Consider the following 55,527-nt stretch of genomic DNA (forward strand, 5'->3'; position numbering starts at 1 on the left):
GGCAACGGAAGACCCCGCGGCCAACGCCCCAACCCCGGGAAACCGTCACCGAAGTCCTGACACACAAACCGTCACCGATGTCCTGATACAGAACTGTCACCCATGTCCTGAGACATCACATCGACCCCGCGGCCGACGAATCGGCGCTGATAGAGCGCATCGCCGAGTTGGAGACGGTCAAGTCCGCGGCGGCCGCCGGCCAGGCCCGGGCGGCGGCCGCCCTGGACGCGGCGCGCCGGGCCAGCGAATCGGCGGCCGGGGTGCCCGCCGAGCGGCGCGGACGCGGCGTTGCCGGCGAGGTCGCCCTGGCGCGACGGGATGCGCCCGCCCGGGGCGGCCGGCATCTGGGCTTCGCCAAAGCCCTGGTGCACGAGATGCCGCACACGCTGGCGGCACTGGAATGCGGGGCCCTGTCGGAGTGGCGGGCAACGCTGATCGTGCGCGAGAGCGCATGTCTGGACGTCGAGGACCGCCGCGCCCTGGACGCGGAAATGTGTGCCGCCGCCACGAGTCTGAGCGGCATGGGCGATGCGCGAGTGGCCGCGGCCGCAAAGGCGATCGCCTACCGGCTCGACCCACATGCCGTCGTCGAGCGGGCGGCCAAGGCCGAGAACGACCGCACGGTCACCATTCGGCCGGCGCCCGACACGATGACGTATGTCACCGCGTTATTGCCGGTGACTCAGGGAGTTTCGGTGTACGCGGCGCTGCGGCGCGAAGCAGACACCTGCGGTGACGGGCGACCACGCGGGCAGGTGATGGCGGACACTTTGGTGGAACGGGTCACCGGACGCTGCGCAACGGTCCCCACCCCGATCGCCGTCAACCTGGTGCTGTCCGACGAAACGCTGCTGGGCGGCGGCAATACCCCGGCCGACATCTGCGGCTACGGCCCCATTCCCGCGGCGGTCGCCCGGAACATGATCGCCGGCGCCGTGATCGATCGACGTTCGCGAGCGACACTGCGCAGGCTCTACACGCATCCCAAGGCCGGGGCGCTGGTGGCGATGGAGTCACGGGCACGGATCTTCCCGCAGGGTCTGGCCGCGTTCATCGGGCTACGCGATCAACGCTGCCGCACTCCCTACTGTGACGCGCCGATCAGGCACCGCGACCACGCGCAACCGTGGGCCGACGGCGGCCCGACCACCGCAGACAACGGTCTCGGATTGTGCGAGCAGTGCAACTACATCAAGGAGAATTCGGGGTGGACGGTACGCACCAGCGTGGATGAAAACCACACCCATACAGCGCTTTTCACGACACCAACCGGGAAAACCTACCGTTCGGCGGCACCGCCGCGCGCCCCCACGATCACCATGAGCAGGCTCGAAGTCCGCGTCGGCGTCGCGCTCGCGCGACATGCGGCCTAAGGCTCAGTAGTGATAGGTGTCCGACGGCGCGGGTGAGTGATCGCGTTCTTCCTCGTCGATGTCCAACGCCTCGATACCGTACGCGCGAGCCAGCTCGAGGATCTTGGTGGCCCGGGCGATGCGGGGCAGATCGGAGCCGTTCCGGATCTCTCCCCCGTCAAGCTCGAACTCGGTGAAAAACTCTTTCGCCCAAGATATTTCGTCCTGGGACGGTGACAGTCCCTCATTGACGACGGCGCATTGGTCCGGTGTCAGGCAGATCTTTCCGGTCATCCCGAACTGGGTTGAGACCGCCGTGGCCTCGATCAGTTTCAGTGGATTGGAGCCGATGGTCGGCCCGTCGATCGCGCTGGGCAGGTCGGCGGCTTTGGAGGCGATGGTGAAGCGAGATCGCGTGTAGGCCAGGGTGGCCGGGTCATCCCCGAAGCCGGTGTCGCGGCGGAAATCCCCGATACCGAAGGCCAGCCGGAAGGTCCCCTTGGTCGCGGCGATCTCGGTGATGCGCTCCAGACCCCGGGCCGTCTCGACCAGGGCCACGATCGGCACATCGGGCAGCCGTTTCGCGGTCTCGGTGACGTGGTCGACCGATTCGACCATCGCCAGCATCACCCCGCCGACCGGCGTGGTGGCCAGCGCGGCCAAGTCGTCCGCCCACCAGGGGGTACCGAAGCCATTGATGCGGACCCAGTCGATGTTGCCGGCGCCGAGCCAACTCACGACGTTGTCGCGCGCGGTGTGCTTGTCTTTGGGCGCGACCGCGTCCTCGATGTCGAAAACGACGACGTCAGCGCGGGAGTCCACCGCAGACTGGAACCGGTCGGCATGCGTGCCGTTGACCAGTAGCCAACTTCGGGCCAGTACCGGGTCGATGCGAGAGCCGATGTCTTCGGACTCGGCGGCGTTGCTGTTGACCTGTTCGTACATTTGCGCTGATCTGTCGTCTCTGTGAGTTGTGCGTGGGCCTCTCGTCCCTAACCGTAGCGATTATCCAGAACCGGTGGTCACGGATGCCCCGCGGAAGCACCAACGTCGCCGACCGGCCGCGATGCGGCACCGCGCCGACCGTCGTCGCAACAACCTGAGGCTGATCGAAAGACACTGTGGCAGAGCCCAATACATCCCGGGAGCCGTCCCATCAACACGGCGAAAGCCCAGGACATCGGCGCCGCGCGGCGTTTAGCAGCTTGCACACCGGGTATGCCTGCCGAAACCGCACACAGCCCGTACGCGCGGATTCAACTCTCTCAATACAGGAGGTATCGGCGATGGCCGAGATGATTATCCAATCACCCGACGAAGTCGTCGCGTTCCTGAAAGCGCAGCACAACCTCATCGAGGACATGTTCGACCAGGTGCTGCACGCCACGGATCCCAAAGCGCGGGAAAAGCCGTTCGCGACGCTGCGGCAATTGCTGGCGGTCCACGAAACCGCCGAGGAGATGCTGGTGCACCCGCGAGCACGCCGTGAGGCGAAGGCCGGCGACGCGATCGTCGACGCTCGCTTGAAAGAAGAGCACGGTGCCAAGGAGCTGCTGTCGCGGATCGAGCAGCTCGACGTCACCTCTGACGAGTTCATCGACCAGGTCACGAAGTTGCGGGAAGCCGTGCTCGAACACGCCAAGCGTGAGGAAAGCGAGGAGTTCCCGGTTCTTCAGCAGCAGCTCGACGCCGACGATCTCAAGCGGATGGGAACAGCGGTGCGCGCCGCCGAGGCCATCGCGCCGACCCACCCCCACCCAGGCGTCGAATCGGCGGAGCTGAATTTCGCCCTCGGCCCGTTTGCGTCCATGCTCGATCGCGCCCGCGATCTGATCGGGAAAGCCATCAGCTAGCGGCTACCGCCGAGGCCGCGTTGACTCTGCTCGAGTTTCCGTAGGCTCGGTGAGATGAGCGTTGCACCGGAAACCACCGTTGCCCTGCAAGACTGGTTTTTCCGCGAATTGCCGGAGATGGCGGTCCGCTGGCAAGCCGAGACGTTTCCCGAGTTGCGGCTGCTCGCGCTCAACGAGCAGCTCGCCGAACAGCTCGGGCTCGACGCCACCTGGCTGCGCAGTTCCGACGGGCTGCGCCTGCTGTCGGGCAACCTGGTGCCCAGCGGGGCCGCCCCGGTCGCCCAGGCCTACGCGGGGCACCAGTTCGGCGGCTTCGTCCCGCGATTGGGCGACGGGCGCGCGCTGCTGCTCGGCGAACTCATCGACAACGACGGGCGGTTGCGTGACATCCACCTGAAGGGTTCCGGCGCCACGCCCTTCGCCCGAGGTGGGGATGGCCTGGCGGCGGTGGGACCGATGCTGCGTGAGTACATCGTCAGCGAGGCGATGCACGCCCTGGGTGTGCCGACGACCCGATCGCTGGCCGTGGTCGGCACCGGGCGTCCGGTCCATCGCGAAACCACACTGCCGGGCGCCGTGCTCACCCGGGTCGCCAGCAGTCACCTGCGGGTGGGCAGCTTCCAATACGCGGCGGCCACCGGCAACAAGGACCTACTGCGCCGCCTCGCCGACCACGCGATCGCCCGCCACCATCCCGGCGCGGCGAAGGCCGAGCACCCCTACCTCGCGTTGTTGGAAGCGGTGGTGGCCGTGCAGGCCGCGCTGATCGCCCAGTGGATGCTGATCGGATTCGTCCATGGGGTGATGAACACCGACAACACGACGATCTCGGGCGAAACAATCGACTACGGACCGTGCGCCTTCATGGATGCCTACGACCCCGACACGGTCTTCAGCTCGATCGATTTCTGGGGGCGCTACGCCTACGGCAACCAGCCGGTCATCGCCGGATGGAACCTTGCCCGCTTCGCCGAGACGCTCCTCCCGTTGCTATCGGAGCGCACCGAGGACGCGATCGCGCTCGCGGAGCAGTCGTTCGGGGTGTTCCACGCCCGCTACGACGCGGTGTGGGCCGCCGGGATGCGCGCCAAACTCGGCCTATCCGCTGACGTCGATGGCGAATTTGCCACGGCGTTGGTCGACGAACTGCTCCTTTTACTCAAGCACAACCACGTCGATTACACGTCGTTCTTCCGCCAGCTCGGCCAGGCGGCGCGGGGTGACGCCGAGCCCACGCGCGGGTTGTTCATGGACCTCGCCGGCTTTGACGCGTGGTTGGCGCGCTGGCAGGCCTTGGGTCCCGACGCCGATGCGATGGATCGCATCAACCCGATCTATATCCCGCGTAATCATCTGGTCGAGGAGGCGCTCACCGCGGCGACGGACGGCGAGCTCGCCCCCCTTGAGCAGCTCCTCGCGGCGGTGACCGAGCCGTACGCGCAACGACCCGGTTTGGAGCGCTATGCCAGCCCCGCCCCCGAGGACTTCGGTAAATACCAAACGTTTTGCGGGACTTGAGTTTACGCTAGCTTGGCGAATTCGGCCTGCAGATCATCGAGACGGCGAAGCGTTTGGTCGCGAGGTTCGGTGGGCAGGTCCACCAGAAGATGCTCCAGGCCCAAATCGCGATAACTCTCGAGCTCTGTCGCCGTCGCTTTACCACCGTGGACGTTGATCACCGGGACGTCGTGGTCGGCGACAGCCCGTAGCTTCTCGAGCTGCCCGGCCAAGGCTTTCGCGGAGGGGCTCATCGAGAGCCAGCCGGCCTTCAGTCGGGCGATGCGCTTGAAGCCCGCCGGGCTCCCACCGAGATACAGCGGCGGATACGGTTTCTGCACTGGCTTCGGCCAGCTGTAGATCGGGTCAAAGTTCACGAATTTCCCGTGGAATTCGGCTTTTTCGGTCGTCCAGATTTCGATCATCGCGTCGAGCCGCTCATCCACCACGCGTCCTCGCACCGAGGGATCGACACCGTGGTTCGCAATTTCTTCACGCAGCCAGCCCACACCCACGCCGAATCGAAACCGCCCCTGCGACACCAGATCCAACGAGGCCACCTCTTTGGCGGTATGAATCGGATCGCGCTGGGGCACCAGCGCGATCCCGGTACCCAGAACGAGCCGCTCAGTGGCGACCGCCGCGGCCGTCAACGCGACAAACGGATCCAACGTCCGGTAATACTTCGGCGGAATGGGGCCACCCATCGGATAAGGCGTCTTCGCGTCGACCGGGATGTGTGAGTGCTCCGCGACAAACAACGATTCAAAACCGCGCTGCTCAAGCGCCTTCCCAAGGTCCGCCGGACCAATGCCCTCGTCGGTAACAAATGTCAGCACACCGAATCCCATGACGCTTAGTCAACCGCATCTCCGCTCGCCTGTCAGCGAGAGATTCGTCCGGGGCTTTCGGCTGCCTGTTCGTCCGCCCGCCTGGCCGGACGTACCGCGCCCCACAGCCCAACGGCGATCCCGACGCCGGCGCCGCCCAGGCCGATCAGTTGCTGCGAGGGCTTCAGCTCGCTGTGCACGCTCATGCCGCCGACGAGGTCGGAAACGTCGGCACCGGCGGAGGCAAGGAACCAGCCACGGGTGTTTTTGCCACGCAGCGCCGCGCCCGCCAGCAGTGCACCGATCAACGCGTCGCGATACCCCATCGACCGCAACAACAGCCGCGCCGTCGGCGTCGGCTCCTCCGGGTCGCCCCACAACTTGTTCGCGCGCAGGGGATCAACGAGGAACGAAACGCCAGAGGCAAGCCGAATAGTGCCCATAAGTAGGCCGAACCGGTCGATTGACATGGTCTGACAGCCTAGGAGCAAACCGCCCTATCGCGCACGCATTCGATCAGAAAGTCGATCACGGCGCCGGGCACGCGTCGGCGATCTGCAGCGCGGCCGGCCACAATGCCGTGGCCAGCCCGAAGGCCATGACGTCGGCGCCGATGGGCGACACGGCTTCTATGCGTGCCTGAATCCGCTGAGTCTGCTCGGGGTGAAGAACGGTCCACGCGAACCCAATACAGAGGTAGGGGATCGCCAGCCACACCGCCAGTTCGATCAGCGCGCCGACGCTGACCTGGTGGCCCAGGATGCGTCGAACCGGGTCCATCGCGCGTTCGATTCGGTCCATCACCACTCCCCGCTACCGCAGCACGAGCTTCAACGCGTAATCGACGACGGCGTCGAGATCACTGCCCAAATGACCGGCGAGCCACTGCTGGGCAAGCTCTGCCATCGCGCCGGTGTACATGGCCGCGGCAACCTCGGCGGCCACCGGATCGGAACCCGGATTAAGACGCCAGCCCTCGGTCAGCACACCCTGGCGCAACATGTCCTGGGTGGCGCGGCGCCGGGCGGTCAGCACCGGGTTGGTGCGCGCATCGGTGAACAACACCCGGCCGCGGCGTGGATCGTCCGAGGAGAAGCCCAGCACCGCCGCGATACCGGCCCGGGTCCGGGCCCCCAGTGAATCCCCGGCCTGCTCGATGGCCGCTGCGATGAGTTCACCGAGCTGCTCACTCACCTGGTCGTAGACCGCGCCGAGCAGATCGTCGGTGTCGCCGAAGCTCTCGTAGAAATACCGGGTGTTCAATCCGCATTCCCGGCAGACCGAGCGGACCGAGACGGCCGCCTCGCCGGCGCTGCCGAACAGGCGGTACGCGGCCTCGACCAGCAGCGCGCGACGCTTGGCGCGGCGGTCCTTGAGCGGTACACCGGCCCACCGGGTGGGACTCGACATCCCTACAGCGTAGGTCGAGGGAGCGCGGGTCTTGTCACACCTGTAACCAAAACATATTCTGGTTACAGTCGTAACCAGAAATCTGAGGAAGTGATCTGTGTTCCTACCACACCAGATAGTCGGGCAGCTGATCAACAAACAGTTGGACGACAACATGCGGCGGCACTTCTTCCGCGGCATGGAGTTCGCCGCACCCGTCGGCGATCCGGGCTGGTTCGGTCCCGACAGCGCCGTGTGGCGCGTGCATTCACACCTGCCCGCGCTGATCTTCGGCCTGCACTGTGCGGCCTTCATGGAGAGCCTGGACCCGTCGATCTACTGGATGGGTATGCACCATTCGCGTCTGATCAAGCGCGACAGCAGCGGAAACCCGATCTCGCGCGTGCCGCAGATCGACCCCGAAGGCGCCGCGATACGCCTGGGCCACTCGGTCGCGTTCTTCATCGGCACGGCATACGGTTCGACGGAAACCGCTGAACGCCTGGCGAAATCCGTGCGCGCGATGCACCACACCATCAAGGGCACCCGTCCCGACGGAGCCCGCTACGACGCCGACGACCCCGAGTGGCTGCGGTGGAACTATGCGACGGTGGTCTGGGGGTTGGCCACCGCACACGAGCTGTATCATCCAATGCCGTTGCGCGGCAAGAAACTCGACCGCTACTACGGCGAGTTCGTCCGGGTCGGGCATGCCCTGGGCGGCACCGATCTGCCGACCACCAAGGCCGAAACGCTCGAATGCCTGGAATCGTACTTACCGAAATTGGCTGTCACCCATGGGAAAGCGATGGGCACCGGCCCCAACGTTGCGATGCCGCAGGCGGCCGTCGACTGGGCCATTCGCGACACGATGCCGAAATGGGCCAAGCAACTGCTGCAGCACCGCGACTGCAACATCATCGAACGCACCGCCCGTCGCACCGCGGTGTGGTCGATCATCAACGGGATCAACGCCGCCTCGGGCCCGACCCCGGAGTTTCGGCAGGCCCAAGCCAGGGTCAAGGCAGGCACCACGGTCCCCCACACCGTGCCGACCTACGTGCTCGGCAGCGATCAGGTTCGCACCCGCTCCGAAGTGGAACTCAGCTTCCAGTCGGTGTAGCCGCCCTAGGCGGCCCGGGCGACACGATGGGACGGTCGTTGACCTAGGGCCCCGCCGACCCCTGGGCGACCAGCTGCCCGAGGTGCTGGGGGCAGTAAGCGTTCGCGGCGATCATGGTGAACTGGGCGGCGCCGTCCACCGTAAACCCCGGATTGCTCAACGACATGTTGTGGATGACGTCGACCTGGGGATGGCCCTGGTCCATCAGTTCGCATGCCCGTTTGCCCACCCCGACGGCGATAGCGGGGCTCTGATACGTGATGCCGGCCCTGTTGAGCGCAGCCAGAAAGCTCGCGTCTGATCCCGAATTGCCGGCCGGATCGGCCTGTGCCAGCGCGGCCGCACCGCCGAGGGCGACGAGGCCCGCTAGCACTACAAGAATGCGCACCTCTTCATTCTCGTCTATCGGCACGGTCCTGCCACCGCCGACCCGGACCGCCGGGGCGTGCGGGCTCGGTGTGGTACACAGTGGCTATGTCCGCGCTGACCCATCAACATCGTTGAAAGTCCCAGCGTGCACGATGATCGACTGCTGACTCCCGGCCACACGTGCTGGCGCACGGCACGTGCCGAAAAGTTCGCCCCCATCATCGATGCGGCCGACTACTTCAAACACGTCAAGGCGGCCATGCTGCGTGCCCGGCACCGAATCATGCTGATCGGCTGGGACTTCGACTCCAGGGTGACGTTCGAGCGCGGCGACAAGGCACTGCCGGGCCCAAAGCGCTGGCTGCGCGGCTGCGGGAAGGCGACGGCCCCGAGGTCGTCATCGTGCTTGCCCGTAAAGGCAACAACCCGCTCGAGCGGGGCACGATGGACAGTGCCCGCCACCGCCTGATCCAACGGCTGTGGGAAGCCGACGAGCATGACCGGTTGGGGGTCTACTGGCCGATGACCGACGGCGGCACGCCGATCTACATCCACTCGAAGGTGTTGGTCGTCGACGATCGGCTGCTGCGGATCGGGTCATCGAACTTCAACAACCGGTCGATGGGGTTCGACAGCGAATGCGATATGGCCATCGAGGCATCAACCAATTCCGAGCATGATGACGTAAGCCGCGAAATCACCTCGGTGCGAAACCAATTGGTGGCCGAGCACCTGGGAGTGTCACCCGGCGAGTTCGAAGCGGCAATCGCGGAACACCGATCGGTTCACCAGGCCATCGAGGCACTTCGCGGCGACGGCAAAACGTTGCAGCCGTTCACCGAGAGCACCGTGGCCAATGAGGCGGGCCCGCTGGCCGAGAACGAGCTGATGGATCCCGACCACGTACCACGGTCGCTGAGCCGAAGCGTGCAACGCTTCATCAGCGGCCTTCGGGGTTGACCCGTCGGCGGTTTGGGTGTGACTCGCACCAGACTCGGCCTAGTGTGGGTAGAAGTGCCAGCGGACTAAGGACGAGCACCAATGAGCATCGACGACGAATCCCTCACAACGCTCGAGGACCTTCGGGGCGATCTTTCGCAGCGGTACAAGCGGACGCCCACCGGCGGAAGTTCGGTCGACAGCGCGATCGTCGACGCCGACATGGCGGCACTCGACCGCGACGGCTACGTCATTTGGGAGAACCTGCTCAGCAGCGAGGAATGCGCGCGGATTCGTGAGGCGGTCCGGCCGTGGCTCGGGCACACCGGACGCAACTCATTCGAGGGTCGCCGTACCCAGCGGATCTACAGCGTGCTGAGCAGGACGCGGGTGTGTGATCGGCTTGTCGACAATCCCCGGGTGCTCGCGGCGCTCGACCGTTTACTGATGCCCAACTATTTGCTTTCGGCGTTGCAGGCCATCAACATTCAGCCCGGTGAGGCGGCGCAGCTGGCTCACCATGACGACGGCTTCTACCCGATTCCGCGTCCCCGGCCTCCGTTGGCGGCCGCCACGATCTGGGCGATCGACGACTTCACCGCCCACAACGGCGCCACAGTCCTATACCCGGGCAGCCACCGCTGGGGCAAGCGCCGGCCGGGCTCCGACGATCAGGCGTTGCCCGTGGTCATGCCCGCCGGTTCGTGCGTCTTCTTCGTCGGCACCCTGTGGCATGGCGGAGGCGCCAACACCACCGCCCGCGAGCGCCTGGCCATCACCGCTCAATACTGTGAACCGTGGCTGCGGCCGATGGAAGCCTTCAGCTTGTCGGTGTCGCGCGACATCGCGCGAGTGGCCTCCGATGACATTCGCCGCATGCTCGGCTACAGCATCCACCCGCCGTTCGTCGGCAATGTCGACGGCTTGCATCCGTTGCGGCTGTTGGGAACTGGGCCGCAGTCGTAGGGCCTGCCCGGCGAGCTAGAAGGTTTCCCATCGACCAGGCGTCGACGCCGGGGCCGACTACGCAGCACCGTACAGATGTAGGGCCCGGGCCGACGCCGTGGCTACCGCACCCCTCAGATTCGAGATCGGCGGACTACCCCGCAGGTGGATCGAGTTGGAGAGCAGGATCACGTAGGTATCCGAGCCCGGGTCCATCCAGAGCGTGGTTCCGGTGAAGCCGGTGTTGCCGAAGCTGCCGATCGGAAAGATCATGCCTCGCGGCATGGAGTAGGCCGTATCAATATCCCATCCGAAACCGAACAGACTTTGTCCCTCGATCGCCGGATAGTGCGGAGCCACTAACGGATTCGTTGTGTTCGGCGTCTTTGCGATGGCTTCTTGGGTGGCACGGCTGGCCGCTTCGAGTTGTTGGGCGCTATGGCCGGGCTGCTGAGGAGTCGTCATCAGCTCGAGAGTCGCTTGCTGTAGCGGAAATTTGCTCGGGCGGTTGGCAAGCCGATCAAGCAGTGCCTGCGCGTACACGCTGACATCGCGCGCCGTCGAGAATACGCCGGCGTTGCCGGCCGCTCCCCCCATGCGGCGCGCCGTCGGGTCATGCACCGTACCCCGAAGCAGGGCATAGTAATCCGGATTTCTCCTCGGGTCGTCTCTGCTTTCCTCATCACGTGCTGTCGGTGCGATCCGCGGCAACAGAGTTGTGCTCCACTTCCCCGCAGGGCAGGCCATCGGCACCTGGCCGGGAGCCGCGGCAACCGCAGCTCCTCTCATCGTGTGGGGACCGCACGCCTTGACCGGTGGAAGATACCGGGTGTCTTGCAAGCCAAGTGGCACAAACACATTGTGCTGAACGTAGATGTCTTCGGCCTGGCCCGTGATCTTCTCGAGCAGGGCGCCAAGCAGGATGTAGTTGATGTCGGAGTAGCGGAAAGCTCCAGCGGGACTCGACTGCAGCGGCGTAGTGAGCGCACGATGCATGCCTTCGGCTTTGTCGGACCCGTCCAGTCCCCACGGATCCCGGAGGCTTACGTCGATCCCCTCACCCGAAGTGTTGGTCAGCAGCATGCGAACCGTCACCTTTGCACGCTGTGGATCGTTCGTCGTGTTGAAGTCGGGCACATACTTCTGGACGGGATCGTCGAACGCAACCTTGCCTTGTTCGGAGAGCTGCATGACGGCGGTCGCCGTTGCGAGGCTTTTCGTCAACGACGCCAGGTCGAAGATCGTGTCCTCGGTCATCGGCTCCGCAGGCGCGGGCGATCCGTCCAGGCCCGGTTCGCCCGCAAGCTTCCGCACACCGTAGGCCCGGTGGAAGACGACCTTGCCGCCGTGTCCGACGACCACCACAGCGCCCGGCAGCGCGTGTGCGGCGATCGCATCGTTGATCAGCTTGGAGACGGTTGCGAAGTTCGGTGCAGAACGCGCATCTGGTACCCGCGCCACCCACGCACCGTCGGTCGCGGGCGGGCGTGATGTGAAGCCAGGCGAGGAGGCCGCAGCCAGCGCAAGCAACACAGTGGCGACAACGATGGCGTTGCGTAGCGATCGTGGCCGGATCATCCACCTGCCGCGGAGAAAGCGGCCCAAATCGCCGACGACGGGCATATCGCCAGGGTAGGTCGACGACTTCGTGGATTGCACGACATCTGCCACCCGACCACATCATCGACACGCCGTTGCCGATTGCCGTCTACACCGCACACCGCCTGTATTACGAACGGGCACAGCCCGTTTCGACGCGGTAACGCGCTTCGGACACTGGCTGGCACAGGCGATGTGCCTGCGGTAGCGTTGGCGCTGCACTGTTCGACGAGATCTGGATCGCAGCGGATTTCTCGGGATGAAAGCAAGCGCTGAGGACACTTCCCCATTGATGTCCTGCCGGCGGCGGGTTGCCGTGCTGGTGGGCATGGCGGCGGCTGCAGCCGTGTTGGCTGGTACGCCGCCAACACTTGCCGGCAATGCCGTTCATCCGGTCACCGCCGCGGAACTCGGCGCGAGCTGGCGACCGGGCTGCCCGGTGGAACCCGCGCAACTGCGGCGGGTCGACGTCGACCACATCGGTTTCGACGGGCAGACCCACCGCGGCGAGCTGATCGTGCACGAAGACCTGGTGCCGCAGGTCATCACGATCTTCGGGCAGCTCTACCGAATGGGTTTCCCCATCGAGAAGATGCGCACGGCTGACCACTATCCGGCCGCGGACGATGAGCTGTCGATGGAGGACAACAACACTTCGGCGTTCAACTGCCGAGGGATCCCGGGGAGTAACCAATGGTCTCAACACGCCCACGGTCGGGCTATTGACCTCAATCCACGTCTTAACCCGTGCGTCTACGCCCGTGGCACCTTCCAGCCGCAGAACGCGGCGGACTACCTCGACCGCAGCCGGACCGACCCGGGACTCTTACACGACGGCGACCCTGCCGTACGCGCGTTCACTGATCGCGAGTGGCGGTGGGGTGGCGACTGGATGGAGCCGATCGATTACCAGCACTTCGAGCGGCCCTGAACCCGGCCTCTGCCAGAATGGGTTGATATGCCGCGCTCATTCGACGTCTTGACCGAGTCACCCGCCAGTGTCGAGCAGATTCATGCCGCATTCGGTCGCGAGGACTACTGGCTGGCCCGCATCGCCGCCGGTGCCGCCGACACCACCTTGGATTCGCTGGTGGCCGACACCGACGGCACGGTGACGGTGCGCACGACCCAACGCCTAGGTCGTCAGCTTCTACCCGGCCTGGTCGCCAAATTCGTCACCAGTGAAGTGAAGATCGTGCAGACCGAGACGTGGCGACCGGACGGTCGCCGCCAGGTACGGGGGCAAGTCAGCGTCTCGGCGTCGGGCGGACTGGGGTCAGGCCATGCCGAAACGTGGCTGGCGCCGACGGACGACAGCGGCTCGCAACTGCGCGCCACCCTGAGCGTCGAGGTCAAAATCCCTTTGGTGGGGGGCAAACTCGAGAAATCCATCGGGAGCGGTTTGGCCGAGGGCATCCCTGAGACACTGCGTTTCACCACCATGTGGATCACCGAAAACAGCTGAGGCGCTGTTCCTCGATCGCTTTCCGGCGTAGGTTCGGCGCGTGATCCTGGTGGGAACGCCGCGGATCGCATCCGCACACAGAAACCACATGAGCAGGCGTCACAGGGTTTCGCCGATGTCGGGGAGCAGAGAAATGCCCTCCGGCTGGCTATTGCGAAGCAACGCCGCAGTCTCTCGGACATTTCTCTTAGCCCAATTAGCACTGAATTGACTCAATACCTGATATTCATACTTGAAGCGTTCGGCTCGGTCCCCCACCCATCTGGAAGCTTGCCGTGCGACTACGCCCTCGGTGTACCAGGCAACATACATATTCAGGGCATCGTTCGTTCGGAATCCGACAGGCATAGGACGAACACCAGGCTTTTCCGACAACCGATCGATCTCGGTTCGAAGTTCAGCAGACTTATCGTCCAAGATTTTTTTCACCTACATTAGAGTCTTATCTGTTGCTAGCCTCCCGCCAGCAATGCACTCCGAGCAGCTTCAAAATGTATTTTGAAAAGCGCCTTGAGCCAGGACAGCACTAGGCTGTCGTCGGCGTCGAGTCCAGGTGTCGTTAAGTCATCGTGGACGTCACTAAGCATTAGCATAAACTGCCATTTCTCTGACAGGTTCAGCAGGCCAAATTCGTTCGGCGCATCGAGTGTCGCGAGCATGAAATCTATGCCGCCGTCCCGGGCCGACCAACAAATTTGAAGTTTGCAATCCTGACCGCGGTAGTAGATTGCCCATGCAGGACGATGTTGATAAATCACCGCATCGTGTATCTCGTCTAGCTCGAAACCGGTGTGCGACAACGTGGGCTCCAAAAACCGTGCCACCTCAGCTGGTTTCACTAGCTAACCACCTCCCTTGTATACCCACACATTCCCGCGCTGTGCGTACCCGTAAGCTCCTGCGACGTCTTTTAGGAAGTTGATCTCCAGAGCTGAGTAAGATCGCCTCTGCACTTCCGCCAACTGTTCAACGCTATCGAAACCTTTGGGCAAGACGTACTCGATGTGGGGCACGCCGTTCTCCATCTGGGTGCGGAGGAAGCGTTCGTTGACTTGCCACACCAGGCTTCGTTCTTGTGTGTCGCCGAGGCCCCTGGTGAGGGCGTCCCAGGTTGGATCACCGGTGTCGAAATATATCCCACCCTGGCCTCTGGCCTCGCCGATGTAACCACTTTCGTGACCGCCGAACTTGCCGAGGACTACTCGGTCTGGGTTGTCACCAACGTAGTGAGTCGACATGTCGGTGAGTTGTTGGCTGAGTCCCGACGTGGGCTCTCCATGCAGGTGCGCGTAGGTGAGATCCGTGGCCGCCTGCTCTGCCCACGGGTTGTAGCCGAAAGGGTGATCGAAGCCGACCGGTGCATGCGGTGAAACCACCGGGCCGGTGTCGAGCACACCGGCGCCAATGTCGGCCAGTTCGCCTGCCCGTAAGGCGGCGGCCCCCTCCCCACCGAAGAGCATCGCGGGCAACGTGGTGGCCGCATCCGAGGCTTTGGCGCCCAAATAGTAAGCCGGACTCGGCGAGTCCAACGCATTCTTGACTTCCCCGATCGCCGTGCCCACCGGGTTTAGGGCCGTCGCGGCGGTGCCCTTGAGCATCTGCTCCCATGACGTGAGCACACTCGGAGCTCCCGGTCCTCCCTGCCCGATGAGGTTTTTGATCCCCTGTTCGGTAGCGAACCAGCGGTCGCTGAATCCTTCGGAGAATCCGGGTGGCGGCGGGGCCTTTGGCTCGGGGGGAACGTAGTTGGGCATACCGTTGTCGATCCACTGCTGGGTGCGGCCAACGATGTCGTTGAGGCGCGCCTCGATCTGATTCGGCGGCACACCGTCGCGGATCATGGTTTGGCGGGCCATCGTCTTGAAGCTCTCCACGTCTGCGGGGTTGAGCCGCGGCGGCGGGACACCGCCCCGCCCCGCGCCGGCGGGGCCAGCCGGCAACAGCATGTCCTGCAGCGACAGCGGCTTACCCCCGGCGCCGGCGGGAACGGGCGGCCCATTCGACGGGGCACCGTCCGGCCCAGCGCCGGCGGGGGCATCGGGCAACAGCATGTCTTGCCACGTCCGTGGCTTGCGCCCGGTCGCCGGATTCGGCGGACCTTGCGGCGGTGCGCCACCACTTGGCGGATGTCCGCCAGCGTCCAGCGGGACATCACCCACGGCAATACGGACAGCGGTGGCGAGCTCGTGGTCGGCGCTGTGGGCATGCACATTCAACGCAATGAGCTGATCCTGCAGCAGCTGCTGCTGGGCGGCGAACCCTAGGGTATCGCGCCCAATCCACGTGTCGCCCACGTCTATTCGCCAATCCGGGGTGATGGTCCAGCCGTTGGCTTCGGCGGCCCGCTCGATGTCCTCGAGCTCGCGCTTGCACGCGCGCACGTCCCCCTCGGCGCGCGACACCGCCGCGGCTACCTGCCTGGACTCCTGACCGTCGGCCTCGATGTCACGGCGAGCCTTTCCCAGATCGGCACGAAACGCGTCTCCGGCCTCGCCCTGCCAGCCGCTGAGAACGTTGTGGACCTGCTGCAGGTTGTCCCCCAACAGCTGCAAGGTATTGGCGCGCCCACTGGCCGTCTCGAACACCTTCTGGATCGCGCCGAGATCCCACCGCTTGACGTCGGATGGGGTCAACTGACCCACTCGTGACCCCTACTCCCGCACCGACCGGAAAGCTCGCGCCGACTCGTCCTCGTTGGTGATATAGCCGAGCATCGCCTCGGCGACGTGCGACCCCAGGCCGTCCACCTGCAGCTGGTGGTGGTCGTGGCGGGCCTGCCACCGCGCCGCGAGCTGGCCCAACGCCAGCTCCGAGGATCCGATCCAGCCCGGCGTGGCCTCGGCCAGCCCGTCCTCATGGCTGAAGAAATCCAGAGCGGCCTCGCCGATCGCGTTGAACATGTCGTTGCTGCCGACGTGCAGTGCGGCGGGATCGACCCTCAATCCAATGGCCACAGATGTTCCCTTCTGCTCGCCGGCGTTGCGCTCCGAATCTTAGTTCGCTGCACCGGCCCGCACACTTCACCTTTGGACGATCAAAGCGTTGACCAGCGGGCCTATCCCGTTGTCAGAACGCTTTGCCGTGGATCTCCGCCAGCGCGTGAATCTGCTCGAGGTAATGCTCGAGCGAGTGGTGGATGAACCTGGCCGACAAAGTGGTGGTGCCGGCAGCGGCGATGGTGTGTAGTGCGTCTTCGGTCAACGCCGGCTCGCCCACCGGGTCCAGCGGTTGATCGGCGGGCAAAACCACTTCGAACCCCGCGGGTAGCTCTCGCGCCTGCAGCCACTCGGCGGCGGTGGCAACGGACACGTAGTACGGACACCACCCATCGGCCAGCGCGATCGCGCGCCGTAACGAGCGCCGCGTGCGCCCGCCGATCCAAATCGGCATATGCGGTTGTAACGCACAGGGATCGATGGTGAGCCCACCGAACGTGTAGAACTCGCCCTCATACACCGGCTCATTGGTGGGCAGTGCCGCCCGCAGCGCCTTCAGGGCATCATCGGCGCGAGCACCACGGTCCTCGAACGGTGCGCCCAAGAGGTCGAATTCTTCCTTGAGGCTCCCGACGCCGACGCCCAGAATCACCCTGCCACCGCTGACATGATCCAATGTGCCATAACGCTTTACGATCGCAAGCGGATGGTGATAGCCGAGCACCAGGGTCATCGTGACGAGTCGGATCTGGTTGGTGCGCGCTGACATGTAGCCGAGTGTGGCCAGTGGGTCCCAGTACCGGGAGCCGCGCCGGGCGGCCTCCGCCGACGGTATTCCGATGTGCTCGCTGCAGGTGAGGTGGTGATAGCCAAGCCCGTCCGCCGCCTCGGCGACGCGGCCGATGGCTTCGATCGTGGCGGTCTTCTCCCACGTCAACGCAGCGCCGGCGACGTTCGTGACGACGGGTGTCGCGATGCCGAGTTTCAATCCAGCGGCTCTTCGCCGGCAAGCACGGTGCGGTGCATGAGACGACCGCTGTCAGCGGCATAGGGCAGCGCCCGGTGCATGGTCCCGGTGTTGTCCCACATCAGCAGGTCGCCCAGCTGCCACTCGTGGCGATAGAGGTAGCGCGCTTGAGTCGCCCAGTCACGAAGGCGCGCAAGCAATGCGCGGCTTTCTTCCACCGGCAGTCCGATCACGTAATCCGCCGTCGCACCGAGCAGCAAGGATTTGCGTCCGGATCGGTGCGTCCACACCATCGGGCAGGACTTGGTGGGGGATTTCTGCCAGAAGGTGATCTCCTCGTAGCTCATCTCGGGCCGCACATAGTATTGCGAGCGCTCCGCGCTGTGAACCACCCGAAGGCCGGCGATCGCCGTCTTGTCGGCCTCCGGCAAGTCCTCGTAGGCCGCGTAGGTGTTGCAGAATTCGGTCTGCCCGCCGGAGTCGGACAGCTTCATGGCGCGCAACAGGGTGGCGAGATTCGGATAGGGCTGCAGCGAACCGTCGAAATGCCAGAACATCGAGCCTTTCAAGTACTCGGCCCGCTGATTCACGTTCGTGTCGAGCGAGATCTTGTAGATCCCGCCCTCCCCCTCGTTCTGCACAATGCTGCCAAGGGTTTTCGCAATGGCGACCTGTTGCTCGTCGCTGATCTGCAGTCCGCGAAAGAAGATCACCCCGCGCTGCTCGAGCATTGCACGGATGTTATCCGCTTCGCGGCCGCTGAGCAGGGTGTCCAGATCGGTCCTGATCTCGCTGCCGATCGACGGTGTGCAGTCGATGACTTCGAGTCGTGTGGTGGAAAGTCCCATGCGTCAGCTCAGCCTCGTGAGAATGGTCTTCGCCGAATGCTTTACCCGGGGCTGCCTCCACAGCTCCACCGCCAACGAGACGGTGATCAACGAGTACAGCAGATTGCGGAGGTTCGCGACGTCCTCAGGCAGCGGTTCGGAATAGTCGAACTTGTCGATATAGGCGACCGCTTCCTCGGCGTGCGGAAACACCTCGTCGTAGAACGCCTGTATCTCGGCCATGGAGCTGTTCACGCGCTTCACATAGCGCTCATGCCCATCCTCGATAGCCCACTCGGGCACCAGGTGCTCGATCTGCGAGAACTCGTGTGGCAGAAGAGCGCTCATCGGCCCGCCTTGGCATTCTCGCCGGCAGCCACGTAGTCGCCCACCACCTTGTGCAGATGCCGCAGCAGGATCTCCTCGTCATTCATCGTGAAATGCGTGAGCGCGCCGCTGTTCAGCATCGCCTGCAACCCTTCAGACGGGCTGGCGTCCTCCAGGATGATGTCGTTGAGGAAGGTCACGGTCAGCTCCTGTCCCAGCCGCTCCTTGTGCGTCTGGGGTGGCTGATAGAACATCTCGACTTCGAAGATGTGCGAGTGCGGGCCCGTCGGCCAATGCGTGTGCGTGCTGAAACCGGATGAACCGAAGATCACCACGAAGTTGGGAAAGAACTGGAACGAATCGAAACCGTACTTCTCCGAGCGAGTCGGATTGAGCCCCGCCGGCATCGGTCCGCGATCGGGGCGCTTGTTCCACGGGCCGGCCGCGCTCGCTTCCATCACGCATTCGATGGGCTTGGAATACGGCGTCTGCTGCGACGGCTCGCCCGCGAAGGAAAACATCCGGTGCGGACCCTTGAGCTGATAGGCCAGCGCATCGGTAAACGGGTTCGGCTGGTCGAAGGCATCTCGGGCCTCCGCGGTGAGAGCGCCGAACGAGGACGCGTGCAGGTACGGACCGTGGTAACTCTCCGCGAAGCCGTCGACGAAAACCTTCCAGTTGCACTGCAATTCGACTTTGAACCGATACACTTGGTGTGGCCCCGCGAACGGATAGCCCTCGATGCCGTGGGCCAGCTCGCCGAGGTACGACCGCAGCGGCTCGGTGTTGTGCGGGTCGAAGTTGACGAAGATGAAGCCTTCCCATACCTCGCATTGAATCGCGGGCACCCGGCAGGCATCGGCGTCGAAGTCGAGCAGCAGATCCTTGCGGGTGGCGGCGTGCAGCGAGCCATCCAGGTTGTAGCGCCAGCCGTGGAAGCGGCAGTACAGCACCGGGGCGCGACCCTGCACCTCCTCGAACGGGTCGTCACTCCACAGGATTTTGTTGCCGCGGTGGGGGCAGATGTTGTGGAAGGCGCGGATCACGCCGTCCTTGCCGCGCACGATGATGATCGACGTATCGAGGAACCTCAGCTCGCGGGTGAAGTAGCTACCCGACTTCGGTACTCGCTCAACCCGTCCGACGTAGAGCCAGGTCTTCTTGAAGACGTGCTCGCGTTCTTTCTCGTAGAACTCTTTTGAGACGCAGTCCTCGAGTGACACTGGGCCGCGGCCCAATTCGGGATAGGCATCCGTCCAGTGCCCGCTTGACGGCTTAGTCACCAAGACGTCCTGACTCATCGGGCCCTCCTCCGCCTCTCGGCCGAAGGTAGCACTTGACCAAATGCGCAAATAGGCCTTCAATTGCAACACCCTGTTGCAATTTTGGAACGCCACGTGGAGCAAAACCTGCCGTTCGACCTCGATGCCCTGCTGGTATTCGGCAAGGTCGTCGAGTGCCGCAGCCTGTCGAAGGCGGCGGCGCTGCTCGGCATGCCGAAATCAACCGTCAGCCGCAAGCTCAGCAAGCTCGAATCGGACCTGGGCATCAAGCTGCTGCGCAAGAACACCCATCAGCTCACCGTCACGGATCTGGGCGAGAAGATCTACAGCCACGGCGTGAATATCCTGGCCGAGGCCAACGGAGTACGGGCCCTGGTGGAAGGCAGCAAGCTGGAACCACAAGGTGAGTTGCGCGTTGCCATCCCCGTCTTTGTCGGCATCGACTACGCGTCGCGCGTCGGCGCCAAATTCTTGCAGCGTTACCCGCACTCGCGGCTGGATATCCGTTTGGTGGACAACGTCGTTCATCCCGTCCACGACGGGTTCGACGTGGTTTTCGGCACGGGGCCTCTGCAAGACTCGACACTGATCGCACGAAAGGTCTTCAGTCTCGAGCTCTTCCTCTGCGCATCGCCCGACTTCATCCGCCAGCTACCCGAGCCCATCACCTCCCCGACACAGTTGGATACCTTGCCGTTCATCGACTGCGGAGTCGGCGATGGACCGCGCAAGCTCACCGTCGCAAAGAACAAGCGGCGCCATGAAATCTCGCCGATGGTTCGGGGGCGCGCCAACAACTTTCAGGTGTGCAAGCAGTACATCCTGCACGGACTCGGTATCGGTGCGATGCCCAACCAGATCATCGTCACAACCGAATTGCGGGAAGGCAGCATCGTGCCGGTGCTGCCGGACTGGCACCTGGAGCAGCTGGACGTGTACATGATTCATCCCTTCCAGCTTTCGTTCTCCACGTTGATCAGCGCGTTTTACGAGACGGCGTGCGACATCATCACCGAGAACACGGCGCGAAGCTGAGGTTCTCCGCCGCCCGCTCTGAGCGGTCGGGCGGCGAAACCGATCATCTTCACATATAAAGCGAAATAGTGAGCGCGTGTTTGCGGCGCGTCCAATACTTATGTGATGAGCAGGCCCGCACCGCCCGTGCTGACGGTTCAATCGGACTGGTCACAGCGCAGCTTCGCGCCGGGCCGTGATGTGGTCGTTGGAAGTGACCTCCGCGCCGACATGCGCGTCGCCCATCCGCTGATCGCCCGCGCGCACCTGCTGCTGCGTTTCGATCGGGGCAAATGGATAGCGATCGACAACGGTTCGCCCACTGGGATTTTCGTCAACGGCCAGCGGGTGCGCGGGATCGACATCCACGATCGCCAGGGCATCAACATGGGAACGCCCGACGGGCCGCGCTTGACCTTCGAGATCGGACGTCACCAGGGGACGGTCGGCCAGCTTCCCCCAACGGTGGAGGCGGTCCCGGTGATCACGCCGCCCGGTGGCCCGACGCCGTCTCGGACGGGGCCCGCACCGCAAGGCGGCGGCCCGGGGGGCCGCACGGCGAGACCGCAATCGGACCCGGCCCACCATCCCCCGGCCGGCCAGCCGCGACCGACGTCGTATCGGAACAGCGGGCCGCGCCGCGGTATCAACTATCCGAGCCAATCGGTGCCGCCGGGCGCTGCCTACCCGGTTCCGCAGCCGGCCGGCCCGCCGCAACCGCCGGGGCGGCAGCCGCTCACCGAAATAGGGGCAGAAACCCTCGAAGCCTCGGGGTTGGACAGCACCAACCTGCGGCGCGCGGTGCAGCGCTCACGATCGAAGCTGGGGGCGCCCCCCGCGGGGGCCGCGGTCATCGGTCGCGCGGAAGACAGCGACGTGGTCATCGCGGACGTCTTGGCGTCGCGCCATCACGCCTACTTAGTCCCCACCCCCACCGGCATGGAGATCCACGACGCGCACAGCATCAACGGGACTTTCGTCAACGGCACCCGAATCCTGTCGGCGCCGCTGACCGAGGGTGACGTGGTCACGATCGGCAACGTCGACCTGGTTTTCAACGGTGAAATCCTGCTGCGCCGCGCCGAAGCGGCTACCCGCAGCGGCGGACTCGAGGTGCGGGAGGTCGGCTTTCAAGTCGACAACAAGCGCCTGATCCACAAGGTCTCATTGACCGCCAGGCCCGGGACGCTGACCGCGCTCATCGGCGGGTCAGGCGCGGGCAAAAGCACGTTGTCCCGGCTGATCGCCGGAGCCACCTGTCCCAGCTCCGGCGCGATCACGTTCGAGGGGCACGACATTCACGCCCAGTTCGCGTCGTTGCGCAGCCGGATCGGGATGGTGCCCCAAGACGACGTCGTGCACCGCCAGCTGACGGTGACCCAGGCGCTGAACTACGCGGCCGAGTTGCGGCTGCCGACCGACACCAGCAAGGAGGACCGCGCGCAGGTCGTCGCGCAGGTCATCGAGGAACTCGGGCTGACCAAGCACGCCGACACGCGGGTGGACAAGCTGTCCGGCGGACAGCGCAAACGCGCCTCGGTGGCACTCGAACTGTTGACCGGGCCGTCGCTGCTGATCCTCGACGAGCCCACCTCCGGCCTGGATCCCGCGCTGGATCTGCAGGTCATGACGATGCTGCGGCAGCTGGCCGACGCCGGTCGCGTCGTGCTGGTGGTGACGCACTCGCTGAGCTACCTCGATCTCTGCGATCAGGTGCTGCTGATGGCCCCGGGCGGCAAGACCGCATACTGCGGCCCGCCCGACGCCATCGAGGCGACCATGGGAACCACCAACTGGGCCAAGATCTTCGGGATGGTGGGTGCGGACCCCGACGAAGCCAACCGTCGCTTTCTCGCGCAAGCCAAACCACCGCCCCCCGTACCCGACTCGGAGAAGCCCGCCGATCTTGGTGCCCCGGCACGCTCCAGCACCTGGCGGCAATTCTTGACGATCGCGCGCCGCCAGGTCCGGCTGATCGTCGCCGACCGCGCCTACTTCATATTCCTGGCGGTGCTGCCGTTTGTGATGGGCGCGCTGGCGCTCACCGTTCCCGGCTCGACGGGATTCCGCGTGGCCGATCCGAACGGCGACGGGTCCGACGAACCCGGATCGGTATTGATGTTGCTCACCATGGCTGCCGTCTTCATGGGCACCGCCCTGACGATCCGCGATCTCATCGGCGAGCGCCCCATCTTCCGCCGCGAACAGGCGGTCGGCCTGTCGACCAAGGCCTACCTGCTCGGGAAGATGGCCGTCTTCTTCGTGTTCGCCACCGTTCAGTCGGCGATCGCGACCACCATCACCATCCTGGGTAAAGGAGCGCCGACCCGGCCGGCCCTGCTCCTCGGCAGTGCCACGCTCGAGCTGTACGTCGCCACCGCCGCGATGTGCGTGGCCGGGGCGATGGTCGGCCTGGTCCTGTCGTCCCTGGCGCGGTCGAATGAGCAGATCATGCCGCTCCTGGTCGTGTCCCTCATGTTGCAGCTGGTCCTGTGCGGCGGGATGGTCCCGGTCACCAACCGGATCGGCCTCGACCAGATGTCCTGGGCGGTGCCGTCGCGCTGGGGGTACGCGGCGCAGGCCTCGACGGTCGACTTGTGGACGATCGAGCCCGGGGCGCTCGCCCCGAAAGACCGCCACTTCAAACACACGGCTGGGACGTGGCTGTTCGACGTGGGAATGCTGGTGTTGCTGACGGTCGTGTACGCCGGGATCGTGGGGTGGCGCAGCCGGCTCAAGCGCCATTGATCCGTCGCTACAGGAAGTCCAGGGCCTCGACCGTCGCGACGGGGCCTTCATGGGTGGGCCGGTTTGCGCCACCGATGCAGTACACGGTGTTGCCGACCGTCGCGACCGCCTCGGCGTGACGCGGAGTCGGCAGCGGGGGCAGCGTGGTCCACTTGCCATCGGCGATGCCGTACATTTCGGCCACTCCCAAAACCCGCGTCGGTTCCTCGCCACCGACCGCCACGATTCGGCCATCGATGAACGTGGCGCCGTAGCTTCCGCGCGGGGTCGGCATGTCCACCAACTTGGTCCAGGTCCCGGTTTGGGGGTCGAACCGTTCAAACGCCGCGGAGTTCTTGTCGGCGGACAGGAACCTGCCGCCGATCGCGTACATGTAGGTGCCGTCGGACACCGCGGCCAGGTGTTCGCGCGGGGTCGGCATGTTGTCCGCGTCGCGCCACGAGCTGCCGTCGAAGACCTCGGTCTGCGGGACGAGCTGCTTGGCGTTCTGTCCGCCGGCGACGACGAGTTTGTCACCGACCACCGTCGCCGCCGGTGCCGCCCGGGCGTGGGTGAGGCTGGCCAGCTCCACCCAATTGCCGCCACGCAACGCGAACACCTTGGTGGACGCCTGCGTGAGGTCGCTGCTGGCACCGCCGAGCACCACCGCCTCGCCGCGATAGGTGGCCGCCGCGGCGTGGTGCAGCGGGATGGGCAGCGGAGGTTGTGGTTGCCAAGCGCCGGTGCGCGGGTCATAGCTCTCGACGGTCTGGAGTGCGGCTCCATCGCGCAGGCCGCCCATGATCCAGATCTTGTCGCCCAGCACGGCCCACGACATCATCAGCCTGGGTGTCGGTGCGTCCGGTAGGGAACGCCACTGCGCGGCCGGCTGCGTTAGGCGCGCCGGTAGCTGCAACGCTTCCGCCGTCGCGGTCACCTGGCCGTCCCCCACAGCCGTCGACCCGCCGATCGCGTAGACCGATTTCCCCACCGCGTCGACCGCCATCCCGTGGCGCGCAGTTCCCATGTCCGGCAAGCCCGCCCACGTCTTCGTTGCCAGATCGAGCACCGCCACGCTCTTGAGGACTTGCCCCGCCGACTGGCCCCCGGCGGCGACCAGGCGCCGATCGGCGATCGCCACGCCGAGGTCACTGCGTGGTTGGGGAAGGTCGGGCATTTTCGTCCAGGTCCTCGCGGCAGGGTCATACGCCTCGACCGCCGCCAGGTCGGCGTTCCCGTTGGTTCCGCCGATCGTGTACACCAGTTTTCCGTCCGACGCCGCGGCCAGCAGCTGCCGCGGGGTCGGGATGGGGGCGCCAAGGGTCCAGGTATTGCCGTCGAAGATCTCCGTGGAGTCCAGCAGTGCGCCGTTCGCGGCGACACCGCCGGTGACGATGATGCGGTCGCCCACCACGGCCGCCGCCGCGCCCGCGCGTGGCTGCAACATGTGCGGCAGTTCCACCCAGTGACTGTTGACCACCCGCCAAACCTGGTCGCTGGCAACCTTTTGCGCGCCCGCGCCGCGCCGGCCGCCGAGCACAATCGGGTTTCCCTGCCACGTCACGGCCATGGCCTGGTGAACCGGAACCGGGAGATCGTCGCCGCTCTTCCAGCTGTCGATAACGGGGTCATAGCCCTCGTGATTTGCGACGACGGCGTGGTCGCTTCCGATTCCGCCGAAGATCCAGATCGTGCCGTCGGCCTGCGTGGTTGCGGCCGCGTCGCGCGCAATGCGCGCATTCGTGATCGGCTGCCACTTGGCCTGCGCCGGGGTATTGGATTGACCCGCGGCGACCGTGCGGTGGTCGCCGTGCGTCAGTAGGACGTAGAGACCGCTGCCCAGCACCAGCGCCGCCACCACGATCCCCACGGCGATCAACGCCGCCATCATGCGCTTTCGCTTCGCCCCCGGCGGCTTGAACCACGCCACCGCCCCGGTCGCGAGTCCCCGCGGTGTGGCCGGAGGTCGATCGGGAGAACTCGGTGGCGCGATCGCGTCGGTGACGCTTGTCTGTTCGGGGATCGCCTGGGTGGGCTCAGACGTGTTGGGAGTAGCCGGAACTCGCCCCTGCACGCCGACGCCGTAGTGGCCGCGGGCGACGGCCGGCGCTCGACCGGCAGGCCGCGACGGCGGGACCGGTGTCGTCGTTGTCCTGGAATCGCTGAGGGGATTGATCAAAGAGGTGGCGCTGTCCGCGCCTGAAATCCGTTCGCCCGGTCTGGCGATCCGTGGCGGTCTGGGCGCCGGCGTGTACGTCTTCTCGCCGGGCATGCCCGCCGGCGGGCGCACCGCGCGGCCCGAACCGGTCCCGACGGCGGTGATCGCCATCGAATCGGGCTTTAAGCCGTTGCGGCGCAGGCTCTCCTGCAATCCGCGGCCGAACTCCGCCGCCGAGGTCGGCCGTTGCGCCGGATCGAACAGCATCGCCTTCTCGATCGCCGAACACACCGCATCCGGGATCCCGTTGGGACGCAAGTCCGGGACCCGCGTGCTTCTGATCCGTGTGTACTGCGCAAGAAGGTCTTCGCCACTGCGGCGCTCGTATGCAGCGTCGCCGGCAACGAGCGCGTAGAGCGTGGCGCCGAGAGAGTAGACGTCGGTCTCGACCGTCGCCGGATCGCCGGTCATCACCTCGGGTGCGAGGAAATCGACTGTGCCAGAGAATAACCCGGCCGCCGTCTCATAGCCCCCGGCGACGTGCGCCGTTCCGAAGTCGGTGAGTTGCGGTTCACCGTAATCGTTGACGAGAACGTTCGCGGGCTTGATATCGCGGTGCAAAGTGCCGGTGAGGTGGGCGGTTTCGAGCGCCCCGCACAATTTCACACCGATACGCATGGCTTCGGGCCAGGCGATCGGCCCCTCTCGCTGCACCCGTAGGCCCAGGGAACCGGCGGCGCAGTACGACATCACGATGTAGGGCTTGCCCCCCGGGGTGACGCCGACGCGCAGAATGTTGACGATGTTCGGATGCCCCGAGAGCCCGCCCATGGCGTAGCCCTCGCGGAGAAATCGTTCGCGGCTCTCGTCGTCGATAAACGTCGGCAACACTTTGATAGCGACGTTTCGCCCTAGCGCAGTCTCGCGACAGCAATAGACGACCCCCGCGGCGCCTCGGGCGATCTGGCGCGCGTTGTCGAATCCGGCGGCAGCCAACTCCGCGACGAGGTCGCTCGGCCCCGGCGCCCGGGCGCGAACCTTGGGTCTTTCAGCCATTTCGTGGCCTCAACTTCCCAGGCAACTGACGAATCCAGTCAAGCGTAGCGAACATGAACTCACGGCTGAACGGTTCCGGCGAGGATCGCTTGGCGATGGATCGGCCGCGGTCCGGTGGGGGATTCAATCGGTGCCTTTGGTCCTTGGGCTTGCATCTCTTCGGCCCTGACCATCACGGCCTGCCTGAGTGATCCTGCCTGTGGGTCAATAGCCGACCGGAAGCGGACTCCAAAATGTGGCAACCACCCCGTGGCACAATCTTGGTAGGCGTCGACGGCTCAACGGCGGCACTGGGCGCCGTCCGGTGGGCGGCCCGTGATGCAGCGCTACGCAATGTGCCGTTGACTCTGGTCCATGTCGTCGACGCCCCCTTGCCGGAGTGGCTCGGGGTCACCGCGCCGGCTGGCTTCAGGCAATGGCAGGAACAGCGGGCACGCGATTTCGTCTCCTCGGCGATCAAAGTCGCCGAGCAGAGCACCGGTGAGTGCGGTCCAGTTCTGATCGATAGCAAGGTTTTTCATTCGGCCACCGTCCCGACGCTCGTCGGCATCTCCACCGAGGTGGAGATGGTCGTTGTCAGCCGCCGGGGGTGGGGCGGCGCGTTGGCCCGCAGCTTCTCGGGCTCGGTGAGTTCGGCATTGGTCTACCACGCGCATTGCCCGGTCGCAGTGATCCACGATGACGAAGCCATGATCGGCAATGTCGAGCGGGCGCCGGTGCTGGTGGGCATCGACGGCTCACCGGCATCCGAAGCGGCGACTGCGATTGCTTTCGAAGAAGCCTTCCGACGAGGCGTCGGTCTCATGGCTCTGCACGCCTGGAATGATCCCCGGGTTTCGGACTCCAGGGGGTTGCTCCAAGACTCCAAATGGGACGCTCAGCTATCCGAGGAGGAGGAGGCGCTCGCTGAACGGCTGGCGGGTTGGCACGAACGCTATCCCGACGTCGGCGTCCATCGCAGAATCGAAATTGGTGATCCGGCACATTGGCTGATCGCGGCCTCCGAAGGGGCGCAACTGCTCGTGGTCGGTAGCCACGGCTGCAGCCGGATCAGGGGGATGTTGCTGGGATCGGTCGGTGCGGCGGTGGTCAAGAGGGCCAAAATCCCGGTGATTGTGGCGCGTCAATCCTGACGGCACCCGTTTTGTATTCGGGTTTTGAGGGCTTCACGAGCAGCTACTTCGCCGCAGGCACTAGAGAAGACCGGCGCTGCCGGGCGAGACTGGCAGCTATGAGTTTCGTGGAGGAAAAGGTGCTCCCACAGCTGCTGCGGGTGCACGACACGGTGTATCGGAAGACGAACGGCTGGATCGGTCACCGCGCGCTGTGGATACCGAGCCTGCTACTGCATACCGTCGGCGCGAAAACCGGCAAACACCGCACGGCGTCGCTGACCTACGCCCGCGACGGCGACAACTATCTGGTCGTCGCCTCCAAGGGCGGCGCGCCCGAAGCCCCCGGCTGGTACCACAACCTGAAGGCCAACCCCGACGTCGAGATCAACGTCGGCCCAAGGCGTTTCGCTGTCACCGCCCGACCGGTGCGGCCCGAGGACCCCGACTACTCGCGACTGTGGGAGATCGTCAACAAGAACAACCAAAACCGCTACGTCGAGTATCAGAAGCGGACGTCGCGACCCATCCCGATCGTGGTCTTGCAGCCGAAGAGTCAGCGGGGATCTGACGGCCGGCCATGAAAAGCCTGTCGTATTGCCAGTCGACATGCGATGCGCTGAGCAGGTTTGAAATCCCGAGTCGGGATACGCACCAGCGGTGGCCAATCAAGCGGCTACCGCTTCTTGACCACAGCAACCTAGGGAAGGAGTTGGCATGATGCTCTCCAAGGTCGCCATAAAGACGACGACAGTCGCCGCCGGCATCGCGACGGCGGGAATCATGATGGCGACACCGGCGTGGGCGGACCCGCAAGTCGTAGCGTTTGGTCAATCTGCCGAGGTGTCCAGCGCAAACGCCGCCATCGACTACACCGTGAACAACCTGCAGCCCAGCGGCCACAATGACGGCATCTGGTACTCCGATGTGACGGCCAGGAGCGTCAGCGGTTCCCCGACTCCGGTCATCGCCGACTTCAACGCGCGCGCCGTTAACAGCTCGACCTACGCGGTGATGAAAGGGCACGAAGTGGACGGCCTCCCTAACCAGCCGATCGCACCGAGCACCCAGGCAACCGGGCGGCTCTACTTCGATGTTCGAGGCGGCACGGCCCCGGACAGCGTTGTCTACCGCGATGCCGCCGGCGTCGACAAGATCGTCTGGAAGAGCTAGCGGCGCAGGGGTTTAATTCGCCCAGGGCGGTCGGGTCGGCGTCACGTCTCGGGTGCCGTCATGCGGCTCTTCTCAGCCATACCTAGTGGTCGTGCAGCACCGATCGGACGGCCGATTCTCAAATATCGCGTCAAACATCCGCCCACCTGGGCCATGATCCGGGGCCGTGAAGTCCATTCCTCCGCGCAGGCATGCCCTCCGCTCAGGCTTGGTGGGTAGTCAGACTGCCGTGGTGCCGCCGTCGACAATCAACTCCATACCATTGACATAGCTTGAGTCGTCCGAGGCGAGGAACAGTGCGACCGTCGCAATCTCCCCAGGACCGCCCATCTTTCCCCGCGGGATCAATGCCTCAAACTGCGCCTTCGCGTCCTCGTCGAACAACTGCTCCTGTATCGGCGTGGCGACCTGGCCAGGGGTCAGCACGTTGACCCGGATCCTCCTGTCCTTCAACTCGGACAACCACACGCGAGCGTAGGCATGCAGTACAGCCTTGCTCGCCGCGTACACACTCCAGAAAGGAAAGCCCCTAACCGACGCGATTGACCCGGTCATGAAGATCGAGCCACCGTCGTTGAACAGTGGCAACGCCTTCTGCACCGTAAACAGCGTGCCGCGCGCGTTCAGCCCGAAAGTGGCATCGAAGTGCTGCTGCGTGATCTCGCCGAGCTTGCGCTCCTCGCCCATCCCGGCACTCGTCCACAACACGTCGACGGCGCCCTTTTCCCGCCTGACCGCGTCGAACAACCGGTCCAGATCGTCCAGGTTGGCCGAATCAGCCTGCACGCCGGTCACGTTCCGGCCGATCAGCCTGACGGCTTCATCCAGAGCTTCCTGCCGCCGACCCGAGATGAAAACATGAGCTCCTTCGTCAACGAACAACTTGGCACCGGCCAGCGCCATACCGCTTGATCCACCCGTGATCACCGCTACCTTGCCGTCAAGCTTTCCCATGATCACCCCGTCGGGCGATTACCTGACCCGCGAAGTCAAGCAACTGGTCAAGGCTGGGGAACATTGCGAAGGCATCCACGATCGCCTCATCAACACCGGACCCGGCGAAGCGCTCGAGCTTGTCGGCAACCGAGTCAACCGACGTACCCGGTTCGAGGTTGATCCGCATGGCCGTCTTCAACGCGTCAGGGTCGCGGCCGGCGTCCTGCGCCGCACCGCGCGCAATCGACCACAAGTGGTCGGTGACCTCGTCCTGTAGCCCCTCGACCCCAAGCCAGCCGATGCCGCTGCGGCCGACCCGGCGCATCGCGGCCTCGCTGACACCGCCGATCCAGATGGGCGGACCGCCGGCCTGGACCGGGCGCAGGTCGGCATGGACCGGCGGCAGCGAGAAGAACTCGCTCTCCCAGGACACCGGGGTGGTCGTCCACCACTCGTGCAGGAAGGCCAACAGGTCATCGAGCATCTTCCCGCGCCGGCGCCAGTCCGCGCCGCGGGCGATGTCGTGTTCGTCCTTCATCCACCCGATTCCCACGCCAACATCAAGGCGGCCGCCGCTGAGCACGTCGAGCGTGGTCAGCAGCCGGGCCAGGTGCGGCGGCTCGTAGTAGAACGTGCTGAGCGTGCTGGAGTTCAGCCGCACCCGGCTGGTCGCTGTCGCGGCGACCGTCCACAGCAGCACCGGATCGAGGTAGCGGGTCATCTGCGGCGGGTACGGCTGCTCTTTACCCGGATAGGTGCTATGCATATCGACCGGCGTGACCAGGCGATCCCCGACCCACAGCGTGTCGTAGCCAAGGTCCTCGAGTCCGCGGCAGAACGCGCTCAGACCAGCGGCGCTGCTGATAGCGGGCCCGACTATGGGAATTGCGAAACCAAGCTTCATCGTGAGAATCCTTTCGGTGATTTATCAACCATTGGCAGGGCGCGGGCGCCCCTGTTCGTTCGGCGGTACGGCTCAGCCGGGAACGGTGGCGCCGAGGGCGAAGTCGAAATTCCCCACCCCGTGACGGGCGAGGCCCATCACGACCACGCCCGTTCCTTCCAGCCAGTGCGCCATGTTCAAGCCGCCGACGTCCAGCGGGCGCAGCTCGAGGCTCTCGATGAACTCCCCCACGCCCGCCTTGGCGCGCGCGTCGTCGCCGGCGATGAAGACGTCGAGCGGCCGGCCCTGGGCGAGGACAACACCGAAAATCGTGTTGAATGCCTTCACCACGCTGGCACTGGCCGGGGCGGCCTTGGCGACTTCCTGCGCGATCGAGGTGCCATCGGGGATGGCCAGCCCGTCGGCCGCGGAATTGAAGGGGTTGCTGATGTCGACGATGACCTTGCCCGCGAGGGCGTCGCCGTACTGGGTGACGACCGGAACGACATTGGCGTACAGCAGGGCCACGATGACGATGTCCCCGGCCGGGACGGCGCCGAACTCTCCCGTCGTCGCGCTGCCGCCGAGAGCCTTGGCCAGGTCAGCGGCCTTGGACTGATCGCGGCCGATGACCTCGACGGTGTTGCCGCCCGCTACCGCCAGCGCGCCGATGGCGCGGGCCATGTTCCCGGTGCCGATGATGCTGATGCTGCTCATGAGGGTGTCCAATCTTGGAGATGATGTCGAAAAGGTTGACGTATCTACCTTAATCCGAATTTGTTGATGCGTCAACCAATCGGGTAGCATGGGGGAGATGGAACCGAACTGGCTGAACCCTCGCGAAGACCGCGCCTGGCGGGCCTTCCAGCACGCGCATCATCGGCTCGACGTGCACCTGAACCGGGGCCTGCAGGGATCCGGCCTGTCCGGGGCCGACTACGAGATCCTGGCGGTGCTCTCGGGCCATGACGGGGACCGCATGCCCGCCCGCGACCTGTGCAACACGCTGGGCTGGGAGAAGAGCCGTGTCTCCCACCAGGTGCGGCGCATGCAGAAGGGCGGGCTGATCGGCCGCGAGCCCAACCCCGACGACGCCCGCAGCACGATGGTCTGTCTGCTGCCGGCGGGCCGCGCCGCCATCGAGAAGGCGGCGCCCAGGCACGTGGAGGACGTCCGCCGGAACTTCATCGACCTGCTCACCCCGGCTGAGCTTGACATGCTCGCCGCCCTCAACGAACGAGTCCTGCGCCACCTCGCCAAAGGCGACGACTCCCCCGCCGAAGACGAGGCCTCGTAGCCTTCATCAGCCGTGAGCATTTCAGCCCCCGCATACCAGGGCCTTTTTCAGTGGAGCTGCCGGGAATCGAACCCGGGTCCTACGGCATTCCCTCAAGACTTCTCCGTGCGCAGTTCGCTATGCCTCTACTCGGATCTCCCGGTCACGCGAACAAGCCAGGATGACGATCCCAGTCGCTGTTGGTGTCCCGATAAGTCCCGCGACCGAACTCATCAGTGGATCCCTCTAGCTGACGCCAGGCTCCGGGTCGAGGGCGTTCCCGGTCTGACGGACTAGCTGTCGCTTAGGCAGCGAGAGCGTAGTCGCGCTGATGTGAATCGGCGCTTATCTGTTTGCAACGACGCTTACGGTGGTCAGTTGCCTGCACCGGCACGCTTCCCTTGATTCGATGCGCGAAGTCGAAACCTTTCAGCCCCTCGCACCCCGCCGACTTTCGGCAGGAATATCAATGGTACCTGCCTATCAACCAGCGGCAACGGGATTATCTTCCAGCGCAGGGCGAGCGTCGACTCGTTGCGCGGAAAACCCCTTGAATCCGCCCCCGATATCAGCGCAACAACCCGACGTTCGCGCGAGAGTGAGTGGCGCGAAAGGCGCGAAAAGGCGACGAAAAGCGATCAGATCACGAAGTTCAGGTGCTCGACGATCTGAGCGGCCACCTCTTTGTCGCCGCCGAGCTCGACGTCCTGACGACGCGCGGGGCACATCGGCCGGCCGCCGGCGAGCCTGGTGAACTGCAGCCCGTCCAGCCGGATCGTCGCGGTGGGCTCCCGCCCGGCGAAGTCGTCGACCACCGCGGCGCGGCCGTCGACGCTCACCCGGATGGTGCGGGCCAGCGGGCCGGTCAGCTCGAACTGGACGCGTGACCCCTCGGGGGCCCTGGCCAGCCTTCCCACGACGTAGCCCATCGTGGCGCCCATTTCGTCGACGGCAAGCGACGCCGCGGGACGGGCGAGCTCGTCATCGGACGGTGGGCGCCCAAGCGCCACGCGGATGTCTTGCTCGTGCATCCAGCAGTCGAACACCCGGATCCGCATGAAACGGCCGTAGGTGTCCGGGCCCGTGGGAGTCGGCGTCACCGCGTCCCACTCCTCGTCGGACAGGTTCGTCAAAGCCGTGCGCCGATCGTTGGTGATCGCCCTGAAGCTTTCCAACACGTCGGCATCGGCGTGCGCGCCCAGATGGCGAACCCAGCACTCGTTCATCGCTCCGATGTCGTTGCGCACGTGCTCGAGCGCGGAGACGTCGATATCGGGCTGGGGTGCGGCGATGCCGGCGAGGAAGGACTCGGTGCCGATCATGTGCGACACCAGGGCTTTGACATCCCAGCCCGGCAGCGGACTCGCGGCCCGCCATTGCGTCTCGGACAATCCGGCCAACAGCGCGTCGATGTCGTCCCAGACGGCGAAGAGACCGGAGAGGACGGCGGACTTGTCGAGCTTGGTGACGCGGCGATCGGCCATGGTCAGGATCGTAGGCCGATCGGCTGCGCGCTCGACAGAAGGCCGCGTCAGGCCGAGGCGATCATCGCCACGGATCCCATGGCGAGCACCATGCCGATCCCCTGCAAACGGGTCACCCGCTCGCGCAGCACGACCACCGCCAGCACCACCGTCGCGGCCGGATAGAGCGAGATCAAGATGCTGGCCAACGACAGCAGCCAAGTGTGCAGGGCCACCAGCATGGTGATGTTGGCGAAGATGTCCAGCACGGCCACCGCCACCGCCAAATGTAACGGCCGCCCGCGGGGCACCTTCAGGTTCTGGCTTGTTCCGGCCATGGCGAACACCACCAGGCTGGCCGCCACCCGGGCGAAGACCAGGGGCCAGAGCTTGCTGACATGCGGAGCCTGATGCAGGAACACCAGGTTCAGACCCATCGCCGAGCCGGCAACGACCGTGAGCCAGGCCACTTTTGGGGTGAATCGGTACGGCGATCCCTCCACGGGGGCCTCGCGGCTGACCAGCATCACCGCCGCCAGGGCCAGGGCGACACCCACCAGGGCCGCGTGCCCCGGCCGCTCCCCCAACGCCATACCGACCGCCACGGGCACCGCGGCGTTCAGGACGGCCGCCAACGGTGAGACGACCGAAATCGGTCCGGAACCCAGCGCCGCAAAGAACGCCCACATGCCGAAGGCCATGCCGATGCCATAGAGGCAGCCCCACAAGACCGCACCGGCATGAATCGGGCCACCGACGAAGGCGGCCATGACGACCAACAGGAGCGTCTCGATGGGGTAGGCGACGAGCATGACGCGCAGCGCGGCCACCCGCCGGGCCGCGACTCCGCCCACAAAATCGCTGACACCGTAAGTAACGGCCGACAGCTGGGCGTAAGCGGCCCCGATCAGGTCATGCCCTTTGCTCGACGCCCCAGTGCACGGACCACTTCGCGCTGTGCGTCGCGCTGCGCCATGTCCTGGCGCTTGTCGTAAGCCCTTTTGCCGCGCGCAAGAGCCAATTCGACCTTGACCTTGCCCTCGGAGAAATACAGAGACAGCGGCATCAAGGCGAGGTTACCATCTCGAATCTTGCCGACCAGCCTGTCGATTTCTTGCCGATGTAACAACAACTTTCGGTTGCGCCGCGGGTCATGATTGGTCCAGCTACCGTGCTGATACTCCGCAATGTACAAGTTACGCAACCAGACTTCGCCGTCGTCGATGGTTGCGAACGCGTCTGCTAACGATGCTTGACCTTCGCGCAGGCTCTTGACCTCGGTGCCTTGCAACGCCACTCCGGCCTCGAACGATTCGATGATCGAATAGTTGTGCCGCGCTTTGCGATTGGTGGCAATAACCTGTTTGCTGCCACCTTTGCCGCCCGCCGCTTTGGCCCGGCCGGAACCCTTGGCCACAGCTATCGCCGGATATAGAGGCGCAAGGTCGCGTATGCCGTCAGTGCCGCCATCGACACGCCGAGCAGAAACAGCCACGGCGTGATATAGAGGATGTCGGCGTAGTCGACCTTGGCGATCAGGTGAGCTTGGTAGAACTGGCTCAGCGCGTTGTCCAGGAACAATGCCCTCACCAAAATCAGACCGATGACGGCGATGGCGACACCGATGGACGCGGCGAGCATCGCCTCCACCAGGAAGGGTAGCTGGGTGTACCACCGGCTGGCACCCACCAGCCGCATGATCCCGATCTCGGTGCGTCGCGTGTACGCCGCGACCTGCACCATGTTGGCAATCAACAGGATCGCCCCGACGGCCTGCACCAGCGCGACGGCGAACGCGGCATCCCGCAAGCCGTCCAACACCGCGAACAGCCGGTCGATGAGATCTTTCTCGTTGAGGATGCTTCGCACCCCGGGCTGACCCTGCATCGCGGCATCGAATTCCGCGTGCTGTTCGGGGTTGTTCAGTTTGACGATGAACGACGCGGGAAACGAGTCCTTACCCGCCACATCCTTGAACTCCGGGAACTTCTTGATGGCGTCGTTGTAGGCGTCCTGCCGGTTGACGAACCGCACCGATTTGACGTCTTGCCGCGCATCGACCTTGTCGCGCAGCGCCTTACACGGCGCGGACGCGCACGTTGCGTCGTTGGCGGAGATGTCGTCGGTGAGGAACACCTGCGTCTCGACGCGGTCGAGATAGATCTCCCGGGAATTGTCGGCCAGCCGGACCACCAGCAGCCCACCGCCGAACAGCCCGATCGAGATCGCGGTCGTCAGGATCATCGCAGCCGTCATCGTGACGTTGCGGCGAAGTCCGGTCAGGACCTCGTTGAGCAGGAAGCCGAAGCGCACTTAGCGGTCCATCCCGTAGATGCCGCGCTGCTCGTCGCGAACCAGCCTGCCCAACGACAGCTCGACGACCCGCTGGCGCATCGAGTCGACGATGTGGTGGTCGTGCGTGGCCATCAGCACCGTCGTCCCCGTGCGGTTGATCCGCTCCAACAAATCCATGATGTCCTTACTGGTATCTGGGTCGAGGTTGCCCGTCGGCTCGTCTGCCAGCAGTACCAGCGGCCGGTTGACGAACGCGCGGGCTATCGCCACCCGCTGCTGCTCACCACCGGACAACTCGTGTGGCAGCCGATTGGCTTTGCCGGACAAGCCGACGGTTTCCAGCACGTCGGGCACCACCCGGTTGATCGCGTCGGTCCGTTTGCCGATCACTTCCAGGGCGAAGGCGACGTTCTCGTAGACCGTCTTTTGCTGCAGCAGGCGAAAGTCCTGGAAAACACTGCCGATGACCTGGCGCAACCGCGGAATGTGACGCCCGCGCAGCTTGTTGACGTGGAATTTTGACACCCGGACGTCTCCGGCTGACGGGGTTTCGGCGCCCAGCAGCAGCCGCATGAACGTCGATTTGCCCGAGCCTGAAGGGCCGATCAGGAAGACGAATTCACCCTTGTCGATCTTGACGTTGACGTCCTCCAGCGCCGGGCGCGCCGACGCTTTGTACTTCTTGCTGACGTGGTCCAGGGTGATCATCACGGCACGCCAGTGTAGCGGTGATTTTCGCTGGCAGGCGAAGTCAACTGGCCGGGGGCGGCGACGTCGGCGCCGGGCCGAGGCCCGGCTGCGGTTGCTGCGGCGCCGGCGTGGGCGGGGTTGTGCTGGGCGGGCAGAACGGCGCCGGGAGCACGCACGGCAACTGCGGCAATTGGAACGGCGGCGTTGTTGTGGTCGTCGTCACCGGCGGCGGTGGAGGAGGCGGCGTGCTCGTCGGGGTCGGCGTATAGGTGACGGTGGCCGGCGGCTGCTGGATGCGACTGCGCGGCACCCACGTGTAGTTGGGGTCGGGCACGAACCCGGGCGGCACTACCTGCTGGGCCGGGGGTTTGGGCGCCGGTTCCGGGCGATAGGTGTCGTAGACCCACCACGCCACGAAGAAAGCGATGATCAGCACGAAGGTCGACGTGCGCATCCGGCCGCCGAAGACGTAATTCGGCCAGCGATGTTCCCCATCCGTGTCGTCGCCGCGCTTTTCGAGGATGTTCAGGGTGAACTTCAACGCTTCTGCCCCGCAGCTTGGACTTCATCGTCGGTGGGCTGTTCGGCGGCCTGGGCGGCCGGGACGGACGGGTCCTCGACGAGCCCCACCCGCGCGTCCGCCGCGGTCACGATGCCGACGCGGGCCAGCGCCCGAATGACCAGGACGCGGAGCTGCCGGCCGACCTCGAACTGCTTGCCGGGCAGGGTCCGGGCCACCAGCCGCAGGGTGACGGTGTCGACTCCGATGCTTTCCACGCCCATGACGGTGGGTGCATCCAACAGCAATTCCCCCAGCACGGGGTTTTCCGTTGCGCGGCCGCATTCCTGGTGCAGAACCTCGTTCACCCGGTTCAGGTCGGCGCTGGTCGACACCGGGATGTCCACCACCGCGCGCGCCCAATCCTTGGACAGGTTGACCACCTTGACGATCTGCCCATTGGGAATGGTCAACACTTCGCCGTCCGCCGAGCGCAACCGGGTCACCCGTAACGTCACGTTCTCGACCGTGCCGCTGGCCTCCGTCGCGGCAACGACGGTGAGGGTGACCAGGTCGCCGAAACCGTACTGCCTCTCCATCAGGATGAATAAGCCGGACAGCAGGTCCCTCACCAACTGCTGCGCCCCGAAACCCAGCGCGGCACCAACCACCGTGGCCGGCGCGACCAGTCCCCCCACCGAGAACTGCAGCACATCGGCGATCTGCATCATGACCCAGATGCCGATGATGACGACCGACACCCAGGAGATCACCGACGCCACGGCCTGGCGGTGCTTGGAGGCTTCGGAGCGCACCAGCGCGTCGCTTTCGGCGAAGCCCAGGTTGAGCTGTCGGGTCACCTGTTGGGCCACCCAGTTGACGAACCGGGCCGCCAGCACCGCGGCGATCAGCACCATGACGATCCGAAGACCCCTGGTGATGAGCCACTCACCGATCTCACCCCGCCAGAAGTCGTGCCAGCGGTGCGTCGCTGACGTCATAGCTGCGGCAAGAACGCTTGTGTTATTCGTCATCTTTTCGGTTGCGCCAACGGATTCCCGCTTCCAGGAATCCGTCGATGTCTCCATCCAGGACGGCCGCAGGATTGCCGACCTCGTACTCGGTCCGCAGGTCCTTGACCATCTGATAGGGCTGCAGCACATAGGAGCGCATCTGGTTGCCCCACGAACTGCCACCTTCGCCTTTTAACGCGTCTAGCTCAGCGCGTTCTTCGGATCGCTTGCGCTCCAACAACTTTGCCTGAAGCACTCGCATCGCCGAGATCTTGTTCTGCAACTGCGATTTTTCGTTCTGGCAGGTCACGACAATACCCGTTGGGATGTGGGTTAAACGTACCGCGGAGTCGGTGGTGTTCACGGATTGGCCGCCCGGGCCACTCGAGCGGTAAACATCAACGCGCACATCGCCTTCCGGAATATCGATGTGGTCGGTGGTCTCCACCACCGGCAGCACCTCGACTTCGGCGAACGATGTCTGACGCCGGCTCTGGTTGTCGAACGGGCTGATTCGCACCAGCCGATGGGTGCCCTGCTCCACTGACAGCGTGCCATAGGCGAACGGGGCGTGCACGGCGAACGTCGCGCTCTTGATGCCGGCCTCCTCGGCGTAGGAGGTGTCGAACACTTCGACGGGATACTTGTGCTGCTCGGCCCACCGGATGTACATCCGCATCAGCATCTCGGCCCAGTCGGCGGCGTCCACCCCGCCGGCGCCGGAACGGATCGTGACCAGCGCCTCGCGCTCGTCGTACTCGCCCGAGAGCAGGGTGCGCACCTCGGTGGCCTCGATCTCGGCCTGCAGCGCCTTCAGCTCGGCGTCGGCCTCGGCCAGCGCGTCGATCTTGCTGGCGGCGTCCCCGCCTTCCTCGGCCGCCAGCTCGTAGAGCACCGGCAGATCGTCCAGGCGCCCCCGCAGCTCCTCGATCCGGCGCAGCTCGCCCTGAGCGTGAGATAACTCACTGGTGACCCGTTGGGCGCGGGCCTGGTCGTCCCACAATTGGGGATCGGACGCCTCGTGTTCGAGCTTCTCGATGCGGGTGCGCAGACCGTCCACATCGAGCACCCGCTCCACCGTGGTCAGGGTGGAGTCGAGGGCGGCGATATCGGCTTGACGGTCGGGTTCCACAGCCGACAACGTTACCCGGGGCCCTCCGAGCAGCTCAGCCACCGGCGAGTGCTGAAATCACAACCAGCGATCATGCGTTTAGAGTCAAGTCACGATCATGTGCGCCCCGCGTTGCGTGCGACAGCCTCCGCGCGTTGAACCGGGCCCGAAGAGAAGGTCGAGAATGCGCCCGTACCACGTTGCCATCGTCGGCTCTGGACCGTCGGGGTTCTTCGCCGCGTCGTCCCTGCTGAAGGCAGCCGACGCGTCGGAAGACACCGATGTCGCCGTTGACATGCTCGAAATGCTTCCCACCCCGTGGGGGCTGGTGCGCTCCGGTGTCGCGCCCGATCACCCGAAGATCAAGTCGATCAGTAAGCAATTCGAGAAGACGGCCCAGGACCCGCGCTTCCGGTTCTTCGGCAACATCTCGGTCGGCGAACACGTGCAAGCCAGTGAGCTCGCCGAGCAGTACGACGCCGTCGTCTATGCGGTCGGGGCGCAGTCCGACCGCACGCTGAACATCCCCGGCGAGGAGCTGGCGGGCAGCATCGCCGCCGTCGATTTCGTGGGCTGGTACAACGCGCATCCGAACTTCGAGGAGGCCACGCCCGACCTGTCGGGCGCCCGGGCCGTGGTCGTCGGTAACGGCAACGTCGCGCTCGACGTCGCGCGCATCTTGGTCACCGACCCCGACGTCCTGGGGCAGACCGACATCGCCGACCACGCCCTGGAGTCGTTGCGCCCGTGCGGCGTCGACGAAGTGGTGGTCATCGGACGGCGCGGGCCGCTGCAGACCGCCTTCACCACGCTGGAGCTCCGCGAGCTGGGCGAACTGGAAAACGTCGACGTGATCGTCGACCCGGCCCAGCTGGAGGGTGTGAGCGACGAGGATGCGGCCGCGATCGGCAAGACGGCCAAGCAGAACATCAACGTGCTGCGCGATTACGCGAAACGCTCCCCGCGCCCGGGACACCGCCGGATCGTGCTGCGCTTCATGACCTCGCCGATCGAGATCAAAGGCGACGACCGGGTGGAAGGGATCGTGCTCGGCCGCAACGAGCTGGCCACCGACACCAACGGGCGGGTGTCCGCCAACGACACCGGCGAGCGCGAGGAGCTACCGGTTCAGTTGGTGGTGCGCTCGGTCGGTTACCGCGGCGTGCCCACCCCGGGGCTGCCGTTTGACGAACGGACCGCGACGATCCCCAACAGCGGCGGGCGAATCGACGGGAGCCGCAACGAATACGTGGTCGGGTGGATCAAGCGCGGACCGACCGGCGTCATCGGCACCAATAAGAAGGACTCCCAGGACACGGTGGACACGCTGTTCGCCGATCTGGCCCGCGGCGACGATGGCGGCCTGGCGGATTTCCCGGAAGACCATGCCGACCGGCTGGCCGATTGGCTGGCGTCGCGCCAGCCCAAACTGGTCACCTCGGAGCACTGGGGGCTCATCGACGCCCATGAGCGGGCCGCCGGGGAGCCGCACGGGCGTCCCCGCGTCAAACTGCCGAGCTTGGCCAAGTTGCTTCGGGTGAGCCACGGCTGATCGCCGATTCCACCTGCGTCGCGGGGACGAACGGCTCTACTCAACCCCATCGATTCTCCGTAGCGTTGAGGTCGTGGGTCGCGACGAACCGGTGAGCGTGCTTGCCGAAGACGAGAACTGGAATCTGTTGGGCAGTGTCGCGCTTGGCCGGCTGGTCACCAACTTCGCCGGTGAGCCCGAGATCTTTCCGGTCAACTTCGTCGTGCAAGACCGCACCGTGCTGTTCCGGACCGCCGAGGGCACCAAATTGTTCTCGGCGGTGGCGAACCACGCGGTTGTCTTCGAGGTGGACGACCACAACCTGATCGAGGGCTGGAGTGTCATCGTCCGCGGTCGCGCGCGGCTGTTGAGAACCGACGCGGACATTCACGACGCCGAACGCGCGCAGTTACTGCCGTGGACCGCGACGGTCAAGCCGCATTATGTGCGGATCACGCCGACCGAAGTCACCGGTCGCCATTTCCGGTTCGGCCCGGAACCCGAGTTATAGGTTGCCGCAGCGAATCGCGAGCACGGAGTGCCCCGCGTCGCACAGATGCTCGGCGCGGTAGGAATCGGTGACCAGCAGCCGGCCCGCCTCGGGGTGGGCGCGCAGGTATCGGTCCACGCTGCCGCCCGCAACGGCCTGCTCGGCGTGGACGTCGGGGTACAACCGTGTCCACCGTGTGAGTCGGCGATCCAATTGCGCATGCGCCGTTGGGTTTCCGAATGTGCCGTCGCGGGTGTTTTTCGAGATCCTCACCGCCCGAAGTGTGGCTCGGCGCAGTCTCGCTTCCTCGAACGCGTGCCGCAACACCGTGCCGTTGTCCACTTCAACGACGACGCTGCTGACCCGGGGTCTCGCCGACTGTTGGATTATCGCGACAGGACACAGCGCCAAGCGGACCAATGAGGACGCAACCGACGGTCCACCGTGGCAGGCGTGCTTGAGCCCGATCTGGCCGACACAAATCATGACCGCCGACCTCGATTCCTCGACCAGCTTGAGAACCGTTTTGCCCCAAAGAATCTCTGTTTCCACCTTGACCGGTTCGCCGGCGGCATCGACGGCGCGATGGGCGTCGACCAACGCGGCATGCGCGACGGCGAGCAGGGTGTCGCCAGCACGCACACCAGAGGTATCCCGCGGATCGATGACGTACACGAGCCGCAACGGGATATCGCGGCTGACCGCCTCGTCGATCGCCCATACCGCCGCGTGTATCGCCGCCCGAGATCCGTCGATTCCAACGACAATCGCGGGGACTGAATACACCTTGCTCATCGCGACTTCCTTCGTTGAGCGGTGGACGGGTGTTGGCCACCCCGTTCACTCTCAGAATATTCGCCGTAAACCGCTCTCCCCCAGAGGCATTGGTCCCGAAATAGGTGCCATTTGACCCTATGGGCCCCTAACCAGCCGAAATTTACTGTTGCCATCGCGACACCAGCAACCGAATACTGAGTGCGGACGAAACCAGGTTTGTTTGACATGCGAGACCGCGGGCACGACCAGCCACCACCTAGACGGGAGACCTCGCACATGACCACTCAACGGACATCCGCTCAACAGCCATCGTCACAACCCCTGGTCGGAAAAGGCTGGGTCCAGGGCGTCGCCCTGGTCATGATTTTCGGCTTCCTGGTGATGGGCATACTGGCCTACCGCACGTATTCGGCATCGATGCCGATGCCGGACAAAGTTGTCAGCGAATCCGGTCAGCTGCTGTTCACCGGCGACGACATCACGCGAGGTCAGGAGATTTACCAGGCGCGTGGGCTGATGGAATACGGCTCGGTGCTGGGCCACGGCGCCTACCTGGGACCCGACTACACCGCGGAGTACCTGCGGAGGTCCACCGACGACGTCGCCGATCAACTACGCGCGCAAGGCATGGCCGATCCGCACGACCGGGTAGTGAGCGAGTTCCGCACCAACCGCTACAGCCCGGCGACCAAGACGCTGGTGTTCACCGACCGGCAGGCTGCGGCCTTCGACCGCATTCAAGGTTATTTCGCCGCTTATTTCGGTGAGAACTCCACGAAATACGGACTGTTGCCACACCTGATCACCGACAAGACGCAGATTCGCCAGCTGACAGGGTTCTTCGCTTGGACGGCGTGGGCAGCCGCGGCCGAACGCCCCGGCCACAAATACACCTACACCAACAACTGGCCCGCCGAAAAGCGCGTGGAGAATGGTCCGACCGCTGCGGTGATCGTGTGGTCGGCGCTGTCGCTGATCGCGTTGCTGGGTGGCATCGGGATCATGTTCGCCATCTATGGACGCTGGAGCCAGAAGGTGGGCTGGCATAGCGCCGAGGCGTCCACGCTGTCGTTCCGCCAGCCCGGCGAGGTGAGCCTGACCCCGGCCCAGCGGGCCTGCATCTGGTTCTTTGCGATCGTGTCCGTGCTGTTCCTGGGGCAAACGCTGCTGGGCGCGGCGGCGGAGCACTATCGGGCCGATTTGTCGACGTTCTTCGGGCTGGACCTGGCCCGCGTGCTGCCCTACAACCTGGCCCGCACGTGGCATCTACAGCTGGCGCTGTTCTGGACCGTGGCGGCATTTCTGGCCGGCGGCATCTTCCTGGTGCCGTTCATCGCGCGCCGGGAGCCCAGACGTCAGGCGCTGCTGGCGTACGTGCTGCTGGGCGCGGTGGCGCTGGTGGTGTTCGGCTCGCTGATCACCGAGGCGCTGTCCATCTACGGCGTGATTCCCGAAGGCGGGCTGTTTTCCCAGCAGTGGGAATATCTAGATCTACCGCGGTTGTGGCAGATCCTGCTGATCGTCGGCCTGTTCGTGTGGATAGCGATCATCTGGCGCGGCATGCGAGCCAGGCTCAAGGGCGAGTCGAAGATGAACATGCCCTGGCTGTTCTTCTTCGCCGGCCTGGCGATCCCCGTGTTTTACACCGTGGGCGTGCTGGCCGGTAGCGGCACCCACTACACCGTCGCCGACTTCTGGCGGTTCTGGGTCGTGCACCTGTGGGTCGAGGACTTCCTCGAGCTGTTCACCACCGTGATGGTGGCCTACATGTTCGTGCTGCTCGGGGTGGTGCGCGAGCGGATCGCGCTGGGCGTGATCTTCCTCGACATCATTCTGTACTCCGCAGGCGGCGTCATCGGCACCATGCATCATCTGTACTTCTCCGGCACCCCGGTGGAGCACATGGCGCTGGGCGCGTTCTTCTCTGCCGCCGAAGTCATCCCGCTGACCTTCCTGACGGTCGAGGCGTGGGCGTTCCTGCAGCTGGGTGCCCACCAACAGTCCGGTGACGCCAAGCCGTTCCCGCACCGCTGGGCGGTCATGTTCCTGGTCGCGGTGGGATTCTGGAACTTCTTGGGGGCAGGCATCTTTGGCTTCCTGATCAACCTGCCGATCGTCTCCTACTACCAGATCGGCACCGCGCTGACGGCCAACCACGCGCACGCGGCCATGATGGGGGTTTATGGCATGCTCGCCGTCGGCCTGGCCATGTTCGCCTACCGCTATGTGATCCCGGCCGACAAGTGGCCGGAGAAATTGGCCCGAATCTCGTTCTGGTGCATGAATATCGGCCTGGCATGGATGGTGTTCGCCACCCTGCTACCGCTGGGCGTGCTCCAGCTCTACCACTCGGTCAACGACGGCTACTTCGAGGCGCGGTCGCTGGGCTACATCACCAAGCCCGGTAATTCGGTGCTCGAATGGCTGCGGATGCCGGGCGACATCATCCTGATCGTCGGCGGTGTGCTGCCGTTCGTCTGGATGTCCTGGATCGCCCTGCGCAACTTCCGGTCGGGAACGACGACTCAGGAATTGCCCGAAAATCCGTTGTACACCCTGGCCGCGGCCGACGCCGCTGTTCCGGCGACGGACTGACGATGGCGCCGCCGGCAACATCGGTGTGGCTGATTGCCGGGTATTCCCTGGCCCTGCTGGCCGTCGGCTGGAGTTTCGACGTCATGGCGCGCCGGGCGTCCGCGCACGCGGCGCGCTGGCGCACAGGCCAATTCACCTACCGACCCGACCATGACGCATGGATATGTCCGCAGGATCATTGGCTGTGGCCGACGTCATTCGATCCGAAGCACCGGGTGATGCGGTATCGCGCGCTGCCGGTCGTGTGTAACAGCTGCCCCGTCAAATCCGACTGCACCACCTCCGACCACGGCCGCGAAATAAGCCGCGAGGTCGACCCGTGGCCGCATTCGGATGCCGGCCGGTTCCACCGCGGGATCGCCTGCTGCGTGGCCGCATTGGGGATCGTCTTGCCGGTGGCCACGTTGATCGCCAACCACTCGGCCGCCGACGCGCTGGTCTTGGCCGCGACCGTGCTGATCGTCGCGCTGCTCGGAGTACCGCTCGTCCGCCACCTGTGGAACACTCCGTCCAACGCCCCCGAATACCTGCCGCACCGCACCGCGATCGAGGACCAGGCGGCCGCCGCGATCGACCGGTATTCCACCCGCTGGGGCGGCGGATGGAAAAACAAGGAGGACAACGCGACATGACCACCCTCGTGATCGGCCTCATCGCCGCCGGGATCGTTGTGCTGGTGGTGCTCGCGACGTGGTCGCTGGCGGTGCTACGTGAGTACGAACGCGGAGTTGTGTTCCGGATGGGGCATGTGCGTCCGTTGTACCGCCCCGGACTGCGGCTTCTTGTTCCGCTTGTGGACAAGATGATTCGCGTCGACCAACGCCTGGTAACGCTCACCATTCCGCCGCAGGAGGTGATCACCCGCGACAACGTGCCGGCCCGTGTCAACGCCGTCGTGATGTTCCAGGTGACCGATCCACTGAAAGCGATTCTGGCAGTGGAAAACTACGCCGTTGCCACCTCGCAGATCGCCCAGACGACGCTGCGATCGCTGCTGGGCCGGGCGGACCTGGACACGCTGCTCGCGCACCGCGAGGACCTCAACAGCGATCTGCGTACGATCATCGAGAAGCAGACCGAGCCCTGGGGTATTCAGGTCCGCGTGGTGGAGATCAAAGACGTCGAAATCCCCGAGTCGATGCAGCGGGCGATGGCCCGCGAGGCCGAGGCCGAACGCGAACGCCGCGCCAAAGTCATCAACGCGCGCGGCGAGCTGCAGGCATCGGAGGAACTGCGCCAGGCCGCCGAGACCCTGTCGAAGAGCCCGGCCTCGCTGCAATTGCGCTACCTGCAGACGCTGTTGGAGCTGGGGGCGGATCAGAACTCGACCGTCGTCTTCCCGTTGCCGGTCGACATCATCACGCCGTTCCTGCGGAACCCGGAGATGCTGCGGGGTGTGGTCGACAACCTCAACCATCGCGGGTGACGATGCCCGCGGCGGGCTGGTGTGCCCCTAGCCCGCCGGTGGCTCCTGCGGCCCGGGCGCAGCGGGCGGCACCGGCGGAGCGATTCTCCAGTTGTCCGGATTCTTCGGCGAATACAGCACCGGAAACAGCTGGCCGATGGTCGGCCATTGATTCACGTCGACGGCCATGCGCTGATACACCGCGTGTTCGTTGACGGAGGGACCGTTGATCACTCCGGCGATGGTGACGAATTGCTCCCCGGTGGCGTCGGGTCGCGGGCTGACTCCGGTCACCAGCAGCGTGCCGCTCAGCAGCTCACCGCGAGGGCCACGCGGCACGAAGCGCTGGACGAGGAATACCGCCAACACGGCCACCAGCAGGAGCAGCAGTCCAAATTCCCACATGCCGCCATGGTAGGACTGCTGGCGTGACCCACGACGATCTGGCGCTGGCGCTGCTGCTGGCCGACCGCGCGGACGCGTTGACTTCCTCCCGATTCGGCGCGCTGGACCTGCGCATCGAGACAAAGCCGGACCTGACGCCGGTGACCGACGCCGACCGCGCGGTCGAAACCGAGCTGCGGGAGGTGCTCGCGCGCGAACGGCCGAACGACAGCATCGTCGGCGAAGAGTTCGGCGGAGACACCGCGTTCACCGGGCGGCAGTGGATCATCGACCCGATCGACGGCACCAAGAACTTCGTTCGCGGGGTGCCGGTCTGGGCCAGTTTGATCGCGTTGCTGCAGGACGGCGTCCCCGTCGTCGGCGCCGTAAGCGCCCCGGCGCTGCAGCGCCGGTGGTGGGCCGCGCACGGCCAGGGCGCGTTCGTCGCGATCAATGGCGCGCCGCCGCGACGATTGTCGGTTTCCTCAGTGGCGCAACTGAGTTCGGCGAGCCTTTCGTTCTCGAGCCTGACCGGATGGGCACAGCGCGGCGTGCGGGACCGCTTCATCGCGCTGACCGACGCGGTGTGGCGGGTGCGCGCATTCGGCGACTTCCTGTCCTACTGCCTGGTGGCCGAAGGGGCGGTCGACATCGCCGCGGAACCGGAAGTGTCGGTATGGGATCTCGCCGCGCTGGACATCCTGGTGCGCGAAGCGGGCGGGACGCTGACGGCGCTCGACGGGACCGCGGGGCCGCACCGAGGTAGCGCCGTGGCCACCAACGGCCTGCTGCAGCAGCAGGTTCTCGACGCCCTCGCGGCGACGCCGCTGTGAATTAGTTAACAAGTGTTCTCTCTGATCTTACTCCGGAGTAAGATCGGCCCTATCCGCCTGCCCAACAACCTGAGGCCGCTGACACATGACCGATTCCGGTTCCCCACGAACAACCGCCCGACCACGCGCCAAACGGGGCGACCGCAAATCCGGGGTCGGGCTGCAACCGCACAAACGCACCGGCATCGATATCGCCATCGCGCTGCTCACCCCGCTCGTCGGGCAGCAGTTCCTGGACAAATACCATCTGCGCGACCCGCTCAACCGCGGCCTGCGCTACGGCACGAAGACAATCTTCTCCACGGCCGCCACGGCTTCACGTCAGTTCAAGCGGGTCCAGAACCTGCGCGGCGGGCCGACCCGACTCAAGTCCAGCGGCAAGGACTACTTCGACCTGACGCCCGACGACGACCAGAAGATGATCGTCGAGACCCTCGATGAATTCGCCGAAGAAGTGCTGCGGCCCGCGGCGCACGACGCCGACGAAGCGGCGACCTACCCGCGCGACCTGATCGCCAAGGCCGCCGAACTGGGCATCACGGCGATCAACATTCCCGAGGATTTCGACGGCATCGCCGCGCACCGCTCCAGCGTGACCAACGTGCTGGTCGCCGAGGCGCTGGCCTACGGCGACATGGGCCTGGCACTGCCGCTGCTGGCCCCGGGCGGCGTCGCCTCCGCGCTGACCCATTGGGGCAGCGCCGACCAGCAGGCCACCTACCTGCCGGAGTTCTCCGGCGAGAACGTGCCACAGGCCTGCGTGGCCATCGCCGAACCGCAACCGCTGTTCGACCCCACCCGGCTGAAGACGACCGCGGTGCGCACCCCGAGTGGGTACCGCCTCGACGGGGTGAAGTCGTTGGTCCCGGCGGCGGCCGACGCCGAGCTCTTCATCATCGGTGCCCAGCTGGACGGCAAGCCGGCCTTGTTCATCGTCGAGTCGTCGGCGAAAGGCCTCACCGTGAAGGCGGATCCGAGCATGGGGATCCGTGCGGCGGCCCTGGGGCACGTCGAACTCTGCGGGGTGTCGGTACCGCTGGGCGCCCGGCTCGGCGAGGACGAAGCCACCGACCAGGACTACTCCGAGGCGATCGCGCTGTCGCGGCTGGGCTGGGCTGCGCTGACCGTCGGCACGTCGCATGCCGTGCTCGACTATGTCGTCCCGTATGTGAAGGAACGCGAGGCCTTCGGTGAGCCGATCGCCCATCGCCAGGCGGTGGCCTTCATGTGCGCCAACATCGCCATCGAATTGGACGGGCTGCGGCTGATCACCTGGCGCGGCGCGGCGCGTGCCGAACAGGGCTTGCCGTTCATCCGCGAAGCGGCGCTGGCCAAGCGGCTCGGCGCCGATAAGGGCATGCAGATCGGCCTGGACGGCGTTCAGCTGCTCGGCGGCCACGGCTACATCAAGGAGCACCCGGTCGAGCGCTGGTACCGCGACCTGCGGGCCATCGGTGTCGCCGAGGGCGTCGTCGTCATCTAAGTCATTGTCTAATCCGAGCTGAAAGTTCAATCATGGCAATCAATCTGGAACTACCCTGCAAGATGCAAGCGGTGACCACCAAGACACATCAGGGTGCCGCTGAGCTGATGCGGCCGATCGCCCGCAAGTACGACCTCAAGGAACACGCATATCCGGTCGAGCTCGACACCCTGTTCAGCCTTTTCGAAGGGGCCTCGGAGTCAATCGAATTCGCGGGAGCGAACGCCCTGGGCGGTGAGGACGAAGAGCGGGACAAGAACCACAACGGCGCGAACATGGCCGCACTGCTACAGACGCTGGAGGCCAGCTGGGGTGACCTCGCGATGATGCTGTCGGTCCCCTACCAGGGGCTGGGCAACGCCGCCATCTCCGCGGTCGCCAACGAGGAGCAGTTGCAGCGCCTGGGCAAGGTGTGGGCGGCGATGGCGATCACCGAACCCGGCTTCGGGTCGGACTCGGCGGCGGTCGCGACGACCGCCACTCTGGACGGCGACGAGTACGTGATCAACGGCGAGAAGATCTTCGTCACCGCCGGGTCACGCGCCACCCACATCGTGGTGTGGGCCACGCTGGACAAATCACAGGGCCGCGCGGCGATCAAGTCGTTCGTCGTGCCGCGCGAGCACCCGGGGGTCACGGTCGAACGACTCGAGCACAAGCTCGGCATCAAGGGTTCCGACACCGCGGCCATCCGGTTCGACAACGCCCGCATTCCGAAGGAAAACCTGCTCGGCAACCCCGAAATCGTGGTCGGCAAAGGCTTTTCCGGCGTCATGGAGACCTTTGACAACACCCGGCCCATCGTCGCCGCCATGGCCGTCGGTGTGGGCCGCGCCGCGCTGGAGGAGATTCGCAAGATCCTCACCGAGGCCGGCGTCCAGATCTCCTACGACAAACCCTCGCACGCCCAGAGCGCGGCGGCATCGGAGTTCTTGCGGATGGAAGCCGACTGGGAGGCCAGCTACCTGCTGTCGTTGCGGGCGGCGTGGCAGGCCGACAACAGGATCCCCAACTCCAAAGAAGCGTCGATGAGCAAGGCCAAGGCCGGCCGAATGGCCACCGACGTCACCCTCAAAACCGTCGAATTGGCTGGCACCGCAGGCTATTCCGAGCAGTCACTGCTGGAGAAATGGGCGCGCGACTCGAAGATCCTGGACATCTTCGAGGGCACCCAACAGATCCAGCAGCTGGTGGTCGCGCGCCGGCTGCTGGGCCTGTCGTCGGCCGAACTCAGGTAGCTCTCGGGCCGCGCTTTCCGTTGTGCGCCGGACGTGCGACCACCGCGAAATTCGGGCGGCTGTTTTTTCGCAGTGAGTACACGTTGGGCGAGAACTACGCGGCGATCGCGTTCAGCTGTTCGCGGGCCTCGTCGTCCAGCTCGATCGCGGCGACGTCGACGTTCTCCTCCAGATGACGCACCGACGAGGTACCAGGGATCAGCAGCACATTGGAGGCCACGCCCAGCGTCCAGGCCAACGCGACCTGAGCCGGTGTGCGACCGAGGCGCCGCGCGATCTCCTGAACCACCTCGTGGCTGAGTACCGGATTGGGCTGCATGAACGCCGCGCCCAGCGGGAAGAACGGAACGAAGGCGATCCCCCGCTTCGCGCATTCCTCGAGCACCACGGCCGATTCCTGGTGGACCAGGTTGAATGCGTTTTGCACACAGGCGATTTCGGTGCGCTCGCACGCACGCACCAGCTGCTCACGGCTGACGTTGCTCAACCCGATTCCGCCGATCAATCCCGCGTCGCGCGCCCCGATCATGGCCGATAACTGGTCGTCGAACAGCCGGTCGGCGCCGTTGCTTTCGAACACCCGCAGGTTCACCACGGCCAGCCGCTCGACACCGAGACTGCGCAGGTTCGTTTCGATGTCGCGGCGCAACTCGGCCGGATCGCCGGCCGGCAGCCAGGCACCGTTCTCGTCGCGGCGCCCGCCGACCTTGCTGACCAGCGCCAGGTTCTGCGGGTACGGGTGAAGCGCCGCGCGGATCAACTCGTTGGCGACGCCAGGTCCATAGAAGTGGGCGGTGTCGATGTGATCGACGCCGAGTTCGGCCGCGCGCCGCAGCACGGCCAGCGCTTCGTCGCGGTCGCGCGGCGGGCCGAACGCGTTCGGCCCGGGCAACTGCATGGCGCCGAAGCCGACGCGGTTGACCGAAAACTCACCGAGTGGAAAGGGATCCATACCGTGAGGTTAGCGTCGAAGGATGGACGCGTTTCACGCGCTCGGTGCGCGACGAACGCCTCACCGCGGCGATGAGCGTGCGGGCACTGATCGACGGGGCCTTGCCGATACCGGCGGTCAACCTTGTGCTCGTGCACGCAGACTCCGCACCCTATGCCGGGCGGACATGCACGCGAATGCGCGCGGAAATGTGCGTTAACCCGCCACCGCGGACAGCCGCTCGGTGTAGTTTGCTGCTGGGGTGGGCTAGGTTGAGGAGCCAGCCGTGTCTGAGGTCGATTATTGCGTGGTCGGAGCGGGATTCGCGGGCCTGACGGCCGCGTTGCGGCTCCAGCGGGCGGGCCAGTCGGTGGCCTTGCTGGAGGCGCGTGACCGGGTCGGTGGCCGCACCTTCACCGAGACCCGCCCGGACGGGACGTGGATCGATCGCGGCGGCGCGTGGATCGGCCCGGGCCAGGACCGGATCTACGCGCTGATGAACGAGTTCGGCGTGCCGGAGTACAAGCAGCACAACGACGGCGACGCCATGATGATCGTCGGCGGCAAGAAGCACCGCTACGGCGGCACCATCCCCTGGACGATGAGCCCGTGGGCCGTCACCAACCTTGGCCTCGGCTTGATGTCGTTCGAGCGAATGTCCAAATCAATACCGCGCGAAGCCCCCTGGGAGGCAACGGAAGCCGCCGAGTGGGACCGGATCAGTCTGGGCGCGTGGATCGAGAAGAACACGATGTCGAGGCAGGCCCGCGAGATGCTGGACATGGCCCTGGCCGGCCTGTACACGTCGGCAGGGTCGGAGACGTCGTTGCTGTGGGCGTTGCTGCAGACGGGGTCCGCCGGCGGCCCGACCTTCGCCATTTCCGGCAAGGGTGGCTCGCAGGACGCCCGCCCCGTCGGCGGGATGGGCGCCATCTACCGCCAGGTCGCCGCCGAGCTCGGCGAAGCGGTGCACCTGTCGCAGCCGGTCCGGCAGATCGCCCAGGATGCCGAGGGTGTCACGGTCAGCGCGGACGGCCTGACGGTGCGGGCGCGGCGGGTCATCGTCGCGATCCCGCTGGCCATCGCCACCTCGATCGTCTACGAGCCGACGCTGCCGGTGGATCGAGCCTTGCTGCACCAGCGCATGCCGAGCGGTGCCGTCGTCAAGATCTCGGTCGTCTACGACGACCCGTTCTGGCGCGCCGACGGGCTGTGCGGCCAGTCGGCCGCGCCGGGATCCCCGGCCACCCTGACCATCGACGCCTGCACGGACACCGGAAACCCGGGGGTCATGTGCGTCATCACCGAGGGACCCGCGGCACGGCGGCTGAGCGGGCTCGACGAGGCCGAGCGCAAAGCGGTGATCATCGGTGAGCTCGTTGATCGCTTCGGGAGCAAGGCGAACGACCACCGCGAATTTCACGAACAAAACTGGACGATGGAGCGCTATTCCGGCGGCGGCATGATCAGCCACGCCCCCACCGGCGTGCTGACCGAATTCGGTTACACCCTGCGCGAACCCTGTGGTCGCATCCACTGGGCCGGCACCGAGAGCTCGGCCGTCATGTGCGGGTGGATCGACGGTGCGATTCGCTCGGGCGAGCGCGCCGCGGCCGAGGTGACCGCAGCCGACACGGCCGCCGTCGTGGCCTCGAGCGTCGACTAGTCGTGCTGGCGGCGACCCGCTTCGCCCGGCTCCGCCGCGCTCGCGATCGGACTAGTTGGGCGCAGCGCCCGCGTTTTGGCCCAACAACTCGACGTCGGGCGAATGCGGTGCCTAGGAGCTAACCGGCTTGCTTGGCCGGCGGCCGGTAGAAGATGACCAGCTGACCGATGGCCCCGGCCAGGCCAAGCACCACCGAGATCAGCAGACCGTGCCAACCGTCCATCCAGTTCTTCCCGAAGACCAGGTAGTCCAGGCTGAATTTCCCGGCGCCCAGCGTGGCCACGACCACCGCGCTGACCGCCAGCACCAGGTTGTACTCCCAGCCCTCTTTGACGATGAAGAAACCGTTGGCGCGGTGCACCGTCCAGGCCGCGACCAGCATCAGCGAGACGAAGCCCGCCGCCGGGATCGGGGTGAGCAGCCCGGCGGCCAGGCCCAGACCGGCGGCCATTTCCGTGGAAGCCGCCACGGTGGCGTGGAACTTCCCGGGCTTCATCCCGATGCTCTCGAACCAGCGCGCGGTGCCCGGGATGCGGCCGCCGCCGAAGAACTTGTTGTAGCCATGCGCGGCCAACGTCACGCCCAACACCAGCCGCAGGATCAGTAACCCGAGGTCGTACGGAGTCATAGCTGCAAACCTAGATCATCCGGTGTGGCGGGTGACAGGAGCGCCGCGCATTCACTGCTATCGGCGGACAGCCCCGCGAATCGCCGGACTTTCGGCTGCCGAGTCGCGCGGGCGCCGTTGATTCACGTCATGTAGACGCTTCCGCGTGAATTCAGGGGTGACTTCCGGTGGCCGTCGCGCACGGATCCCGGGCCCCATCTACGGCGAAGAATTCGAGGCGCCGTCCAGCACATCTACGACAGCGGCGAACCGAGCCCTGTCGCGTTCTCGCATGGTGGGGCGATCGTGCACTGGGTGTTGCCGAACGTGCGCGATCCCCACAAGTCAGTGTTCATCGGCAACCCGCTGCGCAACCTGGTCCGTGATGACCGGAGATCCGTCCGACTGCTGGGCGGTGACCGAATCGGATCCCGGTCCGCTGCCGTACTGAGCGTGCCGAGACCTGGTGTCTCACGGCGGTGTCATAACGTCGTGATGCAACATGCTCTCCGCGCGGCAAGAATCTTCCCGTTCGCCATCGACTGCCATGTGTCGGTCCGGCGCCTGCGGTGCCGGATAGAAACCGAACCAAACATGCTGGGCCTCAACAATATTGAGCCTGCAAGGGGCTGCGGCCGCGCTTGAACTCGAAACCCCCGGAAAATCGACCGGCCGATTCTGCACGGAGGCAGCAGCTCGGTGTGCAGTGAGGTGTCTCACAAATCCTAGTTTTCGAGATAGAGAATCTTTATATTCGATGCATAGGCTGGTGTCCTGGTGGGCGCTAGCCTATTTCCATTCTTCGCCATCATTTCGGGCTGCCCTGGATCGCGTACCTTGCCCAGCGCTGGGCAGAACCGCGGCCGCCGCTGATGAGCGTCCCCAGCGGCGCCGCGCTGTCGACGCCCGGGATGTTGGACAACGCCTTGGATCTCGGGATCGATGGCGGCGTGGTGTCGGACTGGGCGAGTAGCACACCCCGGGGTTCGCGAGCACTACCCGGAAGCGGTCGTCAGATCCTGAAATTCCTCACGCACCATCGCCTACCGAAAACACCGCAGGCTCAGTGACATCGGCGCAGGCGATGGTCTTCGGCAGATCTACAAAGCCATTGGGCCAACTCTGTTCACGACCTGAAAGGCCGGCCGAAAGCTTTGGCGCGTCGATTAGACCGGGTCGAAGCCGCTGATCAGCCACCGCTGACCGACTTTATCCATGGTGACCCGGACGCTAGAGGCGGTAGCGCTCGGGGGATCGTTACCGACGACGACGGTTTGGTTGACGAACACCAGGGCCACCGCATGGCTGGCAGTGGCAGACACCGAGGCCGCGGCCGGGACGGTGGCAACCGCCGAGATATGCCGTTGTTTGGCGCCAGGGATCACGACGTCGTGGGTCAATTGGGTGTAGGAGTCCTTGAAGACGCCGGTCAAACGGTCACGGGCGCCACCTAGGTCCTTTTCCACGGTGTCGGGCTGGTAGGACAGCATCGCTGCGGTGCCGTCCTTGGCGGCAGCAAGAGACTCGACGCTGCTGGTCTGCGCGGCGCCGAGCGACGCGGCCTGCCACTTCAAATAGGCTCCGGCCACCGCCAGCAACAACACCAGACACGGAAGCACGCCGAAAGCCAGTATCCGCGAAACACTAATGGTGCGTTTAGGTTTCGATTCCCCACCATCTTTGCCGCCGTGATCGGCTTCGGACTCATCATCGGACGGCTCGTCCACTGACTCCGCATCGACGTCGTCGGTGTCCTCAACGTCTTCGCTTACCGACGTGCCGTCTTCGACCTCGTCGGTCGTTTCCTCGACATCCGCGGCCTCATTGCCTTCGGTCGCGGACTCGGTTTCGGCGGGCACAGCGTCGGGCCCAAGCTCCGGCTCGTTCGCTTCGCCGCCACCGGCCTTACCGGACCGCGGGCTCATGACGGCACAAACAAGACGTTCGAAACTTTTGCACCGTCAGCGACTTTCGTCACGTCAATCCGCATTCTCCAAGCACGCGGCGGCTGATCCTCGGCACCAAGGTTGGAAGTCTTGACAGAGATAGCGACCAAGACCTGAGCCTCATTGCCCGACACGGACTCCAAACCCGCCTCGGTGACCGTTCCCACCGACTTGGACTGCACCTTCTTGACGACGTCGATGAAGGGCTGCGAGCGTTTCGAGAAATCGTCATAGAAATGGCCCGTAGCCGAGTCCAGTATGCGCTGGATGTCGTTGTTCACATTCTGATAATCGATGGTGGTCAAGTTCACCGCGCCCTGTCGACCAACCCGAAGGAACAGCGCACGTTGTTCTTCATGCTGATGCAACTGATACGTGCGGAACCCCAACCATCCGACCAGCCCACCCATAGCGAGGACGGCAACCACACCAACCACCATTGCCAGCCGAACAGGCGACATGGAGATCCGCCGTTTCGTCGGTCCTGCCACCTCGTCATCGCCGGCGCCGCCAGGTCCGTCCGACCCCGCATCC

General features: G+C 65.2%; 56 protein-coding genes, 1 other RNA gene and 1 pseudogene. 23 read left to right on the top strand and 35 right to left on the bottom strand.

The genetic code is table 11. The features are described from left to right. Nucleotides 1-107: 107 nt before the first annotated feature. Entirely contained in the window at nt 108-1,373 is a 1,266-nt protein-coding gene (locus EPN51_RS10170; protein ID WP_293041657.1) for an HNH endonuclease signature motif containing protein, read from the top strand. A 3-nt stretch (nt 1,374-1,376) separates the two neighbouring features. Here EPN51_RS10170 and EPN51_RS10175 read toward each other — a convergent pair whose 3' ends face one another. Then, a complete protein-coding gene (locus tag EPN51_RS10175; protein WP_293041483.1) occupies nt 1,377-2,297 on the bottom strand; it encodes a CoA ester lyase in 921 nt (306 codons plus the stop codon). 341 nt (nt 2,298-2,638) lie between these two features. Between EPN51_RS10175 and EPN51_RS10180 the strand changes: the two genes are divergently transcribed. Together EPN51_RS10180 and EPN51_RS10185 are read left to right on the top strand one after the other, a co-directional pair. Continuing rightward, the gene (locus tag EPN51_RS10180; protein ID WP_293041486.1) at nt 2,639-3,205 is read left to right on the top strand and encodes a hemerythrin domain-containing protein; all 567 of its coding nucleotides are present in this window, start codon (nt 2,639-2,641) and stop codon (nt 3,203-3,205) included. A 54-nt stretch (nt 3,206-3,259) separates the two neighbouring features. Next, nucleotides 3,260-4,723, top strand: a complete 1,464-nt coding sequence (locus EPN51_RS10185; RefSeq protein WP_293041489.1) for a protein adenylyltransferase SelO — start codon at nt 3,260-3,262, stop codon at nt 4,721-4,723. A gap of 2 nt (nt 4,724-4,725) precedes the next feature. Here the strand turns inward: EPN51_RS10185 and EPN51_RS10190 are convergent, their stop codons facing one another. From EPN51_RS10190 to EPN51_RS10205, 4 genes are read right to left on the bottom strand one after another with little or no spacing between them, the layout of a single operon-like run. Beyond that, a complete protein-coding gene (locus EPN51_RS10190) occupies nt 4,726-5,553 on the bottom strand; it encodes an LLM class F420-dependent oxidoreductase (RefSeq protein WP_293041492.1) in 828 nt (275 codons plus the stop codon). Between the two features lie 32 nt (nt 5,554-5,585). Continuing rightward, on the bottom strand, nt 5,586-6,002 hold the full coding sequence (locus EPN51_RS10195; protein ID WP_293041494.1) for a DUF4267 domain-containing protein: 417 nt from the start codon (nt 6,000-6,002) through the stop codon (nt 5,586-5,588). Nucleotides 6,003-6,060: 58 nt separating this feature from the next. Further along, nucleotides 6,061-6,333 carry a hypothetical protein gene (locus EPN51_RS10200; RefSeq protein ID WP_293041497.1) on the bottom strand — a complete coding sequence of 91 codons (273 nt, stop codon included), beginning with the start codon at nt 6,331-6,333 and terminating at the stop codon, nt 6,061-6,063. Between the two features lie 12 nt (nt 6,334-6,345). Continuing rightward, on the bottom strand, nt 6,346-6,942 hold the full coding sequence (locus tag EPN51_RS10205; protein WP_293041500.1) for a TetR/AcrR family transcriptional regulator: 597 nt from the start codon (nt 6,940-6,942) through the stop codon (nt 6,346-6,348). Nucleotides 6,943-7,039: 97 nt separating this feature from the next. Between EPN51_RS10205 and EPN51_RS10210 the strand changes: the two genes are divergently transcribed. Further along, the gene (locus EPN51_RS10210) at nt 7,040-8,044 is read left to right on the top strand and encodes an oxygenase MpaB family protein (protein WP_293041503.1); all 1,005 of its coding nucleotides are present in this window, start codon (nt 7,040-7,042) and stop codon (nt 8,042-8,044) included. A 43-nt stretch (nt 8,045-8,087) separates the two neighbouring features. Here the strand turns inward: EPN51_RS10210 and EPN51_RS10215 are convergent, their stop codons facing one another. After that, nucleotides 8,088-8,432, bottom strand: a complete 345-nt coding sequence (locus EPN51_RS10215) for a DUF732 domain-containing protein (protein ID WP_293041506.1) — start codon at nt 8,430-8,432, stop codon at nt 8,088-8,090. A 126-nt stretch (nt 8,433-8,558) separates the two neighbouring features. Here EPN51_RS10215 and EPN51_RS10220 point away from each other — a divergent pair. Together EPN51_RS10220 and EPN51_RS10225 are read left to right on the top strand one after the other, a co-directional pair. Then, nucleotides 8,559-9,373 (top strand): annotated as a pseudogene (locus EPN51_RS10220) (phospholipase D-like domain-containing protein). Between the two features lie 81 nt (nt 9,374-9,454). Beyond that, nucleotides 9,455-10,318 carry a phytanoyl-CoA dioxygenase family protein gene (locus tag EPN51_RS10225; RefSeq protein WP_293041509.1) on the top strand — a complete coding sequence of 288 codons (864 nt, stop codon included), beginning with the start codon at nt 9,455-9,457 and terminating at the stop codon, nt 10,316-10,318. A 57-nt stretch (nt 10,319-10,375) separates the two neighbouring features. Here EPN51_RS10225 and EPN51_RS10230 read toward each other — a convergent pair whose 3' ends face one another. Beyond that, nucleotides 10,376-11,875: a serine hydrolase domain-containing protein gene (locus EPN51_RS10230; RefSeq protein WP_293041658.1), complete on the bottom strand. Its 1,500-nt coding sequence runs from the start codon at nt 11,873-11,875 to the stop codon at nt 10,376-10,378. Between the two features lie 349 nt (nt 11,876-12,224). Between EPN51_RS10230 and EPN51_RS10235 the strand changes: the two genes are divergently transcribed. Then, complete coding sequence (locus EPN51_RS10235; protein WP_293041661.1) at nt 12,225-12,827, top strand: M15 family metallopeptidase; 603 nt, start codon at nt 12,225-12,227, stop codon at nt 12,825-12,827. A 27-nt stretch (nt 12,828-12,854) separates the two neighbouring features. After that, complete coding sequence (locus EPN51_RS10240; protein ID WP_293041512.1) at nt 12,855-13,361, top strand: DUF2505 domain-containing protein; 507 nt, start codon at nt 12,855-12,857, stop codon at nt 13,359-13,361. Between the two features lie 99 nt (nt 13,362-13,460). Here the strand turns inward: EPN51_RS10240 and EPN51_RS10245 are convergent, their stop codons facing one another. The 8 genes from EPN51_RS10245 to EPN51_RS10280 all read right to left on the bottom strand — a co-directional run bounded on the left by EPN51_RS10245 (nt 13,461) and on the right by EPN51_RS10280 (nt 19,719). Beyond that, nucleotides 13,461-13,790 carry a hypothetical protein gene (locus EPN51_RS10245; RefSeq protein WP_293041515.1) on the bottom strand — a complete coding sequence of 110 codons (330 nt, stop codon included), beginning with the start codon at nt 13,788-13,790 and terminating at the stop codon, nt 13,461-13,463. A gap of 23 nt (nt 13,791-13,813) precedes the next feature. Beyond that, nucleotides 13,814-14,200, bottom strand: coding sequence for a hypothetical protein (locus EPN51_RS10250; protein ID WP_293041518.1), 387 nt, complete (start codon nt 14,198-14,200; stop codon nt 13,814-13,816). Nucleotides 14,201-14,203: 3 nt separating this feature from the next. Further along, nucleotides 14,204-16,003, bottom strand: coding sequence for a hypothetical protein (locus EPN51_RS10255; RefSeq protein ID WP_293041521.1), 1,800 nt, complete (start codon nt 16,001-16,003; stop codon nt 14,204-14,206). Nucleotides 16,004-16,012: 9 nt separating this feature from the next. Further along, a complete protein-coding gene (locus EPN51_RS10260; RefSeq protein ID WP_293041524.1) occupies nt 16,013-16,315 on the bottom strand; it encodes an RNA 2'-phosphotransferase in 303 nt (100 codons plus the stop codon). 112 nt (nt 16,316-16,427) lie between these two features. Beyond that, nucleotides 16,428-17,285, bottom strand: a complete 858-nt coding sequence (locus EPN51_RS10265; RefSeq protein WP_293041527.1) for a TIGR03619 family F420-dependent LLM class oxidoreductase — start codon at nt 17,283-17,285, stop codon at nt 16,428-16,430. Next, a complete protein-coding gene (locus tag EPN51_RS10270; protein ID WP_293041530.1) occupies nt 17,282-18,112 on the bottom strand; it encodes a TauD/TfdA family dioxygenase in 831 nt (276 codons plus the stop codon). Before EPN51_RS10270 ends, EPN51_RS10265 begins: the two co-directional genes overlap by 4 nt. 3 nt (nt 18,113-18,115) lie before the next feature. After that, nucleotides 18,116-18,439, bottom strand: a complete 324-nt coding sequence (locus EPN51_RS10275; protein WP_293041533.1) for a hypothetical protein — start codon at nt 18,437-18,439, stop codon at nt 18,116-18,118. After that, complete coding sequence (locus EPN51_RS10280) at nt 18,436-19,719, bottom strand: aromatic ring-hydroxylating dioxygenase subunit alpha (protein ID WP_293041536.1); 1,284 nt, start codon at nt 19,717-19,719, stop codon at nt 18,436-18,438. Before EPN51_RS10280 ends, EPN51_RS10275 begins: the two co-directional genes overlap by 4 nt. 96 nt (nt 19,720-19,815) lie before the next feature. On the opposite strand from EPN51_RS10280, the gene EPN51_RS10285 reads away from it, so the two are divergent. Then, complete coding sequence (locus tag EPN51_RS10285) at nt 19,816-20,736, top strand: LysR family transcriptional regulator (protein ID WP_293041539.1); 921 nt, start codon at nt 19,816-19,818, stop codon at nt 20,734-20,736. Nucleotides 20,737-20,841: 105 nt separating this feature from the next. After that, complete coding sequence (locus tag EPN51_RS10290) at nt 20,842-23,463, top strand: ATP-binding cassette domain-containing protein (RefSeq protein ID WP_293041542.1); 2,622 nt, start codon at nt 20,842-20,844, stop codon at nt 23,461-23,463. A 7-nt stretch (nt 23,464-23,470) separates the two neighbouring features. Here EPN51_RS10290 and EPN51_RS10295 read toward each other — a convergent pair whose 3' ends face one another. After that, entirely contained in the window at nt 23,471-26,656 is a 3,186-nt protein-coding gene (locus tag EPN51_RS10295) for a kelch repeat-containing protein (protein ID WP_293041545.1), read from the bottom strand. Nucleotides 26,657-26,889: 233 nt separating this feature from the next. On the opposite strand from EPN51_RS10295, the gene EPN51_RS10300 reads away from it, so the two are divergent. The 3 genes from EPN51_RS10300 (at nt 26,890) to EPN51_RS10310 (ending at nt 28,941) form a co-directional block, all read left to right on the top strand. Then, entirely contained in the window at nt 26,890-27,789 is a 900-nt protein-coding gene (locus EPN51_RS10300) for a universal stress protein (RefSeq protein WP_293041547.1), read from the top strand. A 98-nt stretch (nt 27,790-27,887) separates the two neighbouring features. Further along, nucleotides 27,888-28,352, top strand: a complete 465-nt coding sequence (locus EPN51_RS10305) for a nitroreductase family deazaflavin-dependent oxidoreductase (RefSeq protein WP_293041550.1) — start codon at nt 27,888-27,890, stop codon at nt 28,350-28,352. A 133-nt stretch (nt 28,353-28,485) separates the two neighbouring features. Beyond that, nucleotides 28,486-28,941, top strand: coding sequence for a DUF1942 domain-containing protein (locus tag EPN51_RS10310; RefSeq protein WP_293041552.1), 456 nt, complete (start codon nt 28,486-28,488; stop codon nt 28,939-28,941). 219 nt (nt 28,942-29,160) lie between these two features. Here the strand turns inward: EPN51_RS10310 and EPN51_RS10315 are convergent, their stop codons facing one another. From EPN51_RS10315 to EPN51_RS10325, 3 genes are all read right to left on the bottom strand, one after another. Continuing rightward, on the bottom strand, nt 29,161-29,895 hold the full coding sequence (locus EPN51_RS10315; protein WP_293041555.1) for an SDR family oxidoreductase: 735 nt from the start codon (nt 29,893-29,895) through the stop codon (nt 29,161-29,163). Further along, entirely contained in the window at nt 29,882-30,781 is a 900-nt protein-coding gene (locus EPN51_RS10320; RefSeq protein ID WP_293041558.1) for a TIGR03619 family F420-dependent LLM class oxidoreductase, read from the bottom strand. The genes EPN51_RS10315 and EPN51_RS10320 overlap by 14 nt, the downstream gene beginning before the upstream one ends. Nucleotides 30,782-30,853: 72 nt before the next feature. Further along, nucleotides 30,854-31,477 (bottom strand): NAD(P)-binding domain-containing protein, encoded by a 624-nt coding sequence (locus tag EPN51_RS10325; RefSeq protein ID WP_293041560.1) that lies wholly within the window; start codon nt 31,475-31,477, stop codon nt 30,854-30,856. A 97-nt stretch (nt 31,478-31,574) separates the two neighbouring features. Here EPN51_RS10325 and EPN51_RS10330 point away from each other — a divergent pair, with 97 nt between their 5' ends. Continuing rightward, nucleotides 31,575-32,057: a MarR family winged helix-turn-helix transcriptional regulator gene (locus tag EPN51_RS10330; RefSeq protein ID WP_293041563.1), complete on the top strand. Its 483-nt coding sequence runs from the start codon at nt 31,575-31,577 to the stop codon at nt 32,055-32,057. A gap of 48 nt (nt 32,058-32,105) precedes the next feature. Here the strand turns inward: EPN51_RS10330 and ssrA are convergent. From ssrA to prfB, 9 genes are all read right to left on the bottom strand, one after another. Further along, nucleotides 32,106-32,473: a transfer-messenger RNA gene (gene ssrA, locus EPN51_RS10335) on the bottom strand. A 201-nt stretch (nt 32,474-32,674) separates the two neighbouring features. Next, complete coding sequence (locus EPN51_RS10340) at nt 32,675-33,520, bottom strand: maleylpyruvate isomerase family mycothiol-dependent enzyme (protein WP_293041566.1); 846 nt, start codon at nt 33,518-33,520, stop codon at nt 32,675-32,677. A 47-nt stretch (nt 33,521-33,567) separates the two neighbouring features. Continuing rightward, complete coding sequence (locus EPN51_RS10345; RefSeq protein WP_293041663.1) at nt 33,568-34,410, bottom strand: EamA family transporter; 843 nt, start codon at nt 34,408-34,410, stop codon at nt 33,568-33,570. Then, nucleotides 34,407-34,916 (bottom strand): SsrA-binding protein SmpB, encoded by a 510-nt coding sequence (gene smpB / locus EPN51_RS10350; RefSeq protein ID WP_293041569.1) that lies wholly within the window; start codon nt 34,914-34,916, stop codon nt 34,407-34,409. Before smpB ends, EPN51_RS10345 begins: the two co-directional genes overlap by 4 nt. 2 nt (nt 34,917-34,918) lie before the next feature. After that, nucleotides 34,919-35,812: a permease-like cell division protein FtsX gene (gene ftsX, locus EPN51_RS10355; RefSeq protein WP_293041572.1), complete on the bottom strand. Its 894-nt coding sequence runs from the start codon at nt 35,810-35,812 to the stop codon at nt 34,919-34,921. Next, nucleotides 35,813-36,502, bottom strand: a complete 690-nt coding sequence (ftsE, locus tag EPN51_RS10360) for a cell division ATP-binding protein FtsE (protein ID WP_293041666.1) — start codon at nt 36,500-36,502, stop codon at nt 35,813-35,815. It lies immediately after the preceding gene. Nucleotides 36,503-36,545: 43 nt separating this feature from the next. Beyond that, nucleotides 36,546-37,025 carry a hypothetical protein gene (locus EPN51_RS10365; RefSeq protein ID WP_293041575.1) on the bottom strand — a complete coding sequence of 160 codons (480 nt, stop codon included), beginning with the start codon at nt 37,023-37,025 and terminating at the stop codon, nt 36,546-36,548. After that, entirely contained in the window at nt 37,022-38,017 is a 996-nt protein-coding gene (locus EPN51_RS10370) for a mechanosensitive ion channel family protein (RefSeq protein ID WP_293041578.1), read from the bottom strand. Before EPN51_RS10370 ends, EPN51_RS10365 begins: the two co-directional genes overlap by 4 nt. Continuing rightward, nucleotides 38,007-39,128 carry a peptide chain release factor 2 gene (gene prfB, locus EPN51_RS10375; protein WP_293041581.1) on the bottom strand — a complete coding sequence of 374 codons (1,122 nt, stop codon included), beginning with the start codon at nt 39,126-39,128 and terminating at the stop codon, nt 38,007-38,009. Before prfB ends, EPN51_RS10370 begins: the two co-directional genes overlap by 11 nt. Nucleotides 39,129-39,291: 163 nt before the next feature. Between prfB and EPN51_RS10380 the strand changes: the two genes are divergently transcribed. Beyond that, nucleotides 39,292-40,659, top strand: a complete 1,368-nt coding sequence (locus EPN51_RS10380; protein ID WP_293041585.1) for an FAD-dependent oxidoreductase — start codon at nt 39,292-39,294, stop codon at nt 40,657-40,659. 73 nt (nt 40,660-40,732) lie between these two features. Next, nucleotides 40,733-41,149 (top strand): pyridoxamine 5'-phosphate oxidase family protein, encoded by a 417-nt coding sequence (locus EPN51_RS10385; RefSeq protein WP_293041588.1) that lies wholly within the window; start codon nt 40,733-40,735, stop codon nt 41,147-41,149. Here EPN51_RS10385 and EPN51_RS10390 read toward each other — a convergent pair. Then, complete coding sequence (locus EPN51_RS10390) at nt 41,144-41,923, bottom strand: universal stress protein (protein ID WP_293041622.1); 780 nt, start codon at nt 41,921-41,923, stop codon at nt 41,144-41,146. The genes EPN51_RS10385 and EPN51_RS10390 overlap by 6 nt on opposite strands. A gap of 258 nt (nt 41,924-42,181) precedes the next feature. Here EPN51_RS10390 and EPN51_RS10395 point away from each other — a divergent pair, with 258 nt between their 5' ends. The 3 genes from EPN51_RS10395 to EPN51_RS10405 are packed head-to-tail and all read left to right on the top strand — an operon-like array spanning nt 42,182 to nt 45,926. Further along, nucleotides 42,182-44,500 carry a cbb3-type cytochrome c oxidase subunit I gene (locus tag EPN51_RS10395; RefSeq protein ID WP_293041625.1) on the top strand — a complete coding sequence of 773 codons (2,319 nt, stop codon included), beginning with the start codon at nt 42,182-42,184 and terminating at the stop codon, nt 44,498-44,500. Nucleotides 44,501-44,502: 2 nt separating this feature from the next. After that, entirely contained in the window at nt 44,503-45,132 is a 630-nt protein-coding gene (locus tag EPN51_RS10400; RefSeq protein WP_293041628.1) for a hypothetical protein, read from the top strand. Next, the gene (locus tag EPN51_RS10405; RefSeq protein ID WP_293041631.1) at nt 45,129-45,926 is read left to right on the top strand and encodes a slipin family protein; all 798 of its coding nucleotides are present in this window, start codon (nt 45,129-45,131) and stop codon (nt 45,924-45,926) included. Before EPN51_RS10400 ends, EPN51_RS10405 begins: the two co-directional genes overlap by 4 nt. 27 nt (nt 45,927-45,953) lie before the next feature. Here the strand turns inward: EPN51_RS10405 and EPN51_RS10410 are convergent, their stop codons facing one another. Next, a complete protein-coding gene (locus EPN51_RS10410; RefSeq protein ID WP_293041634.1) occupies nt 45,954-46,310 on the bottom strand; it encodes a hypothetical protein in 357 nt (118 codons plus the stop codon). Nucleotides 46,311-46,333: 23 nt separating this feature from the next. Between EPN51_RS10410 and hisN the strand changes: the two genes are divergently transcribed. The 3 genes from hisN (at nt 46,334) to EPN51_RS10425 (ending at nt 49,843) form a co-directional block, all read left to right on the top strand. Beyond that, entirely contained in the window at nt 46,334-47,122 is a 789-nt protein-coding gene (gene hisN, locus EPN51_RS10415; protein WP_293041636.1) for a histidinol-phosphatase, read from the top strand. A gap of 85 nt (nt 47,123-47,207) precedes the next feature. Continuing rightward, nucleotides 47,208-48,605: an acyl-CoA dehydrogenase family protein gene (locus EPN51_RS10420; RefSeq protein ID WP_293041639.1), complete on the top strand. Its 1,398-nt coding sequence runs from the start codon at nt 47,208-47,210 to the stop codon at nt 48,603-48,605. A gap of 32 nt (nt 48,606-48,637) precedes the next feature. Beyond that, entirely contained in the window at nt 48,638-49,843 is a 1,206-nt protein-coding gene (locus EPN51_RS10425; RefSeq protein WP_293041642.1) for an acyl-CoA dehydrogenase family protein, read from the top strand. A 94-nt stretch (nt 49,844-49,937) separates the two neighbouring features. On the opposite strand, the gene EPN51_RS10430 is transcribed toward EPN51_RS10425, so the two are convergent. Beyond that, a complete protein-coding gene (locus tag EPN51_RS10430) occupies nt 49,938-50,795 on the bottom strand; it encodes an oxidoreductase (RefSeq protein WP_293041644.1) in 858 nt (285 codons plus the stop codon). A gap of 265 nt (nt 50,796-51,060) precedes the next feature. Between EPN51_RS10430 and EPN51_RS10435 the strand changes: the two genes are divergently transcribed. Continuing rightward, nucleotides 51,061-52,440 carry an FAD-dependent oxidoreductase gene (locus EPN51_RS10435; protein WP_293041647.1) on the top strand — a complete coding sequence of 460 codons (1,380 nt, stop codon included), beginning with the start codon at nt 51,061-51,063 and terminating at the stop codon, nt 52,438-52,440. A gap of 118 nt (nt 52,441-52,558) precedes the next feature. Here EPN51_RS10435 and EPN51_RS10440 read toward each other — a convergent pair whose 3' ends face one another. From EPN51_RS10440 to EPN51_RS10455, 4 genes are all read right to left on the bottom strand, one after another. Next, complete coding sequence (locus EPN51_RS10440; protein WP_293041649.1) at nt 52,559-53,068, bottom strand: DoxX family protein; 510 nt, start codon at nt 53,066-53,068, stop codon at nt 52,559-52,561. A gap of 787 nt (nt 53,069-53,855) precedes the next feature. Beyond that, the gene (locus tag EPN51_RS10445) at nt 53,856-54,023 is read right to left on the bottom strand and encodes a hypothetical protein (protein WP_293041652.1); all 168 of its coding nucleotides are present in this window, start codon (nt 54,021-54,023) and stop codon (nt 53,856-53,858) included. A gap of 190 nt (nt 54,024-54,213) precedes the next feature. Further along, on the bottom strand, nt 54,214-54,906 hold the full coding sequence (locus EPN51_RS10450) for a hypothetical protein (protein WP_293041668.1): 693 nt from the start codon (nt 54,904-54,906) through the stop codon (nt 54,214-54,216). Nucleotides 54,907-54,968: 62 nt separating this feature from the next. Then, on the bottom strand, nt 54,969-55,527 hold a 559-nt coding region (locus tag EPN51_RS10455; protein WP_293041654.1), incomplete at its 5' end, for an Mce protein.

Origin of the sequence: Mycobacterium sp. (genome assembly GCF_004298145.1) — a bacterium.
Classification (GTDB): domain Bacteria; phylum Actinomycetota; class Actinomycetes; order Mycobacteriales; family Mycobacteriaceae; genus Mycobacterium.

What these genes read in the sequence shown, in the direction of transcription:
- EPN51_RS10175 (WP_293041483.1), bottom strand. Translation starts at nt 2,297, where the DNA reads ATGTACGAACAGGTCAACAGCAACGCCGCCGAGTCCGAAGACATCGGC.
- EPN51_RS10180 (WP_293041486.1), top strand. Translation starts at nt 2,639, where the DNA reads ATGGCCGAGATGATTATCCAATCACCCGACGAAGTCGTCGCGTTCCTG.
- EPN51_RS10185 (WP_293041489.1), top strand. Translation starts at nt 3,260, where the DNA reads ATGAGCGTTGCACCGGAAACCACCGTTGCCCTGCAAGACTGGTTTTTC.
- EPN51_RS10190 (WP_293041492.1), bottom strand. Translation starts at nt 5,553, where the DNA reads ATGGGATTCGGTGTGCTGACATTTGTTACCGACGAGGGCATTGGTCCG.
- EPN51_RS10195 (WP_293041494.1), bottom strand. Translation starts at nt 6,002, where the DNA reads ATGTCAATCGACCGGTTCGGCCTACTTATGGGCACTATTCGGCTTGCC.
- EPN51_RS10200 (WP_293041497.1), bottom strand. Translation starts at nt 6,333, where the DNA reads ATGGACCGAATCGAACGCGCGATGGACCCGGTTCGACGCATCCTGGGC.
- EPN51_RS10205 (WP_293041500.1), bottom strand. Translation starts at nt 6,942, where the DNA reads ATGTCGAGTCCCACCCGGTGGGCCGGTGTACCGCTCAAGGACCGCCGC.
- EPN51_RS10225 (WP_293041509.1), top strand. Translation starts at nt 9,455, where the DNA reads ATGAGCATCGACGACGAATCCCTCACAACGCTCGAGGACCTTCGGGGC.
- EPN51_RS10230 (WP_293041658.1), bottom strand. Translation starts at nt 11,875, where the DNA reads ATGATCCGGCCACGATCGCTACGCAACGCCATCGTTGTCGCCACTGTG.
- EPN51_RS10235 (WP_293041661.1), top strand. Translation starts at nt 12,225, where the DNA reads ATGGCGGCGGCTGCAGCCGTGTTGGCTGGTACGCCGCCAACACTTGCC.
- EPN51_RS10240 (WP_293041512.1), top strand. Translation starts at nt 12,855, where the DNA reads ATGCCGCGCTCATTCGACGTCTTGACCGAGTCACCCGCCAGTGTCGAG.
- EPN51_RS10270 (WP_293041530.1), bottom strand. Translation starts at nt 18,112, where the DNA reads ATGGGACTTTCCACCACACGACTCGAAGTCATCGACTGCACACCGTCG.
- EPN51_RS10275 (WP_293041533.1), bottom strand. Translation starts at nt 18,439, where the DNA reads ATGAGCGCTCTTCTGCCACACGAGTTCTCGCAGATCGAGCACCTGGTG.
- EPN51_RS10280 (WP_293041536.1), bottom strand. Translation starts at nt 19,719, where the DNA reads ATGAGTCAGGACGTCTTGGTGACTAAGCCGTCAAGCGGGCACTGGACG.
- EPN51_RS10290 (WP_293041542.1), top strand. Translation starts at nt 20,842, where the DNA reads ATGAGCAGGCCCGCACCGCCCGTGCTGACGGTTCAATCGGACTGGTCA.
- EPN51_RS10295 (WP_293041545.1), bottom strand. Translation starts at nt 26,656, where the DNA reads ATGGCTGAAAGACCCAAGGTTCGCGCCCGGGCGCCGGGGCCGAGCGAC.
- EPN51_RS10300 (WP_293041547.1), top strand. Translation starts at nt 26,890, where the DNA reads ATGTGGCAACCACCCCGTGGCACAATCTTGGTAGGCGTCGACGGCTCA.
- EPN51_RS10305 (WP_293041550.1), top strand. Translation starts at nt 27,888, where the DNA reads ATGAGTTTCGTGGAGGAAAAGGTGCTCCCACAGCTGCTGCGGGTGCAC.
- EPN51_RS10310 (WP_293041552.1), top strand. Translation starts at nt 28,486, where the DNA reads ATGATGCTCTCCAAGGTCGCCATAAAGACGACGACAGTCGCCGCCGGC.
- EPN51_RS10315 (WP_293041555.1), bottom strand. Translation starts at nt 29,895, where the DNA reads ATGGGAAAGCTTGACGGCAAGGTAGCGGTGATCACGGGTGGATCAAGC.
- EPN51_RS10320 (WP_293041558.1), bottom strand. Translation starts at nt 30,781, where the DNA reads ATGAAGCTTGGTTTCGCAATTCCCATAGTCGGGCCCGCTATCAGCAGC.
- EPN51_RS10325 (WP_293041560.1), bottom strand. Translation starts at nt 31,477, where the DNA reads ATGAGCAGCATCAGCATCATCGGCACCGGGAACATGGCCCGCGCCATC.
- EPN51_RS10330 (WP_293041563.1), top strand. Translation starts at nt 31,575, where the DNA reads ATGGAACCGAACTGGCTGAACCCTCGCGAAGACCGCGCCTGGCGGGCC.
- EPN51_RS10340 (WP_293041566.1), bottom strand. Translation starts at nt 33,520, where the DNA reads ATGGCCGATCGCCGCGTCACCAAGCTCGACAAGTCCGCCGTCCTCTCC.
- ftsE (WP_293041666.1), bottom strand. Translation starts at nt 36,502, where the DNA reads ATGATCACCCTGGACCACGTCAGCAAGAAGTACAAAGCGTCGGCGCGC.
- EPN51_RS10370 (WP_293041578.1), bottom strand. Translation starts at nt 38,017, where the DNA reads ATGACGAATAACACAAGCGTTCTTGCCGCAGCTATGACGTCAGCGACG.
- EPN51_RS10380 (WP_293041585.1), top strand. Translation starts at nt 39,292, where the DNA reads ATGCGCCCGTACCACGTTGCCATCGTCGGCTCTGGACCGTCGGGGTTC.
- EPN51_RS10390 (WP_293041622.1), bottom strand. Translation starts at nt 41,923, where the DNA reads ATGAGCAAGGTGTATTCAGTCCCCGCGATTGTCGTTGGAATCGACGGA.
- EPN51_RS10395 (WP_293041625.1), top strand. Translation starts at nt 42,182, where the DNA reads ATGACCACTCAACGGACATCCGCTCAACAGCCATCGTCACAACCCCTG.
- EPN51_RS10400 (WP_293041628.1), top strand. Translation starts at nt 44,503, where the DNA reads ATGGCGCCGCCGGCAACATCGGTGTGGCTGATTGCCGGGTATTCCCTG.
- EPN51_RS10405 (WP_293041631.1), top strand. Translation starts at nt 45,129, where the DNA reads ATGACCACCCTCGTGATCGGCCTCATCGCCGCCGGGATCGTTGTGCTG.
- EPN51_RS10410 (WP_293041634.1), bottom strand. Translation starts at nt 46,310, where the DNA reads ATGTGGGAATTTGGACTGCTGCTCCTGCTGGTGGCCGTGTTGGCGGTA.
- EPN51_RS10420 (WP_293041639.1), top strand. Translation starts at nt 47,208, where the DNA reads ATGACCGATTCCGGTTCCCCACGAACAACCGCCCGACCACGCGCCAAA.
- EPN51_RS10425 (WP_293041642.1), top strand. Translation starts at nt 48,638, where the DNA reads ATGGCAATCAATCTGGAACTACCCTGCAAGATGCAAGCGGTGACCACC.
- EPN51_RS10430 (WP_293041644.1), bottom strand. Translation starts at nt 50,795, where the DNA reads ATGGATCCCTTTCCACTCGGTGAGTTTTCGGTCAACCGCGTCGGCTTC.
- EPN51_RS10440 (WP_293041649.1), bottom strand. Translation starts at nt 53,068, where the DNA reads ATGACTCCGTACGACCTCGGGTTACTGATCCTGCGGCTGGTGTTGGGC.